Here is a 55,912-nt window from a genome sequence, read left to right as displayed (position 1 = left end):
ACATCGGGCTTGAAATTGCACTGCTCGGGCTGGTGCGGCTCGAACAGGAAGACCGGCGGCGCGGCATAGGCGCGGTTCGGGTCCGGCTTGTGGCCGGCGGCCTGGGCGATGATCCGCGCCGCGTGCGCGAAGCGCGTCGCTTCCGGGTGATCGAGATTGTAGGGATCCTCAAGGCTGTGCGTCAGCACGAAGGCCGGGTTCAGCTCGTGAAAGATGTCCACCGCGCGTTCGAGCATCGGTTCGGTGGTGCGCAGCGGATAATCGCCCGCATCCATAAACTCGATCTCCGCGCCGAGGATCGCCGCCGCCGCCTCCGCCTCGGCGCGGCGCTGGGCCTTGACCTCCTCAATGCGCGTGCCGGCCTGCTTCCAGGCGAACTGGCTCTCGCCGCGCTCGCCGAAGGAGAGGCACAGGATCTTCACCCGCATGCCGGCCGCGGCATGGAGCGCGATCGCCCCGCCCGCGCGCCAGACGAAATCGCCCGGATGCGCCGTGATCACCAGACCCGTCTTTGCGTTCATTGCCATCGTCTTCTTCCGTCACTCCGCCGCCATCAGGCGACTCTCCGGGGCATAGGCGATGCCGTCGAACAGAACCCGCGCCGTGCGCAGCAGCCCCGCCCGCTCGACGACCGGCCGGGACACATCGCCGCCGATTGTCAGGTCGACCGTGAATTCCCCGGTCGGATGCTCGACGCTGACGCGCCGCGCCCGGCCCCCGGGCATCGCCGCCACGCCATGGGCGGGCGAGCCCGGCAACGCGGCGGCCGTCGCCACCGAAACGGCCGCGAACACGCCGATCGAGGCATGGCATTCATGCGGAATGAAGCTCCGCGTCGCCAGCGTCCCGCCGGCGCGCGGCGGCGCGACGAGCGCGATCTTCGGCACGACCTTGCCGGAAACGTCGCCGAGATTCATGCGCGGCCCGGCCGCGCGCCGGATGGCTTCGATCCGCGCCTTGAGATCGGCATCCGCATCGAGCTGCTCGCGCGATTCATAGCCGGTGCGGCCGAGATCGGCGGCCCGCATCACGATCACCGGCATGCCGTTGTCGATCAGCGTGCATGCGATCCCCTCGATCTGATCGACTGTATTGCCTGTCGGCAGCAAGGCCCCGCAGACCGACCCCTCGGTGTCGAGGAAGGTCACGGTGATCGGCGCCGCCGTGCCGGGCGCGCCGTCGATCCGCGCCGTGCCCTCGTAGTTCACCGCCCCGTCGGGCGTCTCGACGCGCAGATCGGCGATGGTGCCGGTATTGAGCGTGCGCACACGGACATTGGTCGTCGCCCCGGCCACCGCCACCAGCCCGCGCTCGATCGCGAAGGGGGCGACTCCGGCAAGGATATTGCCGCAATTCGGCGTCGTATCGACCAGCGGTTTGTCGATTCCCACCTGTGCGAACAGGAAATCGACATCGCATCCGGGCGCCGTCGAGCGCGAGACGATCGCGACCTTGCTCGTCAGCGGATGCGCGCCGCCGAGCCCATCGACCTGGCGCGGATCGGGCGAGCCCATCAGCGCAAGCAGCAGCGCATCGCGCGCGACGGGATCGCGCGGCAGATCCTCGGCGAGGAAATAGGCCCCCTTCGAGGTTCCGCCGCGGATCAGCATGCAGCGCAGGCCCCGCTGGCGCATCTCAGGCTCCCGCCTTGATGCCGGCGCGGCGGATCACCTCGCGCCAGACCCCGATCTCGGCGCGGATATGGGCGCCGAACGCCTCCGGCGTCGTCTTCACCGCGAGCGCGCCGTCGTTCTGGAGGTTGCGCGTCACCTCCGGCGAATCCATCAATGCGTTGATCTCGGCATTCATGCGGGCGACGACCGCCGCCGGAACCTTCGCCGGCGCGACGAGCCCATACCATTGCACGGCCTCGAAATTCGCGATCCCGCTTTCCGCCACGGTCGGCAGGTACGGCGCGAAGGGCACCCGCGCCCGGCTGGACACCGCGAGCGTGCGCAATTGCCCGCTCGCCGCGAGCGGCAGCACGGCCGGCCCGCCGGTCAGCGTGAACTGGATCACCCCGGCAACGAGATCGTTCACCATCGGCCCGGTGCCGCGATAGGGCAGATGCACCGCATCATAACCGGCGGCGAAGCCGAGATAGGCGCCGGCGACATGCGCCGCGCTGCCGACTCCGCCCGAGCCGTAATTGAGCTTGCCGGGATTGGCCTTCGCATGCGCGACGAATTCCGCGAAGCTCCGCACCGGCAGCGCCGGATGCACCGCGAGGATGTTCGGCACCGTGGCGACCAGCGCGACCGGCGCGAAATCCGCGACCGGATCATAGGGCAGGTTCGGGTAGAGCGAGGGGTTGAAGGCCAGGGTGCCGATATGTCCCATCATGAAGGTATGCCCGTCGGGCTCGGCCCGCGCCACCGCCGTCGCGGCCACGGATCCGCCGGCACCCGGCCGGTTCTCGACGATGATCGATTGCCGGAGCACGGGTTCGAGCTTCTGCGCCAGCACGCGCGCAAGGATATCCGTGCTGCCGCCGGGCGTGAACGGCACGACGAACTTGATGACCTGCGCGGGCCAGCCCGCCTGCGCACCCGCCCGATGCACGAAGGGTGCGGCCATGAGCCCGGCGAGAACCGCGCGGCGGCTGACGGCGCGGCCGGCGGCGGAGATCATGTCGGCTCTGCTCATGCGGCATCCTCCTGCCTGGGGCGGGCGCCCCGCGCCTGCGCCTCCGCCACGGCGAGAACCAGGGCGGGGTTCATGCCGAGCGCGGCCAGCATCTCGCCGGCCTCGCGCATCTCGGCAGCGCGGCGAACGCCATGCGTCGCGACGCGCTCGCGCATGTTTTCGGCCAGCGCCGGCCAGTCGATCGCGGGGAAAGTCTCGGCGAGGCTCGCAAAGACCGGCTCCGTCACATCCCAGCCCTCGCAGGCGGCGGCGCAATCGACCATCAGCGCCTCGATCCCCTTGATCATGATCGAGCGGCAGAGCTTCATCGCCGAGGCGCGGCCATGCTCGGTGGCAACGGGGGTGAGGTTCATCCCCAGCGCGTTGAGCCGCGCGGCGGTCTCGGCCGCCCGCGGCCCGCCGGCCAGGATCGGCACCGCGAGGCCGGGCTTGAGCACCGGTGCCATCACCGCGCCCTCGACATAATCCGCGCCGGCCGCCTCGACCTGCCGTGCCGCGCGCCGCTTGGTCGAAGGCGCGGCGGAATTGACATCGAGAAAGACCTGGCCGGGGCGGAGATAATGTCCCGCCGCGCCAGCCACCGCCTCGGCCTCGGAAGCCGTCACCGCCGAAATCACGAAAGCCGCCCCCTCGGCCGCGCCCGCCGCCGTTTCGGCAAGCGTCACGCCGAGATCGGCGGCCCGCGCCCGGAGCCGCGCCCCGGCCGACCCCCCGCCCAGGATGTCGAAGGCCGTGACGCGAACCCCCTCCCGGCAAAGCAACCCGGCCGCAAAGGTCTGCCCGACCTCGCCGAAGCCGATGAAGGCGATGTGCTCCGTGTTCAAGCCGGCCATGCCCGGACATATCCCCCGACATTGTCTGGAGGGAGTTTCCGCCATGCATGGTCTCGTATCAAATGAAATGAATACAGCTATTGCTGATTATGATTCATGAATTGACCGTCATCTTGCCCAGCCCCGGCAAACGCCGCCTGGGGCGACACACGCGCTTCAGGCAACCTTGTCCGGAAAGGTGTCGCGCAGGGTCTCGCCGATCAGACCGAGAAGGGCCTCCGCCGCAGGGTCCAGCGGGAATCCCTTGCGGGTGATGACGCCGAGCGTGCGGTAGACCACCGGCTCGACCAGCGGCACCGCCCGCAAATGCCCGTCACCGACAAGATCGAAGGCAAGCTGCGGCACCACGGCATAGGCGATCCCGGCCCGGACGAGACTGACGGCGGTGGTCGCGCGCTGGACCTCGTAGCGCCAGATCAGCCGGTCCCGGCGTTCGCCGAGCACGTCATCCACCAGCACGCGGTTGCCGGTCTCGGTGCTGATGCGCACCAGCGGCAGCCCGTCGAGATCGTTCCAGGTCAACGCCGGCCGCTGCGCCGGCGGCTGATCGCGGCGGCAGACCAGAACCAGCGGCTCCCGCACCAGCGGCGCGAGATCGAGATCCCAGCGATTGGCCGCGACGATCGTGATCCCGAACGCCGCCTGGCCGTTCTGGACACGGTCGGCGATCTCGGAAGCCGGATTGTCGAACAACCGCACGCTGGTGCCTGGATAGAGGGTCTGGAACCGCGCCAGCACGCGCGGCAGGCATTTGAGTGCCACGGTCGGCAGGCAGCCGATCGCGATCCGCTCGTCGGAGCGCCGCGCCTGAAGCCGCAGCTCCTCGAAGGCATCGCCGAGTTCATCGAGAAGCCGCCGGGCCTTCGGCAGCAATTCCACACCCGCCGGCGTCAGCGCCACCTGCCGCGTCGTCCGGGCGAGAAGCCGCACGCCGAGCCCCTCCTCCAGCTTGCGGATGCGGTGGCTGAGTGCGGTCTGCGACAGGTTGAGATGCGCCGCGGCGGCGTGGAAGCTGCCGCGCTCGGCGATGCTGAGAAAGGCCTGCAATCCGAGCACGTCGATACGCATGCGCTCCTCCCCGAAGCCCCGAACGGGATCTTGATTCCCGCCATCCTGCCGCAGATCATGCGGCAAAGGCCAGCACCGGCCGGATCCGCGAAAAAACGCCGGCGCAAGAGCGGGAGGAGCTGCATGAGCACGCTGTCGGGCCGGGTCGATCCGATCGTCCGGCCGATCACCGCGAAGGACATCGCCGAGGCGCTCGCGCTCGGCCTGCGCGATTTCCAGGCAAATCCGGCCTATGGCCTCGCCTTCGGGCTGCTCTACGCGCTCGGCGGCATCGCGATCATCGCCTCGATCGCGGCGCTCGGCATGAGCTATCTCGCCTATCCGCTCGCGGCCGGCTTCGCGCTGATCGGCCCCTTCGTCGCGGTCGGCCTCTACGAGGTGAGCCGCCGGCGGGAGGCGGGCGAGGACATCTCCCCCGGCATGCTGTGGCGGGCGATGCGCGGCCGGTCCGAAATCGGCTGGATGGCCTTCGTCACGCTCTTCATCTTCATCATCTGGATGTATCAGGTGCGGCTGCTGATGGCGCTGTTCCTCGGCATCAACGCCTCCTTCGCGACCTTCCGCGACTTCTTCGTCCATGTGCTGACGACAAGCGAGGGGCTGGTATTCCTTGCGGTCGGCAATCTTGTCGGGGCGGCGCTGTCGCTCATTCTGTTCACGCTGACGGTGGTGTCCTTCCCGCTGCTGCTCGATCGCGAGGTGGATTTCGTCACCGCGATGATCACCTCCGTGCGCGCGGTGGCGGCGAGCCCCGGACCGATGATCGGCTGGGCGGCGATCATCGTGCTGCTGATGATCCTCTCCGCCCTGCCGGCCTTCCTCGGCCTGCTCGTCACCCTGCCGGTGCTGGGGCACACGACCTGGCATCTCTACCGCCGCATCGTCACGCCGATGTGATCGGAACCGCGGGTCCGACCGTAATTCTGTCGCGATCTTAACCTAGCGGAAATCCTGCTGGGGGTTTGTGCGGCTAGGCTTCGTCACGGGCGGTTTGGGCCCACGGCTCGTGTCAGGACAGGGTGGGGGTTCGCAATGGCGCCTTCGGCGGTCAGCACGTTCGGTCGGGATCCGCGGATCGATTTCTTCCGCGGTCTCGCGCTGCTGATGATCTTCGTCAATCACATTTCCGGCAATCCCTGGAGCCTCGCGACCCAGCGCTCCTGGGGCTTTTCCGATTCGGCCGAGGTGTTCGTCCTGCTGGCCGGGATCTCGGCGGCGCTCGCCTATGGCCGCTATTTCGACCGGGACGCCTTCGGCGCCGGCAGCTTCGCCGTGCTCTCGCGGATCTGGACGCTCTACATCACGCATCTGATGCTGTTCCTGGTCCTTGCCGGCATCTGCGTCATCGCGCAGGAGCGCTACAACGACACAAGCTACATGGAGGCGATCGGCTTCGACGTCTTCCTCCAGGCGCCGGCGGGCTTCATCGTCGATGTGCTGCGGCTGACCTTCCTGCCCGGCTATCTCGACATCCTTCCGCTTTACATCGTGCTACTCGCGGCGCTGCCGGCCTTGTTCCTGCTCGCGCGCCGGCATTGGGCGCTGCCGCTGCTGCTGAGCGCGGCGCTCTATGTCGCGGTGCATGCGGCGCCGTTCAACCTGCCGAACAGCCGCACGGCGCGGGAATGGTTCTTCAATCCCTTCGCATGGCAGATCCTGTTCGTGATCGGCTTCACGATCGGGCAGGCCCTGCGCGCGCCGGGCGGGCCGCGCCTGACGGTGAGCGCGCGCACGCAAGGGCTTGTGACGCTGGCGGCCGCGCTGTTCTCGATCGTGGCGATCCTCGTCGTCGCGCCCTGGCGGCAATTGCCGGGGCTCGAGAACGTCATCGTCGTCAACCCGGCCTCGCTCGCGACCATCACCAAGACCGATCTCCACCCGCTGCGGCTGATCGACGCGCTGGCGAAGTTCTGGCTTGCCACCCGCCTCGTCGATGCCGGCGCGCGCTGGCTGGCATCGCCCCTCGCCCGGCAGATCGGCGCCGCCGGCCGGCATTCGCTGGAGGTCTTCGCGCTGTCGATCGTGCTCTCGGTCATCGGCGGCATCATCGCCACGCTGCACGGCTTCGCGCCGCTCGCGATCGGGCTCGTCAATGCCGGCGGCATCGCGGCCCTGATCGCGCTGGGCGCGCTGCTCGAATGGCGGCGCGTCACCAATGCCGCGCTGGCCGCCCGCCCGCAACCGGCCATCCCCCTTGCTGGCGACCGGGCCGCATGAGATTCTTCCACCCATGATGCCCCGGCTCGGCCTTTCCGCCTCCCTTCTGGCCCTCGCATTCGCGGCCGGCCTTGCCGGCGCCGCCGAGGCGCCGAAGCGCGGTAAGGCGGGAGCCTTGGCCGGGTCCCTGCCCGCCGCACCACACACGGAAGTGCCGGCCGAACTCGCGCCCCGCCCGCACAGCTTCGCGCCGCCGCGCGACATCGCCCTGACGACGGCGAGCCAGCCGACGGATCTCGCCGCCGCCTCCGATGGTGCGATCTGGTTTCCGGCCTCGGCGCTCGGCGCGCTCGGCCGTCTCGACCGCGCGACGGGCGAGGTGCGGTATTTTCCGCTCGGCACCGGCGCGCGGCCCTATGCGATCGCCGAAGCGCCGGACAGGTCGATCCTCGCCAGCGATCGCGGGCTCAATGTCATCCACCGCCTGAACCCGGAAACCGGCGAGGCGAGCCGCATCGCCATGCCGCCCGAGCTGCCCTTCCTCGATCTCGCCGGCCTGCGTGTCGACGCGAATGGCCGCGTCTGGTTCGTCGGCGCCTCGGGCTGGCTCGGCAGCCACGATCTCGCCACCGGCGTGACGGACGTAACCTCGCATGACGATCTCCAGGGCCTCGCCCTCGGCGCCAGCGCGCCGGGCGGCCCGGTCTGCTTCATCGCCTGGAAATCCGGTCGCATGATCCTGATCGATCCCAGCCGCGCGCGGTTCAGTTCCGCCGCCCTGCCGCCCGGCCAATCGGGCGCGCGGGGCGTTGCGATCGGCCCGCGCGGCGAGATCTGGGTCGCGTTCATGAAAACGCAGACCATCGCCCGCATCAACGGGCGCGGCACCTGGACGATCGCCCGCCTGCCCTGGGCAGAGAGCCGTCCGCAGGCGCTCGCCGTGCGCGCGGACGGTTCCGTGCTGATCGCCGATGCCGGCCGCCGCGCTCTGGTGCGCTATCGCCCGGATCTCGACCGTTTCGACGAAGTGGGCGAACTCGGCCCCGGCGGCAACATCAAGGCCATGCTCGATCTCGGCGATGCAGTACTGGTCGCCGATATGGGCGGGGACCGGTTGCGGCTTTTCCCCGACGCCGGCGCGATCGGGCAATAACGCCGTTCAGTCGCGGCCGCTGGCGTGCGCCGAGGTAAGGGGAAGCGGAGAGGCAAGAGGAGGCGCGGCGGTTCCCTCGCTTCGCTTCAGCATGCCGGCGCGCGCGATCTGCCGGGCAAGCAGCGCGCCCGTACAGAAATGCCCGAGCGTGGTCATGTGCAGCCCGTCCTGCTGCACAAGATCTTGCTCCGTCGCCTCGCGGAGATCCACCAGCCGCTTCATGATCGCCTGGCGGTGGAAATGCATCACGCCCTCGCGCTTGCCCGCCTCGCGGATCGCCTCCTGCATCACCGGCGTGTCGCGGTCGCGCTCGAAGACCGGCGCCATCTGGAGATCGACGAGCACGACCGGAATCCGCAACGCATGCAGCCGGCCGAGCGTGGCGCGCATCAGCTCCACCGAATTCTGCACCCCGTCCATCTGGAGCACGTCATTCGCGCCGAGCTGCCAGACCAGAAGATCGGGCTTCAGGCTGATGACGTCGCGCTCGAGCCGCGCGACCATGCGCGGGATGGTCTCGCCGCCGCGGCCCTTGTTGACGAGTTCCACCGGCGCGAGCACCTGACGCGCAAGTTCCCGCGCGAGCACGGCGGGGAACACCGCTTCCTTCGGCAGGTCCGGCGTGCCCTCGGTCGAGGAAGAGCCGAGCGCAACAATGCGGATCGGCAGGCCGTTCTCGATCTTCTCGGAAAGCGCGGGGATCGCCTTCTCGTCGCCGGCGAGCCCCTGCGCACGCGCGCAACGCCGCTCGAACGCCGCAGCGGGAAGCCAAGCCAGCAGGACGGCCGCAAGGGCGAGCGCGCCCGCGCGCGTCGGGCCAGCGCTCCGGGCCGGCGGATACGCCCGTTTCTGCGGCCTAGCGAAATCCATGCTTCTGTCGAACCCCCTCGGCCGGGCCTGCGCAAGACAGCATACTCAGCCTGCATCCCATGGACCGGAACTACCACAGCCGGCGGCACGAGGCGAGCCCCGGCGGATCAGCGCCCTTCATCACGGTTGATGAGATTCCACGCGAAATCGAGCCAGGCGGCGTCGAAATCATGGCCGCCGGGATGGAGGCAGAGCGCGAGATCCCGCCCGGAGGCGCATCCGGTCATGATGTCGCAGACCAGCGCCCCGGCCCGCCTGGTCCGGCTTGTCTCCGGCCCGCAGCGATTGGCATCCCGCATCATCGCCATGGCGCGGAACACATCGCCCTGATGGAAACGGCCGCGGATCGCGCGGCCCTCCAGCGGCACGACCCGGTCCGCCACGCCATGGATCTGGACCAGGCGCTGCGCACCCGCCGGGCAGCGTCCGGGCTGCGGCAGCCAGAACGTGCCGGCAATGGCGAGGAAGGCGGCGTCATCGTGGCCGCGATGGCAGGCAAGGTTCCAGACCATCGCCGCCCCCTGGCTGAAGCCGGACACGAGGACGCGCCGGGGATCGACGGGAAGGCGCCGTGCGAGATCGGCCCGGATTCGGTCGACAAACGCCAACTCGTCCCGCGCCTGCGCCGGCGAACCGGGATGCGACCAGGTGCCGCCGAGCCCCTCCGGCACCACGAGCAGCACCCCCCGCCGCGCCGTGAACGCGCGAAGATCCTCCCGCGCCACGATCTCGGCGGCATTCTCGCGATAGCCATGGAAATGCAGAAGCACCGGCAATGGCGCAGCGCCGTCCCAGCCGGGCGGAAGCAGGATGCGGTATTCGCCCCCGTCGATCGTGCAGCGCCCCTCCGGCCCGCAGGGCGTCGCTTCCGCCGCGCGCAGCGGCGCCGTGGCGAGAATGGCCAGCAGCGCGGCCAGCGCACGGAGCAGAACGACGCGGAGCATGGCTGGAACCATGCCCCGCCGGTCGGGCAAAGTCAGGTCACGTTCCCGTGCTTACGCCGCGCGGACGGCCGTGAGGAAGCTCTGGACCTCCTGGCGCAGCATCTCGGCCTGCCGGGAAAGATCGCTCGCCGCGCCATGGACCTGGCTCGCCGCGGCGGCCGTGTTCTGCGCGGTGGTGGAGACCTGCGTGATCGAACGCGAGACTTCCTCGGTGCCGGCGACGGCCTGCTGGACATTGGTCGCGATCTCGTTGGTGGCACGCTCCTGCTCGCCGACCGACCCGGAAATCTCCCGCGCCGCACGGTCGATGAGGTCAATCGAGCCGCCGATCTCGCCGATCGCCGCCACGGTTTCGTCGGTGGCGCGCCGGATCGCCGCGATCATCTCCGCGATCTCGGCCGTGGCCTTGGTCGTCTGGCCGGCGAGCACCTTCACCTCGCTCGCGACCACAGCGAAGCCCTTGCCGGCTTCGCCAGCGCGCGCCGCCTCGATGGTGGCGTTAAGCGCGAGCAGATTGGTCTGCTCGGCAATGCCGTTGATGAGCCCCACCACGGTGCCGATCTGCGTCGCGGCATTGACCAGCGCCTGCGCGCTCGCCTCGGTGCCCTTCACGCTCGCCACCGCACCGGCCGAGGCGCGGGTGGAATCCTCGAGAAGCCGTGCGATCTCGCGCGCGGTGCCGGAAAGCTCCTCGCCCGCGGCCGCGAGGCCGTGGAAGGTCGTGGAAGCCTGCGTCGCGGCAGAAGCAACGGTGGAGGCCTCGATCGTGGTGTTCTGCGCCGAACCGGCGAGTTCGTTGGCCGAGGCTTCGAGCTCGCTCGATGTCGAGGAGATCGTCAGCACCACCCTCTCAGCCATATCCTCGAACCGGGCGATCGCCGCCTCGATCTGCTTCTGGCGCTCGGCCTCGCGCGCGAGGCCGGCCTTTGCGGCCTCGTCCGCCGCGACCTTGGCGGCGAGCGCGTCGCGGAAGACCAGCAGCGCACGGGCGATCGTGCCGATCTCATCCCCGCGATTGACGCCTTCCACTGCAGTGTCGAGACGGCCAGCCGCGACACCCTCGACGCTCGCGGTCAACCTCCCGAGCACCCTCGATATATTGGTGCGAAGAGTATATGAAATCGCCATGAAAAGCAGGATGGCCGGCACGATCTGATAGGCGACATCACGAGCGTTCTGCCACAATTGGGCATCGACATCATCAACGTGCAACCCTGCGCCGACAAATACATTTGTCCCGGGAACAAGCGCATTGTAGGCAATTTTTAAAGACTCAAAATCGTTACCGGGCTTCTTCCAATGGTGTTCTGTGAATCCACCCCCGTTTGATTTAACAACCTTTATGAAATCCTGGATTATCATCACCCCGTTCTTGTCTTTGAGATCAAGTTTGCTTGTTCCCTCAAAATCTTTTCGGATCGGGTGCATGATCGACACCCCAGAAAGATCATAGCTGGAGAAATAGTTCCCTCCGTCGAAACGGGAGTCGCGCAGGATATTCGCAGCCCGCTTCGCAGCTTCCGCCTCATCGACCCCCGAAGCCCGGGCGGCCTCATAGGCGGATTTCATGATCGACATCCCCGCCTCAACCGTGTGACGAATCTCTGCCCGCTTCTGATCCAGCAAGGCCTGTCGCATATGCAGCAACCCGAGCGTGATCGCTGCCAGCAACATAGAGATCGCAAGGAATGAGACAGCAAAGAAGCTTCTGGCTACAGACAACCTGTGCAACATAGATCGAATCCCCCCCCATTCTAGGTCCCCACAACAATTTTTGGCTGTAATTGCAGATTCCTGTGATATAAACTACAAATCAGCAATGCGATAATATGCAACACATGCCGAGGCATGGTTTAAAATCGATCCGCGCGACACAAAAATCCTGATTCCTGCACCCTCCACGGGAAGTATCTGGTGCAGATAGGTTAATATCAGCTAAAGAGCGCTTGCAGCAGTGAACATCCAAGAAACAGGAAATTGAATACCAAGTATCACAACCTTGGCGCGATCTTGTTGTCAGGAATCTTACCTTCAGAGCGCATCCTAGCCAATCAGCTGAAGAAAGCGCGGGGCAGATCGGAAGATCCGGAAGCTCCCGCGCGTCACGCCCGGCATGCGGCATCGCAACCCGTCACCCCATGGTCGGGATCACGAAGCTCGCGCCGTCCTTGATGCCGGACGGCCAGCGGGAAGTGACGGTCTTGGTCTTGGTGTAGAAGCGGAACGCATCGGCGCCGTGCTGGTTGAGATCGCCGAAGCCGGAGCGCTTCCAGCCGCCGAAGGTGTAATAGGCAAGCGGCACCGGGATCGGCACGTTGACGCCGACCATGCCGACCTGGACCTTCGCCGCGAAATCGCGCGCGGCATCGCCATCGCGCGTGAAGATCGCGACGCCGTTGCCGTATTCATGATCGTTGCAGAGCTTGAGCCCCTGCTCGTAATCCTGCGCGCGCACCACGGAGAGCACGGGCCCGAAGATCTCCTCCTTGTAGATCTTCATCTCCGGCGTCACCTCGTCGAACAGGCATCCGCCCATGTAGAAGCCGTTCTCGTAACCCTGCATCGTGAAGCCGCGGCCATCGACCTTCAGCTTCGCGCCTTCGCGCACGCCGAGATCGACATAGGCCTTCACCTTGTCGAGATGCGTCCTGGTCACCAGCGGGCCGAAATCGGCGGAAGAATCGGTCGAGGGGCCGATCCTGAGCGATTCCACGCGCGGGATGAGGCGGCGCACCAGTTCGTCGGCCGTCTTCTGCCCCACCGGCACCGCGACCGAGATCGCCATGCAGCGCTCGCCCGCCGAGCCATAGCCCGCGCCGATCAGGGCATCGACCGCCTGGTCCATGTCCGCATCCGGCATCACGATCATGTGGTTCTTGGCGCCGCCGAAGCATTGCACGCGTTTCCCATGCGCGCAGCCGGTGGTGTAGATGTATTCCGCGATCGGCGTCGAGCCGACGAAGCCCACCGCCTTGATGTCGGGATCGGTGAGGATCGCGTCGACCGCCTCCTTGTCGCCGTTGACGACGTTGAAGATCCCCGGCGGCAGCCCGGCCTCGATGAAGAGTTCCGCGAGCCGCATCGGCACGCCGGGGTCGCGCTCGGAAGGCTTGAGGATGAAGGCATTGCCGGCCGCGATCGCCGGGCCGGCCTTCCAGAGCGGGATCATCGCCGGGAAGTTGAACGGAGTGATGCCAGCGACCACGCCGAGCGGCTGGCGCATCGAATAGATGTCGATTCCGGGGCCGGCGCCCTCGGTATATTCGCCCTTCATCAGATGCGGCGCGCCAAGGCAGAATTCGATCACTTCAACGCCACGCTGGATGTCGCCCCTGGCATCGGCGATCGTCTTGCCGTGCTCGCGGGCGAGGATGTCGGCAAGTTCGTCGTTGTGCCGCGCGACGAGGTCGAGAAACTTCATCAGCACGCGGGCGCGGCGCTGCGGGTTGGTCGCCGCCCAGCCCGGCTGCGCGGCCTTCGCATTCTCCACCGCCGCGCGCAGCTCCGCCTTGGTGGCCAGCGCCACTTGCGCGCGCACCGAGCCGTCCATCGGCTGGAACACGTCGGCCATGCGGCCCGAAGCGCCGGGAACATGCCGGCCGCCGATGAAATGTCCGTAGGTGATCATGGTTTCCTCCTTCATGCGAAGCGGGCGGCGGTGTCGGCGAGCGTCGCGCGCGCCTGCGCCCAATAGGCGGTGATCAGGTCTGCGGTCCGGCCGGGGCGCAGCGCGTGCACCCCCTGCCCCGCCCAGAGCGAGAGCATGTCCGCGCGCCCAGCCCGCGCCGCGGCGGCGCGCAGCTCCTGCGTCAGCGCGTTCTGGATCGGGTAGACGGGGATCTCGGCGCCCGCCATCTCGCGCATGAAGCGGTTCTCGATGCCGCGCGCATAACGGCCGGAAAAGGCCCGCGTCAGCCGCGAGGAATCGCAATCCTGGCCGGCAAGCGCCGCGCGCCAGGGCGCGGAGACAGCGCTTTCCTCGGCGAGCAGGAAGGCCGTGCCCATCTGCGCCGCCTCGGCGCCAAGCGCCAGGACCGCGGCGATCGAGGCTCCGTCCGCGATGCCGCCGGCGGCGATGACCGGCAGGCCGAGCTGCGCCCTGACCGCCGAGACGAGGCTCAGCGTGCCGACGAGACTCTCCTCGACCGGGCGGAGAAAGGTGCCGCGATGCCCGCCGGATTCGAATCCCGAGGCGCAGATCGCGTCGGCGCCGATGGCGGCCCAGGCGCGTGCTTCGGCGAGCGTTGTCGCCGTGCCGACAACCCGGGTGCCGCGCGCCTTGAGCCGCGCGCATTGCTCGGCCGAAAGGATGCCGAAGGTGAAGCTCGCCACCGGCGGCGCCGTCTCGACCAGCACGGCGAATTGCGCGGCGAAATCCTCGGCCCATTTGTTGGGGATCGCCTGCTCCGGCAGGCCGAGTTCGGCACGCCACGGCGCCAGCGCCGCCATGGCGCGGGAAACCTCCGCCGGGTCCGGCGCCGCGGGGTCGAGCACGAACAGGTTGACGATGAAGGGTTTATCCCCCACCGCCTCCCGGATCTCGCCAATCGTCTGCCCGAGCGCCGCCGGCGCGAGGCCCGCCGCGCCGATGGCGCCGATCGCCCCGGCTGTCGAAGCGGCGATCGCCATGGCTGGGGTCGAGGCGCCAAGCATGGGCCCCTGGATGATCGGAATCTCGGCGCCGAACATGGCCTGCCCTCCGCGATGCCCGCATTGACGGGCCGCTGGTCCTGCCGGATGTCGTCGCACATGCATTTGCGCATCTCAATCCTTGCATCCGCGTCTCCGTTCTGCGAATTTAAACATATGGATTGGGATGATGTCCGCGTGTTCCTCGCCGTTGCCCGCCGCGGCCAGTTCCTTGGCGGCGCGCGGGCGCTGCGGATCAACCAGGCAACCGCCGCGCGCCGCATCGTCGCGCTGGAGGCCAGCCTTGAGACGACGCTGTTCGAGCGTTCGACCAGTGGCGTGCAGCTCACCGAATCCGGCCGGGCGCTGCTCATCCATGCCGAGCGGATGGAGAGCGAGATGCTTCAGGCCGAGGCCGATCTCCGCCGCAAGGATGTCGCGCTGTCCGGCGCGGTACGGATCGGCGCACCGGATGGTTTCACCACCTATTTCCTCGTCGATGCGCTGCGCGGGCTCGTCGAGCGTCATCCCGGCATCGAGATCCAGCTCGTGCCGATGCCGCTCGCCGCGAGCCTCGCCCGGCGCGAGGTCGATATCGCCGTCACGCTTGACGAACCCGCGGCCGGCCGCGTGGTCGCGCGCCGGCTCACGGATTACGAACTCGGCATTTTCGGCGCGACGCGCTATCTCGACCGCCACGGCCGGCCGGAGCGGGTCGATGACCTCGCCCGCCACCGGCTGATCGGCTATGTCGAGACCTATGCCTATTCCACGGCGCTGAACTACATCGCCGACCTGTTCGGCGGCGCCCGGACCAGCTTCGATTGCGCGAGCGCCGTCGGACAGGTCGAAGCGGTGCGCGGCGGCCTCGGCCTCGGCGTGCTGCACCAGTTCATCGCCCGCCGCATGCCCGGGCTCGAACCCGTCCTGCCCGAGCGTCGCGCCGTCCGCACCTATTGGCTGGTGATCCACGAGGATGTCCGCGCCCTGGGCCGGATCCGCGCCGTGGTCGATCATCTCGTCGCAGAAACGCAGGCGCAGCGCCACGCCTTTCTGCCCGCCCGCTGAACGGGGACTTGCGGGACGTCGTTTCCGCCGCCATTGTCAATTGGCCTGACCAATTCCAGCGCCCAAGAACCAAGCCCGAGACAGGTCCGCCATGCCAGCCGCCGCCCGCACGCTCCGCCTCCACGCCCAGGACAATGTCCTCGTCGCGCTCGACGTGATCGAGCCCGGCGCCGCCCTGCCGGACGGGGTCATCGCCGTCGACCGTGTGCCGCGCGGCCACAAGATCGCCGCCGCGGCGATCCCCGCCGGCGCCGCGGTGATGAAATTCGGGCAGATCATCGGCTTCGCGAAGGAGGCCGTGCCACCCGGCGCCTGGCTGCACGAGCACAATGTCGAGATGCGCGACTTCACCCGCGATTACGCCTTCGGCGCCGAATATCGCCCGACGGCGATGCGCCCCGAGCCGGAACGCGCCACCTTTCTCGGCTATCGCCGCGCCGATGGCCGGGTCGGCACGCGCAATTACATCGGCATCCTGACCAGCGTGAACTGCTCGGCCTCGGTCGCGACCTTCATCGCCAGGGAGATCGAGCGTTCGGGCATCCTCGCGGATTATCCCGAGGTGGACGGCGTGATCCCGCTCGTCCATGGCGGCGGTTGCGCGCTCGACGTCAAGGGCGAGGGCTACGAGGTGCTCAAGCGCACCCAATGGGGCTATGCCACCAACCCCAATATGGGCGCGGTGCTGATGGTCGGCCTCGGCTGCGAAGGCTTCCAGATCGGACGCTGGAAGGAGGCCTACGGCATCACGGAGAGCGAGACCTTCCGCTCGATGACGATCCAGGAGGTCGGCGGCACCAAGAAAACCGTGATGAAGGGCGTGGCGGCGATCCGCGAGATGCTGCCGGCAGCGAACCGCGCCCGCCGCAGCCCGGCTCCGGCCGCCGAACTCGTGCTCGCGCTGCAATGCGGCGGCTCGGACGGCTATTCCGGCATCACCGCCAACCCGGCGCTCGGCGCGGCGGTCGATCTGCTGGTCGCCGAGGGCGGCACGGCGATCCTCTCCGAGACGCCGGAAATCTACGGCGCCGAGCACCTGCTGACCCGCCGCGCCGCCAGCCGCGAGATCGGCGAGAAGCTCGTCGCGCGCATCCGCTGGTGGGAGGATTACACCCGGCGCAACCGCATGGAGATGAACAACAACCCCTCCCCCGGCAACAAGCTCGGCGGCCTCACGACCATTCTCGAGAAATCGCTCGGTGCCGCGGCCAAGGGCGGCACCACCGCGCTGACCGCGGTCTACGAATATGCCGAGCGGGTGGAGGCGAAGGGCATGGTCTTCATGGATACGCCCGGCTACGACCCCGTGGCCGCCACCGGCCAGGTGGCGGGCGGGGCGAACATCCTCGCCTTCACCACTGGCCGCGGCTCGGCCTATGGCTGCAAGCCGACGCCCTCGATCAAGCTCGCGACCAATTCGGCGATCTACACCCATATGATCGACGACATGGACATCAATTGCGGCGATATCCTCGACGGCGTGTCGATCGAGGCCAAGGGCCGCGAGATCTTCGATACGCTGCTCCGGATCGCAAGCGGCGCCCGCTCCAAATCCGAGCAGCTCGGCTATGGCGACGCCGAATTCGTGCCCTGGACGATCGGCGCCACGATGTGAGGCGCCGCCCGCCCGGCCGGGCTATTTCATCACCCCGAGATAGCGCGGCAGCCAGAGCGTGATCTCGGGAATGAAGGTGATCGCGATCAGCGCCGCGAAGAGCGGCACAAGCCAGGGCAGGATCGCCATGGTCGTGCGCTCCACCGAAAGCTTCGCCACCCGGCTCAGCACGAACAGCACCATGCCGAGCGGCGGATGCAGCAGCCCGATCATCAGGTTGAGCGTCATGATCAGCCCGAAATGAACGGGATCAATGCCGAGCTTGAGCACGATCGGCAGCAGGATCGGCACCAGGATGCTGATCGCGGCGATTGTGTCGAGGAAGCAGCCGACGAACAGCATCAGCAGGTTGACGAGGATCAGGAACACCCATTTGTTCTGGGTGAGCGAGAGAATGGCGTCGGACAGGAGTTGCGCCGCCTGGCTGACGGTGAGGAGCCAGGCGAAGATCGACGCCGCCGTGACGATGAACAGCACGCTCGCCGTGGTCTCCACCGTGTCGAAGGTCGCCTTGGCGAGGGTGCGCAGCGTCATCGAGCGATAGCGGACGAGACCGAGGAACAGCGACCACATCACCGCCGCCACCGCGGCCTCCGTCGGCGTGAACCAGCCGAGCGTCATGCCGCCGATCAGGATGATCGGCGTCATCAGCGCCATCACGGCGGAGAACTTGAAAAGATAATCGAGCAGCAGCACCGCCCCGAGCGCCAGGAAGATCGCCGCGTTCTGCGCGACACCAAGCCGCTCCAGGATCACCACCGCCACCGGAAAGGCGAAGACGACGATGATCTCGACGAAGGCCCGCGCGATCTTGCCGAGTTCGAACGGCGCATCCGACCCCCAGCCCCGGAGCCGCGCGAAGACCGCAACCGTGATCATCATCAACAGCGTCATCATCACGCCGGGGATCACACCGCCGAGGAACAGCGAGCCGATCGAGACATTGGCCATCATGCCGTAGATCACGAAGGGCAGGCTCGGCGGGATGATCGGCCCCAGTGTCGCGGAGGCGGCGGTCACGCCCACCGCCACCTCGACCGGATAGCCGTGGTCCTTCATCGCCTTGATCTCGATGGTGCCGATGCCGGCCGCATCCGCGATCGCGGTGCCGCTCATGCCGGAGAAGATCACCGAGCCGATGATGTTCACCTGCGCGAGCCCGCCGCGCATCCAGCCGACGAGCGCCACGGCAAAGGCGTAGATCCGCCCCGTCACCCCGGCGATGTTCATCAGGTTGCCGGCGAGGATGAAGAACGGCACCGCGAGCAGCGGGAAGGATTCGACGCCGGCAATCATCCGCTGCGCGACGATCACGTCCGGCGCGCCGCCATAGGCCGCAAGATAGAGCAGCGAGGCCGAAGCCATCGCAATGGCGACCGGCACGCCGAGCACCATCAGCAGCAGGAAGGAACCAAGCAGGACCAGCATGGCTCAGCCCTCCTTGCCGGCCCGGGCCACCGCCTCGGCCTCGGAGCCGTCGAAAGCGCCGGGCCGTTCGAGCACCGAATACCCGCGCCGGAGATTGCCGGCCATGACCTGCGCGCCGCGCAGCGCCATCAGCACGAAGGCCGCGAAAACGACAAGGAAGACCGGCTGCTTGGGAAAATCGATGGTCGTCATCCGCTCGTCGGAGATGATCTCCGAATAGCGCCAGACCAGCCAAGCGAGATAGGCGAAGACCCCGATCCGCACGAGATCGACGAAGCTCGCCAGCATCCGTCCGGCGCGGTGCCCGAGGGAGCGGTAGAGGAAATCGACATGGATGTGCCGCGACAGCCGCGTGCACATCGCCGAGCCGAGAAACACCACCGCCACCAGGCAATAGATCGCGATCTCCTCGGTCCAGGCGAAGGAATTGTTGAGCACGTAACGGGTGAAGAATTGCGCGAAGACAGCCGCGCACATCAGCCAGAAGATGACAAGCGTCGCCCAATCCTCGATTCCGTGCCCCGAGAGATCGACCGGCGCGACCTCCTCGTCGAAGGTGCGGGCGATTTCGTCGGAGCTGATCGGGGTATGGATCTCGGGTTCGGCCTGCATGGCAGCAAAACATCCTCGCGGGGGGAAATTGCGGCGCGCCCCGGGGAGAACGGAGCGCGCCGCAGTTCGGAAGCGGTCAGGCGATCACTTGATGGCCTGGATCCTCTCCCAATCCGCCTTGCGGTAGCCGAATTGCTCGAAGGTCGTGTTCTTGAACACCGCGTCGAGATATTCCTTGCGGTCGATCTCGGTCACGGTCAGGCCCTTGTCCTTGAAGAACTGGACGAGCTTCTGCTCGCTCGCCTGGATCTGCCGCGTCGCCCGCGCAGCCGCCTCCTGGCTCACCGCGATCCAGGTTTTCCTGTCCTCGTCCGAGAACTTGGCCCATGTGCCCTTGGCAACGATCGTGTTGAGATGATCGACGATATGCCCGGTGAGCACGATGTGCTTCTGCACCTCGTAGAATTTCTTGGCCTCGATCGTCGTCAGCGGGTTCTCCTGCGCCTCGACCGTGCCGTTCTGGAGCGCGAGATAGACTTCGGCGAAGGCGATCGGCGTCGTGTTCGCGCCGCAGGAACGCGGCATGGCGAGATAGGCCGGCACGTCCGGCACGCGGATCTTGAGCCCCTTCATCTCCGCGCAGGACTTGAACGGCCGGTTCGAGGTGGTGTGCCGCACGCCGTAATAGGTCGTGGCGGTGATGACATGACCGGTCTTGTCCTCGTAGCCCTTGGTGAGTTCCTTGTAGATGTCGCTCTTCGTATAGGCGAGCAGATGATCCGCGTCGCGGAAGGTGAAGGGATAATACGTCACCCCGATCGGCGGGAAGGAGCGGGCCGCGAAGCTCGACCCCGAAATGATGATGTCGACCGAACCGAGGCTGAGCCCCTGATTGATGTCGGTCTCCTTGCCGAGTTGCGAGGCGGGAAACACCTCGATCTGGTATTTGTTGTTGGTGCGCTTGGCGAATTCCTGCGCCGCCCACACGCTTTCGGTGTGGAAGGGCTCGCTCGTCTCGTAGACATGCGCCCATTTGAGCTTGGTTTGCGCGTTCGCGCCCGCCAAGGCAAGCAGGCTCGCGGCCCCTGCGAGAAGCAGTTTCGTCACTGTCGTTTTCGTCATGATATCCTCCCTCGGATTGTTGTCGTTTCAGGCCGGGCCGAGCGCTCGATGCCGGGTCTTGCCGGCAACCGGAGGCTCCTCACCCTCCCCGTCGCCGAAACTGCGCGAGAACCGCTCCTGCGAGCGTTCGAGATGCCGGCGCACGGCGTCGCGCGCCAGCGCCGGATCGCGCGCCGCCAACGCGTTGCGGATCGCGCGATGTTCGAGAATAGCCTCGCGCCAACTCGCCTCATCCTCGAAATAGGCGGCGAGCCGGCCGAAATACGGGCTCATGCGCTGGTTGAACAGGTCGCGCACGGTGCGCTCGATGACGGCGTTGCCGAGCACGGCCGCGATCGCGGCATGAAATTCGCAATCGAGCGCGATGGTCTCGGGGTTGGGACCGAGCGCCGCCTCCATCCGCCCGATCCATTCGTCGAGCCGGGCAATATGATCGGGGCGGATGCGCCCCGCCGCCTCGGCAGCGATCGCGCCCTCGAAGAAGGCGCGGGCCGAGAGCAGCTCGAACGGCCCCTCATGCTCCCCGCGCAGCGCCGCCGGCGCGCCCGCCGCCGGTCCTTCCGCCACATAGATCCCGGATCCGACGCGGATGCGCACGCGCCCCTCCACCTCCAGCGCGATCAGCGCCTCGCGGATCGTCGGCCGCGACACGCCGAGCCGCTCGGCCAGTTCGCGTTCGGTCGGCAGCCTGCCGCCGGCGGGAATGCCGGACGAATCGAGATAGATCCGGATCTGGTCCGCGACCTGCCGGTAGAGCCTGCGCGGTTCGATCGCCTCCAGCGCCACGTACCCTCGCCTCGTCCCTGATCCCGGCTGTTGACTGCCGTGAAATTGGTCAGACCAATGAGCCAAGATTGACCGAGCCTACCTCGCGTGTCAACAAACCGGCCTGCGGTTCGTTCCGCCTTCCAGGAGTTGCCGATGCCCACCCTTCCGCGCCTCGCCGCCGCGACGCTTCCGAAGCTGCCGGCCCCGGTCCGCCGCCCCGGCTACGACTGGACGGCGGCCGCGATCGGCATCGTGCATCTCGGGCTCGGCGCCTTCCACCGCGCGCATCAGGCGGCGATGATCGAGGATTGCCTCGAACGCGGCGAGAGCGGCTGGGCGATCGCCGGCGCGAGCCTGCGCTCGCCGGAAACGCGGGACGCGCTGGCGCCGCAGGACGGGCTCTACACGCTCGCGGTGCGCGGGCCCGGCGGCGAGGCGCTGCGTGTCATCGGCGCGATCCGCGAGAGCCTCGTCGCCCCGGAGGATCCCGCCCGGCTTCTCGCGCGGATGGCGCGGCCCGAAACACGCATCGTCTCGCTGACCGTGACCGAGAAGGGCTATTGCCATGATCCCGCGAGCGGAACGCTCAACGAGGCGCATCCGGACATCCTCCACGATCTCGCGCATCCGGAGCGGCCGAAAAGCGCGATCGGCCTGCTCGCCGCAGCGCTGCGGATGCGCCGCATGGCGGGGCTGCGGCCGTTCACGGTGCTGACCTGCGACAATCTCCCCGCCAATGGCCGCACGGTGAAACGGGTGATCGATCGGTTCGCGGCGCTTCTCGACGCGGATTTCGGCCATTGGGTCGCGGATCAGGTCGCCTGCCCCGCAAGCATGGTCGACCGTATCGTCCCCGCCACCACCGACGAGGACCGCGCCCGGATTTCGGCGGCGCTCGGCATGGAGGATCGCTGGCCGGTGGTGACAGAGCCGTTCTCCCAATGGGTCGTGGAGGATCATTTCCCGCTCGGGCGGCCGGACCTCGCCGCCTCGGGCGCGGAGATGGTCGCCGATGTCACGCCCTTCGAGCACATGAAGCTCCGGCTGCTCAACGGCTCGCATTCGACGCTCGCCTATCTCGGCTATCTCGCCGGCTACGAGACCATCGCCGAAACCATGGCCGACCCGGCCTTCGCGCGGCTGGTGCGCCGGCAGATGGACGCGGACATCACGCCCACCCTGCACATGCCGCCGGGCCATGATCTCGGCGCCTACAAGGATCGGCTGATCGAGCGCTTCAAAAACCCCGCCCTGCGCCACCGCACCTGGCAGATCGCGATGGACGGTTCGCAGAAGCTGCCGCAGCGCCTGCTGGGCATGATCCGCGAGCGGCTTGCGGCCGGCGCGCCGGTGGAACGCCCCGCGCTCGCGGTGGCGGGCTGGATGCGCTACGTCGCCGGCATCGACGAGGCGGGCCGGCCGATCGATATCCGTGATCCGCTCGCCAGCCGGTTCGCCGAGATCGTCGCCCGAACGGGCCCCAACCCGGAGACGCTCGGCCGGGCCCTGCTCGGCATGCCGGAGATCTTCGGCGTCGATCTGCCGGCCGATCCCCGCTTCACCGGGCCGGTTCTCGCTGCGCTCGCAGCCCTGTTCCGGGATAGCGCGCGCGCGACGGTGGCCGCGGCTGCCTGAGGGACAGCGGTGGCCGGGGCGATCAATCGTCGCGGTAGATCTTCTCGCGCCGCTCGTGGCGCTCCTGGGCCTCGATCGACAGCGTCGCGATCGGCCGGGCATCGAGCCGGGCGAGCGAGATCGGCTCGCCCGTCTCCTCGCAATAGCCGTAGGTGCCGTCATCGATGCGCGCGAGCGCCGCGTCGATCTTGGCGATGAGCTTTCGCTGCCGGTCGCGCGCGCGGAGCTCGATCGCGCGGTCGCCTTCCGAGGATGCCCGATCGACAAGATCGGGATGGGCATCGGTATCGGCCTGCATGGCGTTGAGGGTGAGTTCCGCGTCGCGGATGATCTCTTCCTTCCAGGCCCTGAGCTTGCGTCGGAAATATTCGCGCTGACGGTCGTTCATGAACGGCTCGCCGTCACTCGGCCGATAGCCGGTTTCGAGCGCGATCACCTGCTTGTCGTCCAGTAGTTTCGACATCGCCTCGCCTCTTTACGGAGCCGAAAGATATGGCGCGGGGTATAGCCGCCCCCGAATGACGAAACAATCTCGACGGCTCGGAAAATCGCATGGCTGCCGAGAGAACGGCCTCGCTTCGGCATGGCCGGCAACAAAAATACCCGCAGCCGGCGCGCGGCGGCGGAAAATTGCCGGTTCGGACGAATCAGCCGCCCGTTTCCCGGCGCCCCGCGCGCTTGAGCTTCGCAAGCTCGACCTCGGCGCGCAGCTCGATCGCATCGACGATTCCGTCAAGTCGCGGATCGCCGCTCGGAATTGCATCGCGCAAGGCCGCGCCGAGCCGCGCCTGGAGTTCGGGCGGAACACGGCCGGCGAGCAGCGCGAGCTTCAGCTCGTCGAGGATGTCGAGCATCCCCTGCCCCCGCCGGGCCGAGCGGCGCCGGCGCTCGCGCGTGGTATCCTCGCTCTGGATCGCGATCAGCGCCTCGAGCCCGCCGAGGATCGAGATGGGCGCCTGGCTTTCCGCGCGCTGGAGTGCGCCGCCCGAATCGAGCGTGAACCGCGCGCCGCCGGCACGCCCCGCGCCGCGGGCGTTGCGAGTGCCGCTCACCGAACCGACCGATTTCTGATCCACGATGCGCATGCGAGGCGTTTCCCGTCCCTTCTTCCGGCGCGGCGGCCTTCAACCCCGCGATGTTGCGCGAAGCTGGTTAAGCATGGGTAACCATACCGGGACAAAATTGCCGGGTCGGCAGTTCTGACCGGGCCGCCCGCGCGTCAGGCAGGTTCCGATCTCACACCGAATTCTGGTATTTCAGGGACTTAATCAGGAGAACCGCTTGGCATGCCCTTCGCTAGAAGGTTGGCGAACGGCTCCTGTCTCGCGTGCGTTCACCTGTTTTCGATCCGGAAGAATGCCGCGAGCGGCCCTGGGAGCACCCGAACGATGACCATGAAGGCCTGGATCCCCGACGTCACGAGCCGGATGCGCGACATCGCGCTTGCCTGCGGATTGGGGCTCGCCGCGATGAGCGCGCTCGGCACCGGCGACGCCGCTGCCCTGTCCCGGATCAAGGATCTCGCCGCCATCGAGGGCGTGCGCGAGAACCAGCTCGTCGGATATGGGCTCGTCACCGGCCTCAACGGCACCGGCGACACGCTCAACAACTGCCCGATGACCCGCCAGTCGCTGCAGGCGATGATGGAGCGCCTCGGCGTCAACACCCGCGGCGCCAACATGCGCACGTCGAACATGGCGGCGGTGATGGTGACGGCGAACCTCGCCGCCTTCGCGACGCAGGGCACCCGGCTCGACGTCACCGTCTCGGCGATGTGCGACGCGAAATCGCTCCAGGGCGCGACCCTGCTCGCCACCCCGCTGCTCGGCGCCGACGGCGAGGTCTACGCGGTGGCGCAAGGCTCGCTCGCCATCTCGGGCTTCGCCGCCGAGGGTGAGGCCGCGAAAGTGACCCGCGGCGTGCCGACCGTGGGGCGCATCGCCAACGGCGCGCTGATCGAGCGCGAGGTCGATTTCCGGCTGAACCATCTCCAGAACCTGCGCCTTTCGCTGCGCAACCCGGATTTCACCACCGCACGCCGCATCGCCGCGGCGATCAACGATTTTCTCGGCGCCGATTCGGCCGAGCCCACCGACCCCTCCACCGTCTCGGTGCAGGTGCCGCGCAATTACCAGGGCAACATGATCCGGCTGCTGACCGAGGTGGAGCAATTGCGCGTCGAGCCCGATCAGCGCGCCCGCGTCGTCATCGACGAGCGCTCCGGCATCATCGTGATGGGCAAGGACGTGCGCGTGAGCCAGGTCGCGGTGGCCCAGGGCAACCTGACCGTGACCATCACCGAGCAGCCCGAGGTCTCGCAGCCCGAGCCCTTCTCCAACGGCCAGACCGTGATCGTGCCGCGCACCGGCATCCGGGTCGATACCGACGACAAGAAGAAGCTCGCGATCGTCAAGGACTCGGTCTCGCTGCGCGAACTGGTCGACGGTCTCAACGCCCTCGGGGTCGGCCCCCGCGACCTGATCTCGATCCTGCAGGCGATCAAGACCGCCGGCGCCCTCCAGGCCGATATCGAGGTGATGTGATGAGCATCAACGCGATCACGCCCAACCCGAATTTCGCCATCGACATCCGCAAGGCCATCGCCCGCGGCGACCTTCCGAAGAACATCCCCCAGAACCGCAAGGCCTGGGAGACGGCCCAGGCCCTCGAGGCCAACGTATTCCAGACCCTGCTCGGCGCCATGTTCGAAGGCGTGAAGGGCGAGGGCCTGCTCGGCGACGCCGCCACCGGCCAGGATACCTGGCGCGGGATGCTGCTCGGCGAATACGGCAAGGCGCTCTCCGCCACGGGCGGCATCGGCCTCGCGCCGCAGATCTACCGGTCCATGTTGCGTAACCAGGAGTCCCCTGTCCATGCGGCCCAAAGCCCAAACCGCTAATCGCGCCGACACCCGCCCGCGCGTGAGCAAGCCCGAGGAGGCGGCCGAACTCGTCGCATCCGCCCTCGCCGCCCTCGACCGGCTCGAACCGGTGATCCGCGACGAAACCGCCCTGTTCAAGGCGGGCAAGGTGCGAGAGGCGCTGGGGCTGGCGATCACCAAGAACGCGGCGGCGCAGGACTATACCCGCTGCCTCGAAACGCTGAAAACCAACGCGATCGCGATCGGGCGGTTCCAGCCGGAAGGGCTCGATGCCCTGCGGGACCGTCACGAGGCCTTTTCCGGGTTGATGTCGCTGAACCTCGCCGTGGTCGCCACCGCGCGCACGGTTTCTGAGGGGCTGCTGCGCGATCTCGCCGATGCTGTCGGCAAGAACGCGACGCCGAAGACCTATCGGCGCGACGGGATCGACCGCAAGCCGGGCACCGCGCCGCTCGCCCTGTCCAAGGTGAGTTGAGCACAGACCGGCACGGTTCCGTCCAGACGCGGCCGTGATTCGGCCGCGGCTGCAACAAAGACGTTAATTCAAGCCGAATTCTCGCGCCCTGATTTAGCTCGCCTCAACCATCTTTCTGAACGGGACGTAAAGACGGCGGCGATATTTTCCCGCACAGGCAGGACATGGATGCCTGCCGGAAGCGAGAAAGCCATGGACACCCGCCTGACCAATTCGGTGCCGTATCCGTCGCTCGCGCCCGCCCGCCCCGAAGCGGCGCCGGTGCGCAACGCCGTTCGCACCGACCTTGCCCCGCCGCAGGCCGTCGCCGCCCAGGCCGGCGCCGAGCAGGCGCGGTTCTCCCGAAACGCGCGCCGGGATGCCCCCGGCGGCGATATGGTTCGCCACGAGAGTTCGGTGACGACCGACCGCGAAACCGGCGATCTCGTCTACCAGGTGATCGACCCGGAATCGCGCGCCGTCGTCTCGCAATACCCCTATGAGGCGGTGCTCAAGCTCCGCGCCTATCTCCAGCAGGCGGAAGGCGGCTCCGAGCGCTGACCCAGGCCAAGACCGGGCCAAGACCAGGCCAAGACCGGGGCGTGCGTGCCCCGCTCTTTGCGGCAGGAATTCGTTAACCATGTTTGTTAACCGGCCGCTAACCATGAAAAGTTCTTTTCGGTTAAGGTTACCGAATTTAACCAAGCCTTAGTCCCTGCCCGGCATCGTCCCTCCCGAGAAGCCGCGAAGGCCCGGAAATCCGACCCGAACACCCGGCGAGAAAGCCGGCGGGCCGGAGGGGCCGCGACAGCCGCACAGAAGGTGACGCATGTCCATCCTCATGAACGACGCGACCAGCGTCAGTGTCTCGATCCTCACCCGCACGAACGAGCTGTTCGGCATCACCCAGAAGCGGGTCGCCTCCGGCAAGAGCATCTTCTCCGCCGCCGACGACACCACCCGCTACCGGGTCAGCGAGACGCTGCTCGGCCGCTCGGGCCAGCTCTCGGACATCAACAACAACATCTCCGTCGGCCTCGCGACGCTCGAAACCACCGACAAGACGCTGAAGAGCATGCTCGGCCTCGTCGAATCGGCGATCGATCTCGCCAGCAAGGCGCAGAACGAGGGCGGCGTCGGCACCCGCAACGCCGCCACGACCGCCAATCTCGACGAAACCTCGGTGGTGAGCGGCGTCTCGATCGGCTCACGGTTTTCGATCACCTCCGACGGCGGCAAGAATTTCACCTACACGTTCAACTCGCTCTCCGTGACCTGGGGCGAGATCGCCAATGCCCTCAACGCCGCCAATATCGGCGTGATCGCCGAGTTCATCCCGTCGACCGTCGCCGGGCAGACCAATCTCCGCTTCCGCTCGACGAATGGCGAGGATTTCACCTTCGACGCCATCAGCGACCAGAACGCGATGGATGATCTTGCTGGCCTGACGAGCCCGACCGGTCAGGTCTTCAATCCCAACAACCTTTTCGCCAACGGCGTCGCCGCACCCGCTGCCGGAGAGACCGGATTCACGGTGGCCTTCGGCGGACAACTGACCGGCACGGGCGCTGGCGTGACCCTTGCCACGCCGATCGCGGCCGGCTCTTCCATCGTCTTCGAAGACGGAAACGGCCAGTTCCGTACGCTGAATTACGGCGTCGCGACGACGGTCGCGCAATTCATCGCGGATGTCACGGCAATGGGGGCGGGAACGCGCGCCGAACTCGTGAACCAGACCGGCGGCGCCGGCGGCCCGATGCAGATCCGCCTGCGCAACATGAATGGCGGCAATATGAAGATTGTCGCCGCGTCGGGCGATTTCGCGCCTGCCGGCGCGCTCGGCATGGGTGGAATCAACACCGGTTTCGCGGCGCCGCTGGCACCGAACAACGCGCTCCGTCTGGCCTATGGCCAGCAATATGACGCGATCATCGAGAATCTCGACCAGCTCGTCGCCAATAATCCGGTGCCGAAAGGGCGGAACCTGCTCCAGGGCGAGAATATCAGCGTGCCGCTCTCCGAATTTGCCGGCACGCCGCTGAAGATCGCCGGCGTACTCGTTACCGCCGCCGGAACGCTGACGATGGCGCAGGCCGGCGCATCCTGGGTCAACGACCAGAACATCCAGATCTCGGCGCAGCAAGCGCGCGAGGCGCAGAAGATCCTGCTCGAACTCCAGGCCCAGTTCGCAACCTTCAACAATTACATCCGCTCGCGCTACGACCTGAACAAGGCCTACCAGACCGAGGCGAAAACTCAGGGCGACGAACTGGTGGCGGCGGATGTGACTGAGGAAAGCGCGAAGCTGACCGCACTTCGGACCCGTCAGGATTTCGCGGTTCAGGCGATCGCGATCAGCAACCAGAACGCCCAATCGATGCTGCGCCTGCTCGGGCAGTAAGCAGGCACCATCAGAATAAAAAGAGAGGCTTCGGCCTCTTTTTTGTTTTATTTTTCATTAACGATACATATTTTGAATCAATTAACCTTGATTTCAGGCTGCCTCAGCCTGCGAGCAACATTTAACTCTCATTTATATCTGCGACGGCACCTTGCGGGACGTGACGAGCAGCACGGAGCGGCTCTGAACGTTTACGGGCCAGGATGGCCCGATCCCTTGCAACAGAAGGTGCAACCATGTCTGTCGTTTTCAATGCCGCCACCGCGGCCAACGTCACCGTTCTCCAGCAGACCAACAAGCTTTTCCAGATCTCCCAGAAGCGCGTTGCCACCGGCAAGTCGATCTTCGGCGCCGCGGATGACGCCACGAAGTACGGCATGTCGGAGACGATGCTGGCGCGTGCCAAGAACATCAACCGCGTCAACAACAACATCTCGACCGCGCTGAAGACCCTCGAGTCGACCGATCTCGCGCTGAAGCAGATCCGCAATCTGCTTTCGCAGATGAACGATATGGCGACCGATGCGCTGAACGCCGGCTCGCAGACCACCGTCGCCGCAACCCCGACCGCCAACCTCGCCGAGACCTCCTCGGTCGTCGGCGCCTCGACCGGCCACCGCCTGTCGATCACCTCCGACAACGGCAAGAACTTCACCTATACTTTCTCGGGCGCGACCAGCGCGACGACCTGGGGCCAGGTTGCCCAGGCGCTCAACAACGCCAATATCGGCGTCACGATGCGCTTCGAGGTCAACGGCACCGGCAGCCGCCTGGTTCTGGAATCGACCGACGGCAAGACCGGCTTCACCATCGACGGTTCGTCCTCGCAGCAGGTCGTCGATGACCTGACCGGCATCAACTCGGGCTACGATGGCACCTACGCCGCCTCGAGGTTCGTCAACGGCACCTCGATGCCGACCGGCTTCGGCGGCTCGAACCCGATGGGTCTGCGCTTCGGCACCGGCGGCATGCTTCGGACGGCCTCGACCTTCGCCGGTTCGTCGGTCGCCGCCGGCTCCTCGCTGACCTTCCTCGGCGCGGACGGCGTGGCTCGCACCTGGTCCACCACGACCGTGAAGAACCTCGACGCGGTCATCTCCGAGATCAACGCGCTCAATGCGGGCGTCAAGGCCGAGTTCGTGCAGTCCGCCACGGGTCAGTTCCGCATCGGCCTGCGCAACCTGTCTGGCAACGCGGTTACGGTCCTCAACGGCACCGGCACGTTCGACTCGGTCTCCGGCGCGGCGCGCTTCAACGCGGCCTCGGGCGTCCCGGTCGTTCAGGGCAACCCGATCCTGGGTTCCACGAACAACGCGCGGCGTCTCGAGCTCGGCACGCAGTATGAGTCCTACAAGACTGAAATCACGAACGTGATCAACAACAACGTTGTCCAGGCCGGCCGCAACCTGCTCCGCGGCGAAGGCATGAACGTGATCCTGAACGAGTTCGCTGCGAACCCGATCCAGATCAACGGCGTGAACACGAGCGTGACCGGCAACCTCGCCCTGACCACGCTCGGCACGGCTTGGACCACCACCGGCAACATCCAGACGGCGCTGGGTGAGGTTCAGACGGCGCAGTCGATTATCAACACGCTCCAGGCGCAGTTCGGCAACTATGCGTCCTTCATTCAGGATCGCTACGACATCAACGCCGAGTTCGCGACCAACATGAAGACGCTGGGCGACGACCTCGTCAGCGCCGACATCGCCGAGGAATCGGCGAAGCTGACGGCGCTCCAGACTCAGCAGCAGTTCGCGGTCCAGGCCTTCTCGGCCGGCTCTGCGAATGCGCAGTCGCTCCTCCGCCTGCTCGGCTGATCGGCCGGAACGCGGAACGAAAAACGAGGCGGCGGGGCAACCCGCCGCCTTTTTCGTTATGGGGCACGGCTCGGGGCGGAACCAGCTGCCATTTCGCGTTTGTTAACCATCTTCCTATACCAAATCTTGCTCAGGACCGCGCGGAGGCGGCGGCTTCCGAATCCGGCATCCATGCCGGGTTTCCGGGAACGATACGCGCCGCGGCAGGCAGAAGCCGTCTCCGCCGTCCGGCGGAGCAGAACCCAGATCAAGGTTCCGGAGCACAGAATGCAATCCGCCGTGATGTTCGCGAAGGCCGTCGACGCCCAGCTCAATGGCCGGCCCGATGAGGCCAAGGATCTCTACAAGCGGCTCCTGCGGCGCCACCCGGATGCATCGGAGGTGCTCGGCAATCTCGCGGTTCTCGTGAAGAAGGACGGGCAGGTTGCGATCGCCGAGCAGATGCTCCGGCGCGCGGTGCGTGCCAATCCGCAGAACTTCTCCGCGCTCACGACGCTCGCGAATATCCGCCTCGCCGAGAAACACTGGGAGGAAGCGAAGGAATTCAACGACGCCGCCCTCGCGATCGAGCCGCATTATCCGGACGCGATCGTCAACAATGGCGTATTGCTCGTCCATGACAACAAGCTCGACGAGGCCGAACAGCAATTCTGGCGGGCGATGACGCTCGATCCTCGCAACACAACCGCACGAATGAATTTCGCAAACGTGCGTCGCCTCAAGAAGATGAATGTCGAGGAATCCATCGAGATGCTCAAGAGCATCGTCGAGAAGCAGCCAGATAATGCGCTCGTACATCAGATGCTGTGCAGCTCCTACCAGGAAACGATGAAATATGTGAAGGCCCTGGAGCACGCCTACGCAGCAGTAGAAGCCAGCAAGGCCGCCTCGGACGATGCGCTCAATGCTGTTGCGACCACCCATGTGGTGCTGGGCGAGCTGGAAGAGGCGATGGCGTATTACGAGAAATCACGCGCCATCAACCCGAATAACGTCGTTACCGGAACAGCCTATCTCTTCACCATCAACTACGACGACCGCAAGACTTCTGAAGACGTGTTTCAAGAATACCGCAAGCACGCAAAGGTTATATCCAAAAACTCCAAAATCTATAATCACGAAAAGCGTGCAAAAATAGAAAATCGCCGCATCAGACTCGCCTATTCATCGCCGGATCTTTACACGCACGTGGTTTCCTTCTTTATTGACCCGATTCTCCGCAACCACAATAGGTCGCGATTCGAGCTCGTCGCCTACGCCAACGTCATCAAGCCGGACGAGCACACAATGTATCTCAGACGGTATTTCGACAAATGGGTCGATGTTACCCAGATGAATGACGAAGAAATGGCGGAGCAGATCTATAACGATGGCATCGATATCGTGGTAGATCTTGCAGGGCATACCTTCGGCAACCGCCTTTCTGCGCTTTCGATGAAGCCCGCGCCGATCCAGGCGACCTATCTCGGATTTGGCTATACGACCGGTCTCGACGAGATCGACTATTTCATCGGTGACAAGAACTTCACGCCGACGGGCAGCGAGCCGTACTTCTCGGAAAAGCTTCTCCAAATCGAAGCGCCGGTCTATGCTTACAACCCGCCGCGTCACCGCACCCCTGACGTCTGCGAGCCGCCCGCCATGCGCAAGGGCTACGTCACCTTCGGCACGATGACGCGGATGATCCGCCTGAACAACCGCCTGCTCTCGGTCTGGAAACAGATCCTCGACCGCGTGCCGGGCAGCAAACTCCGCTTCGACCAGAAAACCTTCGAGGATCCAGAAACGATCGAGCGCTTCTACCGGCGCCTGGAAAGCCTCGGCTATAGCCGCGACAGGGTGGAGCTCACCAGCACGCTCGAACACTGGAACGGCTACCACGAGTTCGACATCGCGCTTGATTGCTGGCCGCACAATGCCGGCACGACGACGTTCGAGGCGCTGTTCTCGGGCGTGCCCGTGATCTCCAAGCGCGACCGCGTCTCGGTTGGCCGGCTTTCCGACATGGTCCTGTCTCCGCTCGGCCTCGGCGATTGGGTTGTCGACACCGAGGAGCAATTCGTCGAGAAGGCGGTTCAGATGGCATCCGATATTCCCGCCCTCGCCGAGATCCGCCAGAAGCTGCGGCCGATGATGGAGAACAGCCCCTTCTTCGACTTCCAGGGGCGCACCCGCGCGCTCGAGGCGGGCTATATGGAGATGGTCCGGCGCTACAACGAGCAACGCTGATGAAAGCCGTCATCCTCGCCGGCGGGCTCGGAACCCGCATTTCGGAAGAAACGCATCTGCGGCCCAAGCCGATGATCGAGATCGGCGGCAAGCCGATCCTCTGGCACATCATGAAGATGTATTCCGCGCACGGGGTGAATGAATTCATCATCTGCTGCGGATACAAGGGCTATGTCATCAAGGAATATTTCGCGAACTACTTCCTGCACATGTCGGACATCACCTTCGACATGACGAAGAACCGCATGGAGGTGCATCGCGAGCAGGCCGAACCCTGGCGGGTGACGCTGATCGATACCGGCGAGGACACGATGACCGGCGGCCGGCTCAAGCGCGTCGGGAAATACCTGCGCGACGAGGAAGCCTTCTGCTTCACCTATGGCGACGGCGTCTCGAATGTCGACATCACCGCCGCCATCGCCTTCCACAAGGCGCATGGCCGGCTCGCCACGGTCACGGCGGTGCTGCCGCCGGGACGGTTCGGCGTGCTTTCCATGAAGGGCGACGCGGTGAAGGGCTTCGTCGAGAAGCCGCGCGGCGAAGGCGGTTTCATTAATGGCGGCTTCTTCGTCCTCTCCCCGAAAGTGATCGACCGCATCGAGGGCGACGCGACGAGCTGGGAGCAGGAGCCGATGAAGAGCCTCGCGGCCGAAGGCGAGTTGCATGCCTTCGTCCATGACGGGTTCTGGCAGCCGATGGATACCTTGCGCGAGAAGAACCTCCTCGAGGATCTCTGGGCCTCCGGGAAGGCGCCATGGAAAATCTGGTGAGACGCCCCGATCCCGCGTTCTGGCGCGGCCGGAATGTCCTCGTCACAGGTCATACCGGGTTCAAGGGCGGCTGGCTGACGCTCTGGCTCGCGCGGATGGGCGCGGCGGTGACCGGCATCGCCCTGCCGCCCAACACCACGCCGAGCCTGTTCGAACGGGCCGGAATCGCCGGGCATTGCGCGGCGAGCCATTTCCACGACATCCGCGACGGCGCCGGCCTCGCCCGCCTGGTGCGGGAAGCGGCGCCGGAGATTGTCTTCCATCTCGCCGCGCAGCCGCTCGTCCGGGCGAGCTATCGCGAGCCGGTCGCGACCTTCGCCGCCAATGTGATGGGCACCGCGCATCTGCTGGATGCGCTGCGCGATCTCGCAAGCGCGCGTGTCGCGGTGATGATCACCACCGACAAGGTCTATCACAACCGCGAATGGCCCTATCCCTACCGCGAGGACGACGCGCTCGGCGGGCACGATCCCTATTCCGCCTCCAAGGCCGCGAGCGAGATCGTCATCGCGAGCTACCGCGATTCCTTCCTGCGCGCGCAGGGAATGGCGGTGGCGAGCGCCCGCGCCGGCAACGTGATTGGCGGCGGCGATTGGGCCGAGGACCGGCTGATCCCGGACGCGGTCCGCGCCTGGCTGGCGGGGGACGTGCTCGAGATCCGCCGACCGGCCGCGATCCGACCCTGGCAGCACGTGCTCGAACCGCTCTGCGGCTATCTTGTCCTTGCCGAGGCGATGGCGGGCCTGCCGGCCCTGGCCGGCGCCTACAATTTCGGCCCCCCCACCCATGAGGCCTCGACCGTCCGCGACGTGGTGGACCTCGCCCGGAGCATCTGGGGCGGCGGCGAGGTCCGCTATGGCGACGGCTCGCGCGGCCCGCACGAGGCCAACTGGCTTGCGCTCGAAGTCGCCAAGGTGCGCACCGCACTCGGCCTCGGCCCGCGCTGGGCCCTGCGCGAGAGCGTCGAACGCACGATCCGCTGGTATCGGGAAGAGGCGGGCGGCGCCGATGCCGCCGCCCTCTGCTCGGCCGAGATTGCGGCGTTCGAGGATGGCCGATAGCCGCGAGCAATGCAGGAAAGGCTGCTTTCGCGCCGAGAATCACCCTATGAGGGCTGGAGAATGCGCCGAAGACCATGCCGAGGACCATGCAAGGAGATTTGCCGTGACATGCCGGCATTGCGGGGCACCGCTGCGCCTCACCTTCCTCGATCTCGGCGCCGCGCCGCCCTCGAACGCCTATCTCGGCGCCGAGGCGCTGCGCGCGCCGGAAACCTGGTTCCCGCTGCGGCTGATGGCCTGCGAGCGCTGCTGGCTGGTGCAGACCGAGGATTATGCCGGCCGCGAAGCGCTGTTCACCGAGGATTATGCCTATTTCTCCTCCTTCTCGGCCTCGTGGCTCGCGCATTCGCAAGCCTATGTCGAACAGATGATCGCCAGGCTCGGCCTCGGGCCGGCGAGCCATGTCGTCGAGGTCGCCTCGAATGACGGCTATCTCCTGCAATTCGTGCAGGCGGCCGGCATTCCCTGCACCGGCATCGAACCGACGCGCAGCACCGCAGCGGCCGCACGCGCCAAGGGCATCGAGACGATCGAGGAATTCTTCGGCGTCGCGCTCGGGCGCCGGCTCGCGGCGGCGGGCAAGGCGGCGGATCTCACCGCCGCCAACAACGTGCTCGCCCATGTGCCGGATATCAACGATTTCGTCGGCGGCTTTGCGGCGCTGCTCAAGCCGGAGGGCGTCGCGACCTTCGAATTCCCGCATCTGATGCGGATGGTCGCCGAGAACCAGTTCGATACCGCCTATCACGAGCATTATTCGTATCTCTCGCTCACGGCAGTCCGCCGGATCTTCGCCGGGAACGGCCTCGCCGTCTTCGATGTCGAGGAATTGCCGACCCATGGCGGCTCGCTCCGCGTCTTCGCGCAGCGCGCCGATACCGGGCGGCGCGCAGTTTCCGAAGCGGTGACGGCGATGCTGGCGCGCGAGGCGGGGCTCGGCATGGCCGGCCCGGATTACTACGCCGGCTTCCAGCGCGCGGCGGAGCGGGTCAAGGACGATTTCGTCGCCTTCCTGATCGAGGCGAAGCGGCAGGGCCTGCGGGTCGGCGCCTATGGCGCGGCCGCCAAGGGCAACACGCTAATGAACTTCGCCGGCATCCGCCCCGACCTCCTCCCCTATGTGGTGGACAGGAACCCGGCGAAGCAGGGAAAATTCATGCCCGGAAGCCGCATCCCGATCGTCGGCGAGGCGCATCTGCTTGCCGACCGGCCGGACCGCATCGTCATCCTGCCCTGGAACCTGAAGGCCGAGGTGATGGGGCAGCTGGAGGAAGCCCGGGGCTGGGGCGCGAAATTCGTGGTCGCCGTGCCGAAGCTGGAGGTTCTGTGATCGTCATCCACGAGACCGCGCGCGTCTCGGCGCTCGCCGATATCGAGGATTCGACCCGCGGCACGCGGATCGAGATCGGCGCGCATTCGGTGATCGACAGTTTCGTGAAGATCAAGCCGGCCGGCGGCATGGGCGATCTCGTCATCGGCGAGCATGTGACCATCAATTCCGGCTGTGTGCTCTATACGGGCCAGGGAATCCGCATCGGCAATTCCGTGGCCATCGCGGCGAACTGCACCTTCGCGCCGGTCAACCACGCCTACAGGGATGCCGCGCGGCTGATCCGCGAACAGGGGTTCCTGCCGGGCAAGGGTGGCATCATCGTGGAGGACGATGTCTGGATCGGCGCCAATTGCGTGCTGCTTGACGGCGCCATCCTGCGCCGGGGTTCCGTCGTCGGCGCCGGATCGGTGATCAAGGGCGAACTGGCAGCCTATACCGTCTATGCCGGGACGCCGCTGCGCGAGATCGGGCGGCGGCAATGACGATGTTCACCGTCCTCGGTGCCTCGGGCACGATCGGCCGGCGGCTGGTCTCGCGGCTGGCCACGGCCGGGCACGAGGTCTATGCGCCCACACGCGGCGATCCCGGCATCCACGCCCGCCCCCTCGGGCATGCGATCTATGCGATCGGTATCACCGCCGATTTCCGGACCCGGCCGCTCGAAACGGTCGAGGCGCATGTCTGCGTGCTGCGCGAACTCATCGCGCGCGCGGAGTTCGAGAGCCTGACCTATCTCTCCTCGACCCGGGTCTATGGCGGCCTGCCGGCGGATTCGCGCGTGGACGAGGACAGCGCCCTCCTCGTCAACCCCAATGCCGCTTCGGATCTCTACGACCTGTCGAAGCTGATGGGCGAGAGCCTGTGCCTGCATGCCGGGCGCGGCACGATCCGCGCGGTGCGGCTCTCCAACGTGATCGGCGCCGACGATCCCGATTCGCAGAACTTCCTGCCCTCGCTGATCCGCGAGGCGCGGACCGGAACGGTGACGCTGCGCACCGCGCCGGATTCGGCGAAGGATTACGTCCATATCGAGGATGTGCTGACGCTGCTGCCGGAAATCGCGACCCAAGGTCGCCACCGCCTCTACAACCTCGCGAGCGGCCGCAAGATCAGCCATCGCGAATGGACCTACTGGCTCGCGGCCAAGACCGGCTGCCGCATCGAGGTCATGCCCAACGCCCCGCGCGTCGAATTTCCGGCGATCGATATCGGCCGCATCCGCCAGGAATTCCGCTTCGCCCCGCGCGACGTGCTCAAATCCGTCTTCGGCGGGATCAACACCGATTCGCGCCTGACGACCCCGAAAACCCAGTGAACGGAGGATCGGATGGACCCGGTCAAGCAATTCGCCGCCGAGCGTGAGGAGCGCCTTGCCGCCTATGCCGAGGATGCCGGTTTCCGCAGGCTCTCGCGCGATTTCCTCGAAGCCTCGATGCGGAAGAAATACGTCTACAATTTCGACTGGCTCGGTCGGCCGATAATCCAGTATCCGCAGGATATGTGGGCGGTCCAGGAGCTGATCTGGACCGTGAAGCCAGATCTCGTGATCGAGACCGGCATCGCGCATGGCGGCTCGCTGATCCTCTCCGCCTCGATCCTCGCCATGCTCGATTATTGCGAGGCGATGGAGACGGGCGCACCGCTCGATCCCCGCCAATCGACGCGCAAGGTCATCGGCATCGATATCGACATCCGGCCGCATAACCGCGCCGCGCTCGACGCGCATCCCCTGCGCCCGCTGCTGACGCTGGTCGAAGGCTCGAGCATCGCCCCGGAAACGGTCGAGACCGTCAGGGCCGCCGCGCAAGGGCACCGCCGCGTGATGGTCTTCCTCGATTCGATGCACACCCATGCCCATGTCCTGGCCGAACTCGAAGCCTATGCGCCGCTGGTGAGCCGCGACAGCTATTGCGTGGTGTTCGACAGCTTCGTCGAGGATATGCCGGCCGACCTCTTCCCCGACCGGCCCTGGGCGCCCGGAAACAATCCGAAGACCGCTCTGCGCGAATACCTCACGCGGCATCCCGAATTCGCGATCGACAAAGCGATCGAGGGCAAGCTGATGGTCTCGGTCTGCGCCGACGGCTTCCTGAAACGGGTTGCGTAAGCGCGGCCCGATTCCTCCCCCGCGCCCCGCGGCACGCAGGATGAATACCATATTTCATTTTCTATTTCAGGTTGTATCATAAGGATGATTCGGCAGTAGCCCCTGCTGTCGGCAACGGGATGTTTACTCCCGCATGATGAACTGCGGGGCGCAGGAAGGAGGCCGATCGTGGCCCTCAAGGTTGAGTTGAAGCCCAACGAACGGATCATCATCGGCACCGCCGTGGTGAGGAATGGTGACCAGCGGACCAGTCTCGTCATCGAGGGCCACGCCCCCATCCTGCGCGAGAAGGACATTCTCAGCCCGAAATCGGCGGATACGCCGGCGAAGCTGATCTATCTCGCGATACAATTGATGTATATTGACGGACGCGTTGCCGACAATATCGGGACATACAACAAATTAATGTCAGATTTTCAGGAGGCCGTGCCCAGCTCAACCAGAATTCTTATGGCCATCCACAACCATATCTTAAACGCAGAATTCTACAAAGCCCTCAAGGAAGCGAAACAGCTTCTGGCGTACGAGAGGAAGTTACTTGAGCATGCAGCCGGGAATTCAAGCCTACGCGAAAACCCAGTCCCTCGCGCTCAGCCAGCGTGAACTCGAGGCCCGCGCGCTCCTGAAGGCCGCGAGCCGGCTCCAGGCGCTGAAGGAGAACTGGGATCCGAGCATCGCCGTGATCGAGGATCCGCTTGCGCATAACCGCAAGGTCTGGGCGATTTTTCTGGCATCGGCGACCGAGGACGATTGTCCGATGCCGCCGGAAATGCGCAAGAACATCATCGGTCTCTCCCGCTTCGTCATCAACCAGTGCATGCGGATCCTGTTCGAGCCGGATGTGACCAAGCTCGATCTGCTGATCGAGATCAACCAGCATGTGGCCGCCGGTCTGCGCGGCAATGCTGGTCCGCTCGGCGCCCCGTCATCGGAACAGATGCCGCCGCGATTGCCCGCCAGCCAGGCACCGGTCGCCGCGGCGTCCTGAGATATTTCCCCATTCTCCCGTCTCGCCGGCGCCCCTCGGGCGCCGGTTTGCTTTGGGGCGCCTCCGGGCCCCGGCGGCCGCAACCCGACGCACCAACAGAAAGGGCGCCCCGCAGGGCGCCCCGGAAATCCGGCAGTCTCGACGCGATGTCAGAGGTAATTGACCAGCGAGAGCCGGTTGAGGGTCGAGGTCGTCTGATAGCTCGCCTCGAGCCGCGTCTGGAGCGTGGTGAGCAGCACCGCGACCTCTTCCGTGTTGACGCCCTCGATCTCGGTCAGCAGCCCGTTGAGGAACAGCTTCCGGTCATCATGCCGGGTTTTCGACGCCTCGACCTGCGCGGCGGCGCGCCCGAAATCGGCATTGAGTTCAAGGATGGCGTCCGGCCCGCCGGTCGAGGCGAAGGTCGTGATCGCGCGGCCCGAGGCGGCGTCGAACCGGTCCTGCGTCGAGGGCATGCCCGGCGGATAATCATCGGCGAGGAACATGCCGAGCGCGACGAGCGAATCGCGAAGCGCAACCTCATTGGCACGGGCACCGATGCTGACGGAAGTGCCGTTGTCGATCTCGGCGCGTTGCGTGTCCCGGGCGGCCACGCTGACATCGTCGTCGCCCCGATACCAGATCACGGTCGGGCGGGTGCCGGGCGCGGCATAGGTGGTCGAAGTGTTGAAGGGCGGGCCGGCGACGCGCGGAACCGGGGTGCTCGCGGAGCCCGAGAAGAATTCCCGGGCCGCGACGAGGCCTGAGGCCGCGCGCAATTCGCCCCCGGCGATCGAGCTCAGCCGCGATTGGATGGCCGCCTGGAGGTTGGCGGCCGTCGCGGCCGGGGTGGCGCCAAGCGCGAAGACCGTATCCTCCGCGGTTCCGGCGGTATCGACGGCGAAGCCGAGATTCATCGTCTTGCCGTCCGGCAGCGTCACCGTGAAGGTCAGGCGCTCGCCGGAATTCGGCTGGCCGGTGAAGTTGAAGCTGATATTGACCGGGGCGCCGGCGGGGCCGGTGACGGTGACATTCGACATGCTGCCGCCCGCGGAACCGGGGACGAGCTTGATCCCGAACGGATTGCCGACCGCATCCTCAGACAGGGTCACGGTCGAAGCGGCGATGCCCAGGGTCATGCGGCCGAGACCGGTCACGCCGAGATCGGCCTGCCGGCGCTCGTCGACCACCTGACGCAGGCCGGCATTGGTGCCGTCGCCCCACATCAGGGTATTGGCATCGACCACCGGCCGGACATCGCGCGTGCGCCCGGAATAGAGATAGAGCCCCTCGTGCTGGGCATTGAGCGAAGTCAGCATCTGCTCGAACTGTGCCTGCACCTGCTTCACCGCCGCAGTGATCTCCGGGTAACCGCCGGTTCCGCGGGTGTTGAGCATCGCCGAGCGCGCATCGGTGACGATCTTGCGCAATTCGTTGGTGCTCTGGTCATAGACCTTGAGGCGGATGGCAGTGAGATCCGCGACGCTCTTGTAGCCTTCGGTCACGCCGAGCTGGTTGCGGAAAGTCAGCGAACTGACGCGCTCGTTGCCGAGCCCGCCATAGGTCTCGGATTTGCGCTTGCTCGCGAGCTGGCGCGCGTAATCGTCGAGCTGCGCCCGCATGGAAACGAGCGACGCGGCGTTCTGCTGAGACCGGATCGTGCCGGCCGCGAACGGATAAAGCTTGTTGAAGAAGGGCATGGCTCAGATCCTCAGAAGGGCATCGAACATGTCGCGCACGGCGGAGACGATGCGCGCATTGGCGGAATAGATGTTCTGGATCGCGATCAGATCGGACATTTCCTGATCGGTATTGACCCCGGAAATCTCGGCGAAGCGCTCGCGCAAGGTCGAGATGACGACTTCCTGTCCCTCGGCCAGCGCCTGGGCGTTGCTCGCCGCCTGCGATTGCGTCGCGATTACGCGGTCGAGGAACTGACCGGACGTGCCGCGATAGATGGAGGTCGACCCCGTGAGCGAGATCGCCGGGGTAAAATCCGTCTCCCAGGACTGGATCTGGTCGCGCAGGAAGCTCGGGCGCGCCGGATCGCCGATCGCGGTCGTGGTCGGCACCGTCTGGTAGACGACGAGCCGGCTCGGATCGGCGAGCAGCGCCGGGTTGACCTTGATGCCGTTCGAGAAGCCGCGCTTCTGCGACCCGAGATCCAGGCTCCCGGTATAGATCTGCGAACCGGAATTGCCGTCGACGAAGAACGGCAGCGCCAGCCCCTGATCGGTCAGCGCCGTCACGGTCGCACGCGCCGAGAGCGCGTTGACGTCGAGCGTATTGGCGCCGCCGTCATCGAGGATCTGCACCACGCCGGCGCCGAGATTGTTGACCGTGAAGGCCGCGCCGCCCGGCACGGTGGCGAGCGCAGCGCCGATCGCCGCGATCGCCGGCCCCATGCCGCCGGAGAAATCGATGCCGAATTCGATATCGTTGGGATCGGCGGTCGAAGCGGCCGGCAAGGGCAGCGCGGCCGGATTGTTGACGGCGATGAGCGAAACCTTGTGCCGAGTGCCGGCCGGCTGCTCGGTATATTCGAGCGTCACGACATTGCCGCTCTGGAGCGCGTTGAGATCGAGATCGAAGCCCTGCTGGAGGCCGACGGTCGCGGCCGTTCCGGCAACCGTCCGGTCGCCGAGCGAGGTGGTCAGGGCGGCGGCGAATTCGTCGAGATGTGCCTGAGTCTCGACGAGCAGCTTGTCGCGCAGGTCGAACAGCGCGCCGAACGAGCCGGAGCGGACCAGCCCCTGGCTCGAAAGCGCGATCGCACCGCCGATCGGATCGGCGATCGACAGCGAGCCGAGCCCGCTCAGCGCGGGATTCGGGTCATAGAGCGCGTTGGCCGAGACCGCGAAGCGTTCATCGAACTGGAGGCGCAGCCGCCGCCCCTCGACGAAGAGCGGCCCGCCGGCCGTCGTATAGATGTTGAAGTTTCCGGTGCCGGAATCGAAGGTCCGCAGGTCGAAATAGCCGGAAAGCTCGTCGATATACTTGTCGCGCTGGTCGAGCAGGCCCTGGCGGGTCGCGGAATCCTGGATCTCGTTGAGCTTCTTGGTCGTCAGCTCGATGCCTTCGAGCAGGCCATTCACATATTGCACCTCGTCGGCGATCTTCGCCTCGATCTCGCCGCGCATGAGCTGGATGTTCTCGGAGAGCGAGTTCAGCGTCGCGGCGAGGCTCTGCGCCGAGGCGAGCGCGTTCTGGCGCGTCGTCGGCGAGGCCGGGTCGGCCGCGAGCTGCTGGATGGCGGTCGAGAAATTCCCGTAGATCGTGTTGAGCCCGGCGGCGCTGCCGGGCTGGCCGAACAGCGAATCGACCCGCTGGAGGTAATCGGCCTTGACCGAGGTATAGGCCGCACCGGCGGCCTCGGTGCGCAGCTGCTTCTGCAGCAATTCGTCGAGCACGCGGTCGACGCTGACCTCGCGGACCGCGCCGGCGGTGATGCCGAGCGCGCTCGTTTCCTTGACGTTGAGCACCCGCCGTGAATAGCCGACCGTGCCCGCATTCGCGATGTTGCGCGAGACGAGGCCCATCTGCGACTGATTCACCGTCAGCCCCGAGACTGCGTTGTGCAGGGAAGCGAAAAGTCCCATTCCATCCTCCATCCGCCGCGCCGGTCCCGCGGTCTCGCCGTCCTCACCGGATAATGTTGATCACGTCCTGCAGCATCTGCTGCGCGGTGGTGATGATCCGCGTGTTGGCCGAGTAGGCCTGCTGCGTGACGATCATCTTCGAGAATTCGTCGGCGACATCGGCATTCGAGTTCTCGAGCGTGCCGCCGACGAGATTGCGCCCGGCATCCGAGAAGATCGGCTGGCCGGATTCCAGCGTTTCCTCGAACACGCCGCCATCGCGGCGCTTGAGCAGGGAATCGGCGGCGAATTGCGTGATCGGGATCTGCGCCAGCGCGACCGTCCGGCCGTTCGAGAACACGCCCATCAGCCGCCCCCCCTCGCCGATCTGCACGCTGGTGCGCGTGCCGGAGGGGAAGCCGTCCTGGTTGAGAGTGTTGACATTGATCGTGCCGCTGGCATCGGCGAATTGGGTGAGCCCCGTCAGGCCGAAATTCAGGCTGATGGTGCCGCTCGTTGCGCCGTTGACCGTGAAGACCTGGCTCAGCGCGCCGGAGGCCGGCGCGGTCATGCGACCGCTGGAATCGAAGGTCACGGCATTGGAGACCCGGGTCCATTTCGGCGCCGCGCCGGTGGCGGCGGAATCAGACTGGTAGTAAAGGCTCCAGGTCTCGGCGCCGGAGATGTTGGAGGTCTTGCCCCAGCGAAGCTGGATGTCGATCGGGTTACCGATCGCGTTGTAGATCGTCAGCGATTGCCCGGCGATCGTGCGGTCGAGGAACACGGCCTCGTCACTCGCGGCAATCGTCGCACCGGTATAGGCGGCGCCGGAGAGCAGCTCCGAACCAGCGACCTGCGCATCCGCCTGCGCGGTCAGCGGATAGCTCGGCAGGTTGCCGCGATATTCGATCTGCTGCGTGGTGCGGGCCGGCAGGTTGTCGCTGGCGATGCGCAGAATCTGGAGCGCCGAGCCGCTCGCCGACCCGGTATTCGGGTCGATCGGATAGCCCATCAGATAGTATCCGGCACCGTTGACGAGATAGCCGTTGTTCGAAAGCTCGAAATCACCGCGCCGGGTATAGGCGTTGGCACCGGCGAAGACCGGCGCGCCATCGACGAAGGACGTGCGCTGCTTGACCGCGAAGAACCCCTCGCCCGAGAGCGCGACATGCGTCTGGATCTGGCTCGCGATGAAATCGCCCTGCACCGTGTTGGTGCCGCGGCTGAAGCTCGAGACCGATCCCGCGAGCGCCCGGCGCTCGGGCAGGTCGGGCACCAGGGTCGAGAAGGTCGTGTCGACCCGCTTGAACCCGGTCGTGCGGCTGTTGGCGATATTGCCGGAAATGTTCTCGAGCGCGTAGCTCTGGGCATTGAGCCCGGAGACGGCGGTGGTCATCGCACCGAAGATACCCATGGACGCAACCTCGTCTGGCAGCGGGAAAAACCCGGCCGCGCCCGTGACGCACCACGCGTCGCGGGCCGGCCGCAGGCTTCCCCCGGCAGGAACCATGCCAGAGTTGCGTTTGTTAAATATCATCAACTTATGGTTGTGTTGATTGTTTCGCCCTCGTCCGGAGCGGCGTCCCTTGCCGGGCGGGCGGCAAAGCTTGCCGGGCATCGCCGCCGAGGCGCCGCGCCGGAGGGCGGGGCCCTCCGGAGCTTCGTCGCGATACGCTGCGAGACACTCGGCCATCGGATCAGCCCGGAGATCGGGCACCCTTCAGGTTAGCGGATGATGTTGATCACGTCCTGCAGCATCTGCTGCGCGGTGGTGACGACGCGGGTATTCGCGGAATAGGCCTGCTGGGTGACGATCATCTTGGAGAACTCGTCCGCGATGTCGGCGTTCGAGGCCTCCGTCGAAGACCCGACGATGTTGGATCCGCCGGCCGTGATCAGCGCCTGGCCGGATTCGAGCGTTTCCTCGAAAACGCCGCCATCGTTGCGCTTGAGCAGGTTGTCGGCCGGGAACTGCGCGAGCGGCACCTGGGCGAGCGTCACCGTCTGGCCGTTCGAGTACGTGCCGGTGATCAGGCCGCCATCGGTCGCGCGGACCGATTGCAGCGAGCCGGTCGGGTAGCCGTTCTGGCCGATGAAATTCGGCGTCTCCTGCCCGTTCGGATCGGCGAACTGGGTCAGCCCGCTGGTGCCAAAATTGAGATCGATCGTGCCGCTGGTGACGCCGTTGACCGTATAGGTGCCGGTGATCACGCCGGAGGCCGGCGAGGTCATCTGACCGGAGGCGTTGAACTGGACCGTGTTCGACACGCGGGTCCATTTCGGCGCCGCGCCGACGGCGTTGGAATCCGAGAGATAATAGAGGCTCCAGGTCTCCGGCGCCGCGTTGGTGGTCTTGCCCCAGCGCATCTGAAGCGTGATCGGCGAACCGGCGGCGTCATAGACCGTCACCGTCTGGCCCGCGATCGTGCGGTTGAGGAAGCCCTGCTCGTCCACCGCCGCAATGGTCGCGCCCGTATAGAGCGCGCCGGTCAGGAGTTCCGAGCCCGCCACCGCGGGATCGGCATTCGCCGTCAGCGGATATTTCGGCAGGTTGGCGTTGTAATCGATGCTGGTTGTGGCGCGCGCCGGCAGGTTGTCCGACGAAACGCGCAGCACCTGAAGCGCACCCGAAACCGCGCCGGTCGAGGCGTTGACCGGATATCCCATCAGGTAATAGCCGGTGCCGTTGGTGAGGTAGCCGTTGCGGTCGAGATCGAAATCGCCGCGGCGGGTATAGTAGTTCTGGCCGGTGAAGACCGGCTGCCCCGAGGCGCCGCCGCTCTGCTGCTTGACGATGAAGAAGCCCTGGCCGGAAACCGCCATGTTGGTGGCGATCTGGCTGCCCTGCACGTCACCGGCAATGGTGGCCGTGTTGCGGGAGAAGGCGCCGACCGAGCCGGAAATCTCCCGGCGGGGCGGCAGGTCCGGGATCAGATCCGCGAACGAGGTGTCAACGCGCTTGAAGCCCGTCGTCCGCGAGTTCGCGATGTTGCCGGAGATGTTCTCAAGGGCGAAGCTCTGGGCGTTGAGGCCCGAGATCGCCGTGGTCATTGCACCGAAGATACCCATGAACGCGAACCTCGATCGCTGTCAGAAGAAACGGGTGGCAAGCGCCCGAACGCGAGACTTCACTAGGCCCCTGCCTGCCAATCGAAGTTGGCAAGGCCCGTGCCACGCGATGAGATCGAGATATTTCAGATAGTTAAAACGGACAACACGCCAGAGTTGCTGGCAGTTTTCGCCGGATTTCAGGTTTGCGCGGCAGGATTTTCCGCAACTTTTTCTTGTTTTATGGTGTTTTTTACAACTTCAGATAGAATTACAGGTTCGCAAGCCATGAAGGGGAGCGGCCGGCACAGATCGAGCGCGGCGAGGCCGATCCGTGCGGTCAGAATGCCGTTGAGCACCCCTTCGCCGAGCTTGGCGGAGATCCGCGCCGCAAGGCCGGCGCCGACGAACTGGCTCACGAGTTGGTCTGCCATCGCCACCCCGCCGGTGATGGCGAGATGCCCGAACACCCGCGCCGCAAGCCGGAGAAGCCCCAGGCCGCTCGCCCTGCCGCCATAGATCGCCGACAGCGCCCGCACCAGCCGGATGCTCTGGAACAGCACGAAAGCGACATCGACAAGTGCGCGCGGGGAAAGCGCGGTGACGATCGAGACGCGGCTCGCCGCCTCGGCGATCGCCTGCCGCGCCGCAGCGTCCTTGGCCCGGAACAGGGCGCGCTCGGCAATCGCGACCAGGGTCAAGGGATCGTGGATCTCGCCGAGCGCGCGGCGGATTTCGGCACGGGCGGCAGTGCTGCCGGGATCGTCGGCATAGAAGCGGTCGAGCCGGCGCAGCAGCGCCGCCGCCTTCGCCGGGTCCGGCGCCCCGGCAAATTCTGCTGCCTGACGGCGAAGCGCCTCGGCGCGGCGCAGGCGCAGCAGCGCGATCGCCTCCGCGGCGAGGAAGGCCGCGATCCCTGCCGCAGCGAGCCCGGCGAGCACGAGCGCTGCGCGCCCGAGCCAGGGCGCCTTGGCCTCCAGCGAAACCGCCAGTGCCCAGAGCGAATCGAGCGCCGCCAGCACCAGCAGCCCCGCCAGCGCCGAAAGGATGAACCCGCCAAGCCAGCCGCGCCGCGCGGCCGGAGCCGGAGCCGGCGGCGGGGCGGCGGTGAAATCCGGCTGATGCTCGATCGCCGCATGGCCCGGCTCCGCGCCCTCCCCCAGCATGAAGGCGCGCGGCCCGCGCGGCGCGGCGGCCGGGGATGGCGGCAGCGGCATGGCGCGCGGGGGATGGGGCGCATCACTCATGCGACGAGGTCTCCGATCAGGAATTCCAGCGCACGGTCGAGGCGGATATGCGGCAGGCCGGGTTCGCCTTCCGGCGGCAAGGGTGGCCGGAAGCGCAGGAAGCGCAGGGGTGGCGGGTTGGCGAACACCGTCTCCGCCCGTTCCGGCAGATCGCCGGGGAACAGCGCCGCCTCGCGCCGGCCGTCGAACAACAAGCCGTCGAGCGTTTCGCCGGCGATGGGGATGCCGGCGACGCAGGGCAGCATCGCGCCGTTCTCGCGCGCGGTCACCTCGCGGGTCGCACGGATCGCGGCGAGCGCGAGGCTTTCGCTCGCCACGCCCGCGCCCCGCGCGCGGTGTTGCGCCCGGCGGACGATGAGGCGCAGGATGGCTTCGAGCCGGTCATGGTTGCGGTGGTGGAGATGGTCGGCCTTCGTCACCGCGAAGAGGATGCGGTCGATCCGCGGCGCGAACAGCGACGAAAGCAGCGAATTGGCGCCGACGCGGAAGGCCGCGAGGATGTCGGCCAGCGCCGATTCGAGATCAGCGAGCGCCTCGGCGCCGCCATTGAGCGCGCCGAGCACGTCGACCAGCACGATCTGGCGGTCGATCCGGCTGAAATGATCGGTGAAAAAGGGCCGGACGATACGTGCCTTGTAGGCCTCGTAGCGTCGCTCCATCAACGCCCAGAGCGATCCGGGCGGCGCGCTCCCCGCCTCCGGCAATCTGAGCGGCGCGAAGGTCAGCGCCGGCGCGCCTTCGAGATCGCCCGGCATCAGGAAGCGACCGGGCGCGAGCGCCGAGAGATCGCGCCCCTCGGCGCGGCAGGCGCGCAGGGCGGCGGCGAAGCCCTCCGCGAGGCGCCGGATCTCGGGCTCGGAGGGCGGCGTCTCCGGCGCGATCTCCGTCAGGGCCGCGAGGAAGCCGGCAAAGGGCGCGGCGCGGCGCCCGATTGCGGCGCGCACCAGCGTCTCGGCCGAGAATTCGCGATAGCTCTTCGCGAGCAGCGGCAGGTCGAGCAGCCATTCGCCGGGATAATCGACGATATCGAGCCCCAGCCGCGAGAGGCCCCCGCCGATCCAGCCAGCGGGCCCGATCAGGCCGCCGAGATAGCGCCGGCGGCTCTGGTAATCGAGTTCGAGGCTCAGTGCCGAGATCTGCCGGGTTGAATCCGGCCAGGCGCGATCCGGTGCCGTCAGCATCGCGAGATGGTCCTCGTAAGCGAAGCGCGGCAGCGAATCGTCGGGGTGCTCGACGATGCGCGCGCCCGCGAGCCGCCCCTCCGCCATCAGCGCGAAAGCAGGCAGCCGCCCGCCCGCGACCAGCGCATGCACGAGCCCGGTGATGAACACGGTCTTGCCCGCGCGCGAGAGGCCCGTCACCCCCAGCCGCAGGTTCGGCTGCCCCATCGCGCCGAGATAGGCGCCGAGATTGGCCGTGCCGGCGCGGATCTGCTGCCAGAGCGTGCCTTGAGGCACCGTGGGGGGCGAGGTCATGGCCAAGGAATGGCGATCGCTGCCCGAACTTGCAAGCGGTCCGGTCAATCCGCGCCCGATCAATCCTCGTCGGTGCCGCCCAGCATCGCCGGGGTGATGAAGGCCGAAAGGCGCGCGCCATCGCGGTCGGCGGCGGCCCAGTCGCCCTCGAATTCGAGAACGGCCAGCCCCGCGGTGGGGAACTTGCGCTCAAGCCGCGCCAGGGCATCGGCATCGGATCGCCCCGGCTCCGCGAGATGGAGTGCAACCGATTGCATGCCGGGGTTATGGCCGATCATCAGCACCTGCTTGGCCCGATCCGGCAGGGTGCGGATCACGTCGATCAGCACCGAGGGCCGCGCCTCGTAGATGCGCGGCTCCAGATGCATCGCAAGACCGGGGAAACTCCCCTCCAGCCGGGCGAAGGTCTCGCGGGTGCGCCTTGAATCCGAGACCAGCACATGATCGATCCGCCCGGCGATCGCGGCCAGCCGCCGCGCGACCAGCGGCACCGCGGCCTCGCCGCGCGGCGCGAGCGGCCGGGCATGATCGGGAACGCTGTCCGGCCATGCCGATTTGCCGTGCCGGAGCAGAAACAGCCGCCGCATGCGATCCCCCTCGCGCGATCTTCGCCGCTTCTTTGACGCGGGGCGCGCGAACATGCAAGGAAGCGCCATCGCAGCCTGGATGACGCGGATGCCAGACCCCGAGCCCCTCGCCTATGCCCATCGGGGCAAGCCCTATTCGGCGGAAACGCAGCTCACCCTCGATACCGGGAGCCTCATCGCCGAGCGCGGCCGCTCGCGCCAGGTCTTCGCGCTCGACCGGATCGAGCGCATCCGCCTCGCCTTCACGCCACGCAACACCGCGCGCCTCGCCTTCACCTGCGAGGTCAGGGCCGCCGACGGGCGCAGCGTCCGGTTCGACAATCTCTCGTGGAAATCGCTGATCGAGACCGAACGGCTCGACCGCGATTTCCGCGCCTTCGTTCTGGCGCTCGCCGCACGCGCCCGGGCTGCGAACCCGGCGACCCGGCTGGAAGCGGGGGTGACGCGCCTCCGCCACCGGCTGATGCTGGTCTTCGGCGCCGGGCTGGTGCTCGCGCTCATCGCCGCCGCCGTGATCGCGGCGGGCAAGGGCTCGGCGCTGGTGATGCTGTTCGCGATCGGCCTCGCCGCCTATCTCGGGTTCTGGCTGCGGGATTTCCTGATCCGCAACCGCCCCCGGAGCTTCACCCCCGAGGTTCCACCCGAGGGTGTGCTGCCCGCGCCCTGAGGCGAAGCCTCAGGATCCCTCGCCCCGGACGACGAGCACAGAGCAATTGGCGTGCCGGACGATATTCGTCGCGTGGCTGCCGATCAGATAGGTGGCGAGCGTCGGCCAATGCGAGCCGCAGACGATGAGATCGGCCTTGCTCGCCTCGGCCTCGGCCAGAACCTCGTGATAGACGCCGCCTGAGCGCACGGCGATCGTCGCCCGGCCGGCGGGCAGGCCGAGCCCGTCAGCGATCGCCTGCATCTCCGCCTCGACGCGCGCCTTCTCGCCGGCCTCGAAGCCGACGGGAACATATTCGAGATAGGTCGAGGGCACGATCGGCATCACGTTGACGAGCCGCAATTCGGCGCCCCAGCTCTCGGCAAGCGCCCTCGCCTTGTCGAGCGCGACCTTCGACAGCTTCATGTCGCTGAGATCGACCGGAACCAGAAGCTTCTTGAACATCGGACGTCCTTTCGCTCTCTCGCCGCCTCGCGGCTCACGTCATGATACTAGGCCGGCGCGCGCCCGGAAACCTTGCTCAAGATCAAGCCGGCCGCGGAATACCGCCGCCATTTTCCGTTTGACGCCGGCGGATGCGCGCGGGAAGGATGCGCTTTCCCTTGCGAAAGCGTCCCGATGCCCGTTACTCCCCCGCCGGCCACCGGCGCGCCGCTGCTCTCCCGGATCCGCTCGGAACCGGTCTATTTCCTGATGGCGATGTCCTTCGTCAATTTCCTCGGCTTCGCCGGCTGGACGACGCTGTTCAACAATTTCGCCAAGGAGGCGGCCGGCTTCACCGGCGCCGATATCGGCCTCGCGCAGACGGTGCGGGAAATCCCCGGCTTCCTCGCCTTCACGGCGATCTATTTCTTCCTGGTGCTGCGCGAGCAGACCTTCGGCTATCTGGCGCTGATCGTGCTCGGCGGCGGGCTCGCGATCACCGGCTATTTCCCGAGCCTGACCGGGCTTCTCGTCACCACCTTCATCATGTCGGTCGGGTTTCATTATTTCGAGACCGTCAACCAGTCGCTCTCGCTGCAGCTCTTCCCGAAGAAGGAAGCGCCGCGCCTGCTCGGCCGGGTGGCGAGCGCCAATGCCGCGGCGCAGTTCCTCGTCTATTCCGGGATCGCGCTGCTGTGGTGGAGCGGTCTGACCGATTACGGCACGCTGTTCGCGATCATCGGCCTGGCCTGCATCGTGCTGACGCTCGCCGCCTTCGTCTTCTTCGCGCGCTTCGACGGCACGGTGGCGCAGGTCAAGACGATCGTCATCCGCCCGCGCTACTGGCTCTATTACGCCCTGACCTTCATGAACGGCGCGCGCCGGCAGATCTTCTCCGCCTTTGCCGGATTCCTGCTCGTCGAGAAATTCGGCTTCAAGGTGCCGGATATCGCGTTGCTGATGCTCGCGACCGCCGCGCTCAACACCTATGCCGCGCCGCGCCTCGGCGCGCTGGTCGGGCGCTGGGGCGAACGCCGCACGATCGCGTTCGAGAACATCTCGCTGATCCTGATCTTCCTCGGCTATGCCTTCGTCACCAATGGCTGGGTTGCAGCGGGGCTCTATGTGGCGGACGGCGTGTTCTCGATCCTCGTCCTCGCGCAGAAGACCTATATCCAGAAGATCGGTGATCCCGCCGACATGGCGCCCACCGCCGCTTGCGCCTTCACCATCAACCACATCGCCGCCGTGGTCATCCCGGTGACCTTCGGCCTGCTCTGGCTCAAGAACCCGAGTTTCGTCTTCATGCTTGGCGCGGCAATCGCGACGACCTCGCTCGCGCTCTCCTTCCTCGTGCCGCGTCATCCGGGACCGGGGAACGAAACCGTTCTGGTCCGCAATCCGAGCCCCGCCGCGGCGGAATGATGCGCGCCGCGCGGCCGAGCCGTAGGCTCAGAACCGCGTCGTGAAATCGACGAGCCAGTCGGGCATGATGGCGACGATCGCCGCCTCGATCGCCTTGTCGATGCCGAGGAGGATCATCAGCCCCATCGCGATGAAGATTGCGGCGAAGACGAGCTTGCCCCTGCCGGATTCCGCGATCGCCATCAGCGCCGCCTTGCGCCGGCCGAGCGCTTCGCGGGTGCCATAGGCGAGGGCGAGCATCACCGCCGCCGCGCCGAACGAGAAGAAGGCCATCGCGAGCGCGGCTTGCGCGACTGTTCCGGTCTGCGCCGCGAGCCCGATCGCGGCGAACAGGCTCGGTCCCGCGCAAGGCGACCATACCGCGCCGAGCAGAAGGCCGGTGACGAACTGGCCGCCATTGCCGCCAAGGGCCAGCCGATCCAGCGTGCCCGAGGCGCGATCGGCGAGCGGGCCGAGCCCGGCCACGAAGACGGCCTGGGATTGCGGGACCAGCATCAGCGCGCCGATCACCAGCATCACGAGCGCACCGGCGGTGCGGATGACATCCGTGGAGAGCCCGACCGCCGGGCCGAGCGCCGCGACGAGCGTGCCGAACAGGGTGAAGGTCACGCTCATGCCGGCCATCAGCGCGAGCGGACCCCAGCGCCCGGCGCGCAGCGCCGTGGCGAGCACGAAGGGAATCATCGGCAGCACGCAGGGATTGAGCGTGGTCAGCGCCCCGGCGAGCATCGAAAGGAAATAGGTCTGCATGATCGCCCCCGCGAAGCCTTCAGGGAATCGATCAGGCCGCGAAGCCGGCTCACCCGCAAGTCACGGCTGCGTCAACGCGGCGCTCAGGCCTGGCGCACGGGCGTGTGGACACGCAGCCCGTCGAGCGCGTCGGAAACCTTGATCTGGCAGGAAAGCCGCGAATTCGGCCGGACATCGAAGGCGAAATCCAGCATGTCCTCTTCCATCGGCGCCGGCTGGCCGACAGCGGCCATCCATTCCTCCGCGACATAGACATGGCAGGTCGCGCAGGCGCAGGCCCCGCCGCATTCGGCCTCGATGCCGGGCACGCCGTTACGGATCGCCGCTTCCATGACCGTCGCGCCCGTCTCGGCCTCGACCGCGCGCTCGGTTCCGTTATGCTCGATGAAGGTGATCGTCGCCATGCCCCGCTCCGGATCGTCGATAACGGCGCGGCTTAATGCCCGAACCGCGACTTGGCGAGAGAAAATCGCATCGGGGCGGCGAAACCGCGCGCCCTCATGCCGCTTGGCGGAGATCGGCGATCGCGCCGTTCGCCTCGCCGACCGCGCGGGCGAGCCGGCCGAAAGCCCGGCGCCATTCGGCCTCGCCCGCGGCGCAGGCCGCCTCGCAGGCTTCCGCCGCCGCCGCGACGCGGAAGGCGCCGATCGCCCGTGCCGATCCCTTGAGCGTATGCGCGAGATCGCCGCGCGCGCCGGGCTCGGCCGCGGCGTCGAGGCGCTCGACGAGCGCCCGCGCCTGGACGACGAAGAGATTGAGGATCTCCACCTCCAGCGCGCGGTCGCCGAGCGTCTGGCGCGAGAGATGGACGAGATCGATCGGTCGTTCAAAAGAGGCGGGAGCCCCGTCGCCGCCGGGCGTATCGGAGAGGAACATGCGCGGATCCTTGTGCGCCCGGCGCCGCCGGGCCTTTCATGCCACCCACAATGGCAGAACCGGGTTAATGCCGCGCCAAGCGCGCGGATCCGGCGCCGGAATCGGCAGCGATCCTTGCGGTTAAGGTCGCCACGGCGTTAACGACGATTCGAAATCGTTAACAGTTTCTGTTTTCGATCCGGACATGCAAAAGTAAACTGCTATCGGGTTGTCGGCCGTCCGATCGGGGCGCCGGCATGCGCATGATGCGCCGGGGCGGGTGCCGCGGCTGGCGACGGCCAGCCGCTCCTCCCTGGCGACCGTGAGGGTGAGGCGTATGGCCACGCAGAAAAAGGGCAAGGATCCTTCGGAAGCCGCATTGTCGGCGATCGAGGAAGCACTCGGAATGTCGGATCCGCCCCCCGCCCCGCAAGCCGGCGCCGCCAAGCCTGCCGCCGGCAAGGGCGAGGCGAGCCGGAGCGAGAGCCCCGAGCCGCGCCTGCCGCGCGTCGAGGATATCGACATCTTCAAGCCGGCCTCCGCCGAACCGCGCCCCGGCGCGGGGCTTACGGCCGAGCGCGGCCCGGCGCCGACCGCCACGACGACGCCCCCCTCCGCGCCGGCGGTTCCGCCGCTGCCGCCGCAGAATGCCCGGAAGCGCCCCGATCCCGCGCCGGCCGCCGAACGGCCAGTCGAGCCCCCGCGCCAGCCCGAGCCGCCGCGCCCTGCCCGCACGCCAGTCCTGCCGGCGAACGACGACACGCGCGCGAGCGTCGCGGATCTTCTCGCTCCGCTTGCCGCCCCGGCTTCCAACGGGCCGTTCCTGTTCGCGACGATCCTCTCCGCGCTCTGGCTCGCGGCGGGCGCGTTCGTGTTCTCGCGGCCGGGCGGGCTGCTGCTCGATCCGGAGGGGAGCTTGCGAGCCGGCGGCGAGGGCAATGCGCTGCTGGCCGTGCTGGCGCTCGTCGCGCCGGTAATGTTCTTCTATTCGATGGCGGCGCTCCAGCGTCGTTCGCGCGAGATGCGCAACACCGCGCGGGTGATGGCAGAGGTCGCCGCGCGCCTCGCCGAGCCCGAGGTCGCGGGCTCCGAAACCGTGTTCACCCTCGGCCAGGCGGTGCGCCGAGAAGTGTCCTCGATCGGGGACGGAATCGAACGGGCGGTGGCCCGCGCAAGCGAACTTGAAAGCCTCGTCCATGGCGAGGTCGCGGCGCTCGAACGCTCCTATGCCGACAACGAATACAAGATGCGCGGCCTCGTGACCGAACTCGCCGCCGAGCGCGAGGCGATCATGGCGACCGCCGAGCGCATCCGCCAGACGATCGAGGCCGCCCATCAGGGCTTCTCCGCCGATATCGGCAAGGCCTCCTCGTCAATCTCCTCGGCCATCGACGATGCCGGCGGCCGGGTAAGCTTCCTGATCGGCGGCAAGCAGGACGAGATGGTCGCAACACTTGACCGCACCGCCGCCCATCTCGCGGAATTGATCGACCTGCGCAGCAAGGACCTCGCCGAGCGTCTCTCCGGCGTCGGCCGCGAGACGATCGAGGGCATCGCCGCCAATGGCCGCTTTACGGCCGAGGCCATCGAAGCGGCCAGCGCGCGCGCCGCCGAGGCGCTCGAAGGTGCGAGTTCGACCCTGGTCGGCCGGTTCCAGGAGGCCAGCGATCTCACGATCCGCACCCTCGGCGATCTCGCCGAGACCACGACGCGCACGCTCCAGGACACGACCCACGCCACCACCATGGCGCTGCGCGATACCGGCGAGGACACGATCCGCCGCCTCGCCGATGCCGGCGCCGGCGCAAGCGACGCCTTCGCGCTCGCGGCCGACGAGGCGACGCGCCGCTTCGAGAGCGTGGCGGCGGAAGCCTCGAGCGCCATTTCCGGCAGCCTCGAAGCCTCGACCGCAGCGTTCCGCGAGGCCGGCCAGACGCTCAAGGCCGAGTTCGACGAGACGGCTTCGGTCGTCAATGCCGCCTTCGCCGAGAACGGCCGCTCGATCATGGAAGCGGTCGGCGCCCGCGCGATCGAGATCAACGACGCCATGCGCTCGACCTCGAGCGACCTGATCGAGGCGATGGAAGCCCGCGGCCTCGAAACCAGTCGCCTGATCGAGGAGCGCGGCGGCCGCATCGCCGAGGAGATCACCGCCAAGGGCGCGGAACTCGCCGAGCGCATCGTCACCCAGGCCGGAGCGCTGGAGAATACCCTGCGGGCCAGCGCCGGGCTGATCGAGACCAATCTCGATTCCGGCACCGCCCGCCTCGCCGATCTCCTCACCGCGCAGGCCGATGCGCTGTCCCGCAGCCTCACCGGCGCCACCGACATCCTCGGCGAGACGCTGCAGCAGAAGGCGGACCTCGTCGAGCGGCATCTCGAAGGCGGCACAGGGCGGCTCGAAGCCCTGTTCAGCGGCCATGGCGACCTGCTCGCCGCCGGCCTCGAACGCACCGTGACGACGATCGAGCAGACGCTGCGCAACCAGACCGAGGTGCTCGAGGCGCATCTCGCCGAGCGCGGCCTCTCCCTCGCCGATCTCATTTCGACCCGGATCGCGCAGGCCAACGAGGCGTTCGGCATCGCGGGCGAAAGCCTCGGCATGCTGATCGCCGAGCAGACCCGCGCCGCCAGCGCCGGGCTCAAGGACGAGATCGACGCGCTCGGCGCGGCGCTGATGGATCAGGCCGGCGCCGCGACCGAGAAGCTCGCCCATTCCGGCCGCGAGGTCGTGCAGGCGATCAGCGCCCATGGCGCGCGCGTCAATGACGCGCTGGCCGCCAATGCGCTGAAGCTCTCCGAAACCGTGACCGAGCGCACCGCCGGCCTGACCGAGAAGTTCGAGAATTTCGAGCGTGTCTTCGTCGGCAAGTCGGATTCGCTGGAAGAGACGGTCGTCACCCGCTCCGCCGCCCTCACCGAGACGCTCCAGCAGCGCACCGGCGAGGTCACGGCCACGCTCGAAAGCCTGCTCAACCGCATCGAGACCGGGCTCGACAGCCGCGCCAAGACGCTCGGCGACACGGTGGCGCTGCGCACGCTGGAATTCTCGCGGGTCGTCGGCGACAGCGGCAAGGAATTGCTCGGCGCGCTCGAATCCCGCGTCCAGAACTTCGCCGCGAAGGTGGTTGAGCCGCTCTCCCAGCATGTCGCCGCGCTCGATGCCAAGGCCGAGGAAGCCGTGGCCAAGATCGGCAACCGCCTCGACCAGACCGGCGAGGCGCTGACGCTGCGCGCAACCAAGGTCGAGCGCAGCCTGATCAGCATGAGCCGCGAGGTCGGCGGCGAGCTGATGGCGAAGGCCGAGGCGCTCTCGACCGGGCTTGCCGCGAAAACCGACGAGATC

Annotated in this window: 51 protein-coding genes (2 of these 51 only partly in view); 24 read left to right on the top strand and 27 right to left on the bottom strand. The window is 66.9% G+C overall.

Translation table 11 applies throughout. The annotated features are described in order from the left end of the window. The 5 genes from FWJ24_RS04540 to FWJ24_RS04520 all read right to left on the bottom strand — a co-directional run. A protein-coding gene (locus tag FWJ24_RS04540) for a PIG-L deacetylase family protein (protein ID WP_206110797.1) crosses the window boundary here: on the bottom strand, window positions 1-521 show its 5' portion. It extends 199 nt beyond the left edge of the window; only the first 521 of its 720 coding nucleotides appear in the window; it begins with the start codon at window positions 519-521; the stop codon falls past the left edge of the window. A gap of 18 nt (window positions 522-539) precedes the next feature. Next, on the bottom strand, window positions 540-1,634 hold the full coding sequence (locus FWJ24_RS04535) for a 4-oxalomesaconate tautomerase (protein WP_150286553.1): 1,095 nt from the start codon (window positions 1,632-1,634) through the stop codon (window positions 540-542). A gap of 1 nt (window position 1,635) precedes the next feature. After that, a complete protein-coding gene (locus FWJ24_RS04530) occupies window positions 1,636-2,646 on the bottom strand; it encodes a Bug family tripartite tricarboxylate transporter substrate binding protein (protein ID WP_150286552.1) in 1,011 nt (336 codons plus the stop codon). After that, window positions 2,643-3,479, bottom strand: coding sequence for a DUF1932 domain-containing protein (locus FWJ24_RS04525; RefSeq protein WP_166443587.1), 837 nt, complete (start codon window positions 3,477-3,479; stop codon window positions 2,643-2,645). The genes FWJ24_RS04530 and FWJ24_RS04525 overlap by 4 nt, the downstream gene beginning before the upstream one ends. 156 nt (window positions 3,480-3,635) lie before the next feature. After that, the gene (locus FWJ24_RS04520; RefSeq protein ID WP_150286550.1) at window positions 3,636-4,547 is read right to left on the bottom strand and encodes a LysR family transcriptional regulator; all 912 of its coding nucleotides are present in this window, start codon (window positions 4,545-4,547) and stop codon (window positions 3,636-3,638) included. A gap of 123 nt (window positions 4,548-4,670) precedes the next feature. On the opposite strand from FWJ24_RS04520, the gene FWJ24_RS04515 reads away from it, so the two are divergent. From FWJ24_RS04515 to FWJ24_RS04505, 3 genes are all read left to right on the top strand, one after another. Further along, on the top strand, window positions 4,671-5,444 hold the full coding sequence (locus FWJ24_RS04515; protein WP_150286549.1) for a DUF2189 domain-containing protein: 774 nt from the start codon (window positions 4,671-4,673) through the stop codon (window positions 5,442-5,444). A 135-nt stretch (window positions 5,445-5,579) separates the two neighbouring features. Further along, entirely contained in the window at window positions 5,580-6,764 is a 1,185-nt protein-coding gene (locus FWJ24_RS04510; protein WP_150286548.1) for an OpgC family protein, read from the top strand. Between the two features lie 13 nt (window positions 6,765-6,777). Further along, window positions 6,778-7,857 (top strand): Vgb family protein, encoded by a 1,080-nt coding sequence (locus FWJ24_RS04505; RefSeq protein ID WP_150286547.1) that lies wholly within the window; start codon window positions 6,778-6,780, stop codon window positions 7,855-7,857. Between the two features lie 6 nt (window positions 7,858-7,863). On the opposite strand, the gene FWJ24_RS04500 is transcribed toward FWJ24_RS04505, so the two are convergent. The 5 genes from FWJ24_RS04500 to FWJ24_RS04480 all read right to left on the bottom strand — a co-directional run bounded on the left by FWJ24_RS04500 (window position 7,864) and on the right by FWJ24_RS04480 (window position 14,360). After that, on the bottom strand, window positions 7,864-8,727 hold the full coding sequence (locus FWJ24_RS04500; RefSeq protein ID WP_150286546.1) for an SGNH/GDSL hydrolase family protein: 864 nt from the start codon (window positions 8,725-8,727) through the stop codon (window positions 7,864-7,866). A 107-nt stretch (window positions 8,728-8,834) separates the two neighbouring features. Next, window positions 8,835-9,671, bottom strand: coding sequence for a CE1 family esterase (locus FWJ24_RS04495; RefSeq protein ID WP_166443586.1), 837 nt, complete (start codon window positions 9,669-9,671; stop codon window positions 8,835-8,837). A 51-nt stretch (window positions 9,672-9,722) separates the two neighbouring features. Further along, window positions 9,723-11,309, bottom strand: a complete 1,587-nt coding sequence (locus FWJ24_RS04490; protein ID WP_281291941.1) for a methyl-accepting chemotaxis protein — start codon at window positions 11,307-11,309, stop codon at window positions 9,723-9,725. A gap of 493 nt (window positions 11,310-11,802) precedes the next feature. Then, complete coding sequence (locus FWJ24_RS04485; protein WP_150286543.1) at window positions 11,803-13,299, bottom strand: CoA-acylating methylmalonate-semialdehyde dehydrogenase; 1,497 nt, start codon at window positions 13,297-13,299, stop codon at window positions 11,803-11,805. Between the two features lie 11 nt (window positions 13,300-13,310). Further along, a complete protein-coding gene (locus FWJ24_RS04480) occupies window positions 13,311-14,360 on the bottom strand; it encodes an NAD(P)H-dependent flavin oxidoreductase (protein WP_150286542.1) in 1,050 nt (349 codons plus the stop codon). A 117-nt stretch (window positions 14,361-14,477) separates the two neighbouring features. Here FWJ24_RS04480 and FWJ24_RS04475 point away from each other — a divergent pair, with 117 nt between their 5' ends. Next, window positions 14,478-15,368 carry a LysR family transcriptional regulator gene (locus FWJ24_RS04475; RefSeq protein WP_150286541.1) on the top strand — a complete coding sequence of 297 codons (891 nt, stop codon included), beginning with the start codon at window positions 14,478-14,480 and terminating at the stop codon, window positions 15,366-15,368. Window positions 15,369-15,459: 91 nt separating this feature from the next. Continuing rightward, window positions 15,460-16,983, top strand: a complete 1,524-nt coding sequence (locus tag FWJ24_RS04470; protein WP_150286540.1) for a UxaA family hydrolase — start codon at window positions 15,460-15,462, stop codon at window positions 16,981-16,983. A gap of 21 nt (window positions 16,984-17,004) precedes the next feature. Here FWJ24_RS04470 and FWJ24_RS04465 read toward each other — a convergent pair whose 3' ends face one another. The 4 genes from FWJ24_RS04465 to FWJ24_RS04450 form a co-directional block, all read right to left on the bottom strand. After that, entirely contained in the window at window positions 17,005-18,411 is a 1,407-nt protein-coding gene (locus FWJ24_RS04465) for a TRAP transporter large permease (RefSeq protein ID WP_150286539.1), read from the bottom strand. Window positions 18,412-18,414: 3 nt separating this feature from the next. Continuing rightward, window positions 18,415-19,023 (bottom strand): TRAP transporter small permease, encoded by a 609-nt coding sequence (locus FWJ24_RS04460; protein WP_150286538.1) that lies wholly within the window; start codon window positions 19,021-19,023, stop codon window positions 18,415-18,417. Between the two features lie 84 nt (window positions 19,024-19,107). Next, window positions 19,108-20,085, bottom strand: coding sequence for a sialic acid TRAP transporter substrate-binding protein SiaP (locus FWJ24_RS04455; RefSeq protein WP_150286537.1), 978 nt, complete (start codon window positions 20,083-20,085; stop codon window positions 19,108-19,110). A 27-nt stretch (window positions 20,086-20,112) separates the two neighbouring features. Further along, window positions 20,113-20,871 (bottom strand): FadR/GntR family transcriptional regulator, encoded by a 759-nt coding sequence (locus FWJ24_RS04450; RefSeq protein WP_150286536.1) that lies wholly within the window; start codon window positions 20,869-20,871, stop codon window positions 20,113-20,115. 135 nt (window positions 20,872-21,006) lie between these two features. Between FWJ24_RS04450 and FWJ24_RS04445 the strand changes: the two genes are divergently transcribed. Then, complete coding sequence (locus FWJ24_RS04445; RefSeq protein ID WP_150286535.1) at window positions 21,007-22,488, top strand: mannitol dehydrogenase family protein; 1,482 nt, start codon at window positions 21,007-21,009, stop codon at window positions 22,486-22,488. Between the two features lie 22 nt (window positions 22,489-22,510). Here the strand turns inward: FWJ24_RS04445 and dksA are convergent, their stop codons facing one another. Together dksA and FWJ24_RS04435 are read right to left on the bottom strand one after the other, a co-directional pair. Further along, window positions 22,511-22,951, bottom strand: coding sequence for an RNA polymerase-binding protein DksA (dksA, locus tag FWJ24_RS04440; RefSeq protein ID WP_150286534.1), 441 nt, complete (start codon window positions 22,949-22,951; stop codon window positions 22,511-22,513). Window positions 22,952-23,135: 184 nt separating this feature from the next. Then, on the bottom strand, window positions 23,136-23,573 hold the full coding sequence (locus tag FWJ24_RS04435; protein WP_150286533.1) for a flagellar assembly protein FliX: 438 nt from the start codon (window positions 23,571-23,573) through the stop codon (window positions 23,136-23,138). 342 nt (window positions 23,574-23,915) lie between these two features. Here FWJ24_RS04435 and FWJ24_RS04430 point away from each other — a divergent pair, with 342 nt between their 5' ends. From FWJ24_RS04430 to flaF, 15 genes are all read left to right on the top strand, one after another. Continuing rightward, a complete protein-coding gene (locus FWJ24_RS04430) occupies window positions 23,916-25,031 on the top strand; it encodes a flagellar basal body P-ring protein FlgI (protein WP_150286666.1) in 1,116 nt (371 codons plus the stop codon). Beyond that, window positions 25,031-25,387 carry a rod-binding protein gene (locus FWJ24_RS04425; protein WP_150286532.1) on the top strand — a complete coding sequence of 119 codons (357 nt, stop codon included), beginning with the start codon at window positions 25,031-25,033 and terminating at the stop codon, window positions 25,385-25,387. Before FWJ24_RS04430 ends, FWJ24_RS04425 begins: the two co-directional genes overlap by 1 nt. A gap of 22 nt (window positions 25,388-25,409) precedes the next feature. Beyond that, complete coding sequence (locus FWJ24_RS04420; RefSeq protein ID WP_150286531.1) at window positions 25,410-25,844, top strand: hypothetical protein; 435 nt, start codon at window positions 25,410-25,412, stop codon at window positions 25,842-25,844. Between the two features lie 192 nt (window positions 25,845-26,036). Next, a complete protein-coding gene (locus tag FWJ24_RS04415; protein WP_150286530.1) occupies window positions 26,037-26,384 on the top strand; it encodes a flagellar protein FlaG in 348 nt (115 codons plus the stop codon). 268 nt (window positions 26,385-26,652) lie between these two features. Then, the gene (locus FWJ24_RS04410) at window positions 26,653-28,224 is read left to right on the top strand and encodes a flagellin N-terminal helical domain-containing protein (protein WP_150286529.1); all 1,572 of its coding nucleotides are present in this window, start codon (window positions 26,653-26,655) and stop codon (window positions 28,222-28,224) included. A 236-nt stretch (window positions 28,225-28,460) separates the two neighbouring features. Then, entirely contained in the window at window positions 28,461-30,044 is a 1,584-nt protein-coding gene (locus tag FWJ24_RS04405) for a flagellin (RefSeq protein ID WP_166443584.1), read from the top strand. Window positions 30,045-30,311: 267 nt separating this feature from the next. Next, window positions 30,312-32,273: an O-linked N-acetylglucosamine transferase, SPINDLY family protein gene (locus tag FWJ24_RS04400; RefSeq protein ID WP_166443583.1), complete on the top strand. Its 1,962-nt coding sequence runs from the start codon at window positions 30,312-30,314 to the stop codon at window positions 32,271-32,273. Continuing rightward, window positions 32,273-33,043, top strand: a complete 771-nt coding sequence (gene rfbF, locus FWJ24_RS04395; protein ID WP_150286526.1) for a glucose-1-phosphate cytidylyltransferase — start codon at window positions 32,273-32,275, stop codon at window positions 33,041-33,043. Before FWJ24_RS04400 ends, rfbF begins: the two co-directional genes overlap by 1 nt. Beyond that, the gene (rfbG, locus tag FWJ24_RS04390; protein ID WP_342788594.1) at window positions 33,040-34,104 is read left to right on the top strand and encodes a CDP-glucose 4,6-dehydratase; all 1,065 of its coding nucleotides are present in this window, start codon (window positions 33,040-33,042) and stop codon (window positions 34,102-34,104) included. Before rfbF ends, rfbG begins: the two co-directional genes overlap by 4 nt. A gap of 103 nt (window positions 34,105-34,207) precedes the next feature. After that, window positions 34,208-35,434 (top strand): class I SAM-dependent methyltransferase, encoded by a 1,227-nt coding sequence (locus FWJ24_RS04385; RefSeq protein ID WP_150286524.1) that lies wholly within the window; start codon window positions 34,208-34,210, stop codon window positions 35,432-35,434. After that, the gene (locus FWJ24_RS04380) at window positions 35,431-35,919 is read left to right on the top strand and encodes an acyltransferase (protein ID WP_150286523.1); all 489 of its coding nucleotides are present in this window, start codon (window positions 35,431-35,433) and stop codon (window positions 35,917-35,919) included. Before FWJ24_RS04385 ends, FWJ24_RS04380 begins: the two co-directional genes overlap by 4 nt. Beyond that, window positions 35,916-36,752 (top strand): NAD-dependent epimerase/dehydratase family protein, encoded by an 837-nt coding sequence (locus FWJ24_RS04375; RefSeq protein ID WP_166443582.1) that lies wholly within the window; start codon window positions 35,916-35,918, stop codon window positions 36,750-36,752. The genes FWJ24_RS04380 and FWJ24_RS04375 overlap by 4 nt, the downstream gene beginning before the upstream one ends. 12 nt (window positions 36,753-36,764) lie before the next feature. Next, window positions 36,765-37,544, top strand: coding sequence for a cephalosporin hydroxylase family protein (locus tag FWJ24_RS04370; RefSeq protein WP_150286522.1), 780 nt, complete (start codon window positions 36,765-36,767; stop codon window positions 37,542-37,544). 168 nt (window positions 37,545-37,712) lie between these two features. Further along, entirely contained in the window at window positions 37,713-38,147 is a 435-nt protein-coding gene (gene flbT, locus FWJ24_RS04365; protein ID WP_150286521.1) for a flagellar biosynthesis repressor FlbT, read from the top strand. Then, the gene (gene flaF / locus FWJ24_RS04360) at window positions 38,089-38,532 is read left to right on the top strand and encodes a flagellar biosynthesis regulator FlaF (RefSeq protein WP_150286520.1); all 444 of its coding nucleotides are present in this window, start codon (window positions 38,089-38,091) and stop codon (window positions 38,530-38,532) included. The genes flbT and flaF overlap by 59 nt, the downstream gene beginning before the upstream one ends. 149 nt (window positions 38,533-38,681) lie before the next feature. Here the strand turns inward: flaF and FWJ24_RS04355 are convergent, their stop codons facing one another. The 7 genes from FWJ24_RS04355 to FWJ24_RS04325 all read right to left on the bottom strand — a co-directional run bounded on the left by FWJ24_RS04355 (window position 38,682) and on the right by FWJ24_RS04325 (window position 48,446). Next, window positions 38,682-40,211 carry a flagellin gene (locus tag FWJ24_RS04355; RefSeq protein ID WP_150286519.1) on the bottom strand — a complete coding sequence of 510 codons (1,530 nt, stop codon included), beginning with the start codon at window positions 40,209-40,211 and terminating at the stop codon, window positions 38,682-38,684. Window positions 40,212-40,214: 3 nt separating this feature from the next. Then, window positions 40,215-42,110, bottom strand: a complete 1,896-nt coding sequence (gene flgK, locus FWJ24_RS04350) for a flagellar hook-associated protein FlgK (RefSeq protein WP_166443581.1) — start codon at window positions 42,108-42,110, stop codon at window positions 40,215-40,217. 43 nt (window positions 42,111-42,153) lie between these two features. After that, a complete protein-coding gene (locus FWJ24_RS04345) occupies window positions 42,154-43,503 on the bottom strand; it encodes a flagellar hook protein FlgE (RefSeq protein WP_150286517.1) in 1,350 nt (449 codons plus the stop codon). Window positions 43,504-43,814: 311 nt separating this feature from the next. After that, window positions 43,815-45,158: a flagellar hook protein FlgE gene (locus tag FWJ24_RS04340; protein ID WP_150286516.1), complete on the bottom strand. Its 1,344-nt coding sequence runs from the start codon at window positions 45,156-45,158 to the stop codon at window positions 43,815-43,817. A 179-nt stretch (window positions 45,159-45,337) separates the two neighbouring features. Next, window positions 45,338-46,384: a TIGR01620 family protein gene (locus tag FWJ24_RS04335; RefSeq protein WP_150286515.1), complete on the bottom strand. Its 1,047-nt coding sequence runs from the start codon at window positions 46,382-46,384 to the stop codon at window positions 45,338-45,340. Further along, a complete protein-coding gene (locus tag FWJ24_RS04330) occupies window positions 46,381-47,859 on the bottom strand; it encodes a YcjX family GTP-binding protein (protein ID WP_246155502.1) in 1,479 nt (492 codons plus the stop codon). Before FWJ24_RS04330 ends, FWJ24_RS04335 begins: the two co-directional genes overlap by 4 nt. Before the next feature lie 59 nt (window positions 47,860-47,918). Beyond that, the gene (locus FWJ24_RS04325; protein ID WP_166443580.1) at window positions 47,919-48,446 is read right to left on the bottom strand and encodes a SixA phosphatase family protein; all 528 of its coding nucleotides are present in this window, start codon (window positions 48,444-48,446) and stop codon (window positions 47,919-47,921) included. Window positions 48,447-48,534: 88 nt separating this feature from the next. On the opposite strand from FWJ24_RS04325, the gene FWJ24_RS04320 reads away from it, so the two are divergent. Then, window positions 48,535-49,113, top strand: a complete 579-nt coding sequence (locus tag FWJ24_RS04320; protein ID WP_150286513.1) for a hypothetical protein — start codon at window positions 48,535-48,537, stop codon at window positions 49,111-49,113. 9 nt (window positions 49,114-49,122) lie between these two features. Here the strand turns inward: FWJ24_RS04320 and FWJ24_RS04315 are convergent, their stop codons facing one another. Then, window positions 49,123-49,557 (bottom strand): universal stress protein, encoded by a 435-nt coding sequence (locus FWJ24_RS04315; protein ID WP_150286512.1) that lies wholly within the window; start codon window positions 49,555-49,557, stop codon window positions 49,123-49,125. 174 nt (window positions 49,558-49,731) lie between these two features. Here FWJ24_RS04315 and FWJ24_RS04310 point away from each other — a divergent pair, with 174 nt between their 5' ends. Continuing rightward, a complete protein-coding gene (locus tag FWJ24_RS04310; protein WP_150286511.1) occupies window positions 49,732-50,961 on the top strand; it encodes an MFS transporter in 1,230 nt (409 codons plus the stop codon). A gap of 27 nt (window positions 50,962-50,988) precedes the next feature. On the opposite strand, the gene FWJ24_RS04305 is transcribed toward FWJ24_RS04310, so the two are convergent. The 3 genes from FWJ24_RS04305 to FWJ24_RS04295 all read right to left on the bottom strand — a co-directional run bounded on the left by FWJ24_RS04305 (window position 50,989) and on the right by FWJ24_RS04295 (window position 52,587). After that, window positions 50,989-51,711, bottom strand: coding sequence for a cytochrome c biogenesis CcdA family protein (locus tag FWJ24_RS04305; protein ID WP_150286510.1), 723 nt, complete (start codon window positions 51,709-51,711; stop codon window positions 50,989-50,991). 83 nt (window positions 51,712-51,794) lie between these two features. Continuing rightward, window positions 51,795-52,115, bottom strand: a complete 321-nt coding sequence (locus tag FWJ24_RS04300; RefSeq protein WP_150286509.1) for a 2Fe-2S iron-sulfur cluster-binding protein — start codon at window positions 52,113-52,115, stop codon at window positions 51,795-51,797. Window positions 52,116-52,209: 94 nt separating this feature from the next. Continuing rightward, window positions 52,210-52,587: an Hpt domain-containing protein gene (locus tag FWJ24_RS04295; RefSeq protein ID WP_150286508.1), complete on the bottom strand. Its 378-nt coding sequence runs from the start codon at window positions 52,585-52,587 to the stop codon at window positions 52,210-52,212. A gap of 316 nt (window positions 52,588-52,903) precedes the next feature. On the opposite strand from FWJ24_RS04295, the gene FWJ24_RS04290 reads away from it, so the two are divergent. Beyond that, window positions 52,904-55,912: the 5' portion of an apolipoprotein A-IV repeat region-like domain-containing protein gene (locus tag FWJ24_RS04290; protein WP_150286507.1), read on the top strand. Its footprint extends 1,662 nt past the window's final position; 3,009 of the gene's 4,671 nt are visible here — the first part of the coding sequence; the start codon lies at window positions 52,904-52,906; its stop codon lies off the right edge, out of view.

Source organism: Rhabdaerophilum calidifontis (genome assembly GCF_008641065.1).
Taxonomy (GTDB): domain Bacteria; phylum Pseudomonadota; class Alphaproteobacteria; order Rhizobiales; family Beijerinckiaceae; genus Rhabdaerophilum; species Rhabdaerophilum calidifontis.
This window is presented reverse-complemented; position numbering and strand designations above follow the sequence as displayed.

What these genes read in the sequence shown, in the direction of transcription:
- FWJ24_RS04435 (WP_150286533.1), bottom strand. Translation starts at nt 23,573, where the DNA reads ATGCGCATCGTGGATCAGAAATCGGTCGGTTCGGTGAGCGGCACTCGC.
- FWJ24_RS04370 (WP_150286522.1), top strand. Translation starts at nt 36,765, where the DNA reads ATGGACCCGGTCAAGCAATTCGCCGCCGAGCGTGAGGAGCGCCTTGCC.
- FWJ24_RS04305 (WP_150286510.1), bottom strand. Translation starts at nt 51,711, where the DNA reads ATGCAGACCTATTTCCTTTCGATGCTCGCCGGGGCGCTGACCACGCTC.
- FWJ24_RS04425 (WP_150286532.1), top strand. Translation starts at nt 25,031, where the DNA reads ATGAGCATCAACGCGATCACGCCCAACCCGAATTTCGCCATCGACATC.
- FWJ24_RS04410 (WP_150286529.1), top strand. Translation starts at nt 26,653, where the DNA reads ATGTCCATCCTCATGAACGACGCGACCAGCGTCAGTGTCTCGATCCTC.
- FWJ24_RS04405 (WP_166443584.1), top strand. Translation starts at nt 28,461, where the DNA reads ATGTCTGTCGTTTTCAATGCCGCCACCGCGGCCAACGTCACCGTTCTC.
- FWJ24_RS04485 (WP_150286543.1), bottom strand. Translation starts at nt 13,299, where the DNA reads ATGATCACCTACGGACATTTCATCGGCGGCCGGCATGTTCCCGGCGCT.
- FWJ24_RS04300 (WP_150286509.1), bottom strand. Translation starts at nt 52,115, where the DNA reads ATGGCGACGATCACCTTCATCGAGCATAACGGAACCGAGCGCGCGGTC.
- FWJ24_RS04455 (WP_150286537.1), bottom strand. Translation starts at nt 20,085, where the DNA reads ATGACGAAAACGACAGTGACGAAACTGCTTCTCGCAGGGGCCGCGAGC.
- FWJ24_RS04340 (WP_150286516.1), bottom strand. Translation starts at nt 45,158, where the DNA reads ATGGGTATCTTCGGTGCAATGACCACGGCGATCTCGGGCCTCAACGCC.
- FWJ24_RS04530 (WP_150286552.1), bottom strand. Translation starts at nt 2,646, where the DNA reads ATGAGCAGAGCCGACATGATCTCCGCCGCCGGCCGCGCCGTCAGCCGC.
- FWJ24_RS04460 (WP_150286538.1), bottom strand. Translation starts at nt 19,023, where the DNA reads ATGCAGGCCGAACCCGAGATCCATACCCCGATCAGCTCCGACGAAATC.
- FWJ24_RS04475 (WP_150286541.1), top strand. Translation starts at nt 14,478, where the DNA reads ATGGATTGGGATGATGTCCGCGTGTTCCTCGCCGTTGCCCGCCGCGGC.
- FWJ24_RS04500 (WP_150286546.1), bottom strand. Translation starts at nt 8,727, where the DNA reads ATGGATTTCGCTAGGCCGCAGAAACGGGCGTATCCGCCGGCCCGGAGC.
- FWJ24_RS04345 (WP_150286517.1), bottom strand. Translation starts at nt 43,503, where the DNA reads ATGGGTATCTTCGGTGCGATGACCACCGCCGTCTCCGGGCTCAATGCC.
- FWJ24_RS04375 (WP_166443582.1), top strand. Translation starts at nt 35,916, where the DNA reads ATGACGATGTTCACCGTCCTCGGTGCCTCGGGCACGATCGGCCGGCGG.
- FWJ24_RS04445 (WP_150286535.1), top strand. Translation starts at nt 21,007, where the DNA reads ATGCCCACCCTTCCGCGCCTCGCCGCCGCGACGCTTCCGAAGCTGCCG.
- FWJ24_RS04525 (WP_166443587.1), bottom strand. Translation starts at nt 3,479, where the DNA reads ATGGCCGGCTTGAACACGGAGCACATCGCCTTCATCGGCTTCGGCGAG.
- FWJ24_RS04490 (WP_281291941.1), bottom strand. Translation starts at nt 11,309, where the DNA reads ATGCGACAGGCCTTGCTGGATCAGAAGCGGGCAGAGATTCGTCACACG.
- FWJ24_RS04430 (WP_150286666.1), top strand. Translation starts at nt 23,916, where the DNA reads ATGCGCGACATCGCGCTTGCCTGCGGATTGGGGCTCGCCGCGATGAGC.
- FWJ24_RS04320 (WP_150286513.1), top strand. Translation starts at nt 48,535, where the DNA reads ATGCCAGACCCCGAGCCCCTCGCCTATGCCCATCGGGGCAAGCCCTAT.
- dksA (WP_150286534.1), bottom strand. Translation starts at nt 22,951, where the DNA reads ATGTCGAAACTACTGGACGACAAGCAGGTGATCGCGCTCGAAACCGGC.
- FWJ24_RS04400 (WP_166443583.1), top strand. Translation starts at nt 30,312, where the DNA reads ATGCAATCCGCCGTGATGTTCGCGAAGGCCGTCGACGCCCAGCTCAAT.
- FWJ24_RS04310 (WP_150286511.1), top strand. Translation starts at nt 49,732, where the DNA reads ATGCCCGTTACTCCCCCGCCGGCCACCGGCGCGCCGCTGCTCTCCCGG.
- FWJ24_RS04415 (WP_150286530.1), top strand. Translation starts at nt 26,037, where the DNA reads ATGGACACCCGCCTGACCAATTCGGTGCCGTATCCGTCGCTCGCGCCC.
- FWJ24_RS04510 (WP_150286548.1), top strand. Translation starts at nt 5,580, where the DNA reads ATGGCGCCTTCGGCGGTCAGCACGTTCGGTCGGGATCCGCGGATCGAT.
- FWJ24_RS04515 (WP_150286549.1), top strand. Translation starts at nt 4,671, where the DNA reads ATGAGCACGCTGTCGGGCCGGGTCGATCCGATCGTCCGGCCGATCACC.
- flgK (WP_166443581.1), bottom strand. Translation starts at nt 42,110, where the DNA reads ATGGGACTTTTCGCTTCCCTGCACAACGCAGTCTCGGGGCTGACGGTG.
- FWJ24_RS04335 (WP_150286515.1), bottom strand. Translation starts at nt 46,384, where the DNA reads ATGAGTGATGCGCCCCATCCCCCGCGCGCCATGCCGCTGCCGCCATCC.
- flaF (WP_150286520.1), top strand. Translation starts at nt 38,089, where the DNA reads ATGCAGCCGGGAATTCAAGCCTACGCGAAAACCCAGTCCCTCGCGCTC.
- FWJ24_RS04325 (WP_166443580.1), bottom strand. Translation starts at nt 48,446, where the DNA reads ATGCGGCGGCTGTTTCTGCTCCGGCACGGCAAATCGGCATGGCCGGAC.
- FWJ24_RS04330 (WP_246155502.1), bottom strand. Translation starts at nt 47,859, where the DNA reads ATGACCTCGCCCCCCACGGTGCCTCAAGGCACGCTCTGGCAGCAGATC.
- FWJ24_RS04355 (WP_150286519.1), bottom strand. Translation starts at nt 40,211, where the DNA reads ATGCCCTTCTTCAACAAGCTTTATCCGTTCGCGGCCGGCACGATCCGG.
- FWJ24_RS04470 (WP_150286540.1), top strand. Translation starts at nt 15,460, where the DNA reads ATGCCAGCCGCCGCCCGCACGCTCCGCCTCCACGCCCAGGACAATGTC.
- FWJ24_RS04480 (WP_150286542.1), bottom strand. Translation starts at nt 14,360, where the DNA reads ATGTTCGGCGCCGAGATTCCGATCATCCAGGGGCCCATGCTTGGCGCC.
- FWJ24_RS04495 (WP_166443586.1), bottom strand. Translation starts at nt 9,671, where the DNA reads ATGCTCCGCGTCGTTCTGCTCCGTGCGCTGGCCGCGCTGCTGGCCATT.
- FWJ24_RS04465 (WP_150286539.1), bottom strand. Translation starts at nt 18,411, where the DNA reads ATGCTGGTCCTGCTTGGTTCCTTCCTGCTGCTGATGGTGCTCGGCGTG.
- FWJ24_RS04315 (WP_150286512.1), bottom strand. Translation starts at nt 49,557, where the DNA reads ATGTTCAAGAAGCTTCTGGTTCCGGTCGATCTCAGCGACATGAAGCTG.
- FWJ24_RS04520 (WP_150286550.1), bottom strand. Translation starts at nt 4,547, where the DNA reads ATGCGTATCGACGTGCTCGGATTGCAGGCCTTTCTCAGCATCGCCGAG.
- FWJ24_RS04295 (WP_150286508.1), bottom strand. Translation starts at nt 52,587, where the DNA reads ATGTTCCTCTCCGATACGCCCGGCGGCGACGGGGCTCCCGCCTCTTTT.
- FWJ24_RS04505 (WP_150286547.1), top strand. Translation starts at nt 6,778, where the DNA reads ATGATGCCCCGGCTCGGCCTTTCCGCCTCCCTTCTGGCCCTCGCATTC.
- FWJ24_RS04535 (WP_150286553.1), bottom strand. Translation starts at nt 1,634, where the DNA reads ATGCGCCAGCGGGGCCTGCGCTGCATGCTGATCCGCGGCGGAACCTCG.
- rfbF (WP_150286526.1), top strand. Translation starts at nt 32,273, where the DNA reads ATGAAAGCCGTCATCCTCGCCGGCGGGCTCGGAACCCGCATTTCGGAA.